Below are 57,671 nucleotides of genomic sequence, written 5' to 3' on the forward strand. Positions count from 1 at the left end.
TCGCTGCGGCTCCGTCTCTTCGACTTAACCTCGCATGCAATCGTAACTCGCCGGTTCATTCTACAAAAGGCACGCCATCACTCATTAACGAGCTTTGACTTGTTGTAGGCACACGGTTTCAGGATCTATTTCACTCCCCTTCCGGGGTGCTTTTCACCTTTCCCTCACGGTACTGGTTCACTATCGGTCACTAGGGAGTATTTAGCCTTGCGGGATGGTCCCCGCGGATTCCGACGGAATTTCTCGTGTTCCGCCGTACTCAGGATCCTCCTAGGTGTTGTCAGCATTTCGTCTACGGGGCTTTCACCCTCTTTAGCGGAATTTTCCAAATCCTTCAACTATACTAACAGACTACCATATTGGAGTCCTACAACCCCAACAAGCAAGCTTGTTGGTTTGGGCTCTTCCCGTTTCGCTCGCCGCTACTCAGGGAATCGAATTTTCTTTCTCTTCCTGCAGGTACTAAGATGTTTCAGTTCTCTGCGTCTACCTCTAATCAGCTATGTATTCACTGAAAAGTAATATCCTATAAAAGATATTGGGTTCCCCCATTCGGAAATCTCTGGATCATAGCTTACTTACAGCTCCCCAAAGCATATCGGTGTTAGTCCCGTCCTTCATCGGCTCCTAGTGCCAAGGCATCCACCGTGCGCCCTTATTCACTTAACCTTATCAACCTTACGGTTGGGTCTTGATCACTTCTTCTAGCGATAGAAGGTTAATCAATAAATAAGCAATTGAACTTATTAAAAAACTCATTCAACGCGGTGTTCTCGGTTTGTTTTGATTCTTTTTACTTCAATATCCAGTTTTCAATGAACGAATCTGATAGCAAAAGCTATCAATGGAGCCTAGCGGGATCGAACCGCTGACCTCCTGCGTGCAAAGCAGGCGCTCTCCCAGCTGAGCTAAGGCCCCGAATTTATTTGATTGAGAGTAGACCTCTCAAAACTGAACAAAGTAAAGACGAAATGTGTATTTCCGTAATATTCCTTAGAAAGGAGGTGATCCAGCCGCACCTTCCGATACGGCTACCTTGTTACGACTTCACCCCAATCATCTATCCCACCTTAGGCGGCTGGCTCCAAAAAGGTTACCTCACCGACTTCGGGTGTTACAAACTCTCGTGGTGTGACGGGCGGTGTGTACAAGGCCCGGGAACGTATTCACCGCGGCGTGCTGATCCGCGATTACTAGCGATTCCGGCTTCATGCAGGCGAGTTGCAGCCTGCAATCCGAACTGAGAGAAGCTTTAAGAGATTTGCATGACCTCGCGGTCTAGCGACTCGTTGTACTTCCCATTGTAGCACGTGTGTAGCCCAGGTCATAAGGGGCATGATGATTTGACGTCATCCCCACCTTCCTCCGGTTTGTCACCGGCAGTCTCGCTAGAGTGCCCAACTAAATGATGGCAACTAACAATAAGGGTTGCGCTCGTTGCGGGACTTAACCCAACATCTCACGACACGAGCTGACGACAACCATGCACCACCTGTCACTTTGTCCCCGAAGGGAAAGCTCTATCTCTAGAGTGGTCAAAGGATGTCAAGACCTGGTAAGGTTCTTCGCGTTGCTTCGAATTAAACCACATGCTCCACCGCTTGTGCGGGCCCCCGTCAATTCCTTTGAGTTTCAACCTTGCGGTCGTACTCCCCAGGCGGAGTGCTTAATGCGTTTGCTGCAGCACTGAAGGGCGGAAACCCTCCAACACTTAGCACTCATCGTTTACGGCGTGGACTACCAGGGTATCTAATCCTGTTTGCTCCCCACGCTTTCGAGCCTCAGCGTCAGTTACAGACCAGAGAGCCGCCTTCGCCACTGGTGTTCCTCCATATATCTACGCATTTCACCGCTACACATGGAATTCCACTCTCCTCTTCTGCACTCAAGTCTCCCAGTTTCCAATGACCCTCCCCGGTTGAGCCGGGGGCTTTCACATCAGACTTAAGAAACCGCCTGCGCTCGCTTTACGCCCAATAAATCCGGACAACGCTTGCCACCTACGTATTACCGCGGCTGCTGGCACGTAGTTAGCCGTGGCTTTCTGGTTAGATACCGTCAGGGGACGTTCAGTTACTAACGTCCTTGTTCTTCTCTAACAACAGAGTTTTACGATCCGAAAACCTTCTTCACTCACGCGGCGTTGCTCGGTCAGACTTTCGTCCATTGCCGAAGATTCCCTACTGCTGCCTCCCGTAGGAGTCTGGGCCGTGTCTCAGTCCCAGTGTGGCCGATCACCCTCTCAGGTCGGCTATGCATCGTGGCCTTGGTGAGCCGTTACCTCACCAACTAGCTAATGCACCGCGGGTCCATCCATCAGCGACACCCGAAAGCGCCTTTCACTCTTATGCCATGCGGCATAAACTGTTATGCGGTATTAGCACCTGTTTCCAAGTGTTATCCCCCTCTGATGGGTAGGTTACCCACGTGTTACTCACCCGTCCGCCACTCCTCTTTCCAATTGAGTGCAAGCACTCGGGAGGAAAGAAGCGTTCGACTTGCATGTATTAGGCACGCCGCCAGCGTTCGTCCTGAGCCAGGATCAAACTCTCATAATAAAAGTTAGAACAATCTTGCGATTGTTAAGCTCAATTTGTTTGCTAGCATATTGCTTGCTTGTTAAAAATGTTTGTTGTCTTGAATTGAATCAAGACGCCCTACACATTTGGTTCGTCTATTCTTTGTTCAGTTTTCAAAGGTCTACGTTACCTTGCAGCAACTTTTACATCATAACAAACTTTCGTTTGAATGTCAAGAACTTTTTTAAAAAAGTTTTTTTAAGTTGTTTCGCTCGGTTGTTGTTGTCTGTTGTGACAACTTCTATATCTTATCATCTCGTTTGTTATTTGTCAACAACTTTTTTGTTGCTTTTTCAAACTTTTTTCGAGAGATTTGAAATCAAGAATTGTTATTTAATTATTGATTTCTGAATCGCTCAGCTGTGTGACTCGCCTTGCGACATGTAATAATATATCAAGATTTTGATGTTTGGTCAACACTTTTTTTCAAAAAAATTAAAAGAAGTTTTCAATCTGTTTTCATTTTTTTTAATTATTTCGTTTTTAAACTTTTTAAATCCTAATTGTCTATCAAAACAGTTTAATTCCTTACTAAAAATCGAACAATTTGAATCATATATTTGAAATAGTTCGATTAACTTTTTTACGTCCAACATAAAAAAAGAAAGAATCTGTTCGATTATCGACAGATTCTTTCTTTTTTGTTTAAAACATTGGGACACCTTCAATATGATATTTTGACCAAATCGTTTTTAATTCTGCAGGTGCTACCCATGTATAGTCTTTATCCATTTCATTTTTAAGTGCTTGTTCATCCATCTCGAAGACAAACAGCGGAACATTTTCTTTATTGATATGCGCGTTAGTTAATTCTACTAAGCTAATTGAAGTAACGTCCAATTGAACCTCTTCTTTGAACCATTGTAGCATACTAGCTAAACCCGTCATCTCATCAGAAACTTTTACCATCGCAAACTCAATCGCTTCACCTATTGGATGCATCAAAAATTTTTTACTACCATCGTTTAAGTTCAGTATGATTGTTCCAGCGACTTTTTTGTTAGACACGACATCCACCTCAATTAATTTTTAGATTCACTAACAAAAGAAATTGTAACACACTTTCTGAAAAAATACAGAATTATTTTTCAAGCAACTTATCCATTGCTTCATCAATCCATTCTGGAAGTTCTTTGTCTAAGGTTGCAAAGCCAATTTTTTTATTCTTATCCGTAAAATATTTTTTGCGTCGATGGTTCACTGAATGAACTTTGTCTTCAAGGGTCCGTAAAGATAAGCTAATCTTTTGAGAATATTCATCAACATCAATAACTTGAACGGTTACTTTTTGTCCAACGGTTAAGAGTCCATGGATATTTTTAGTAAAGCCAGCTTGTACTTCCGAAACATGAATCAGTCCTTGTGTTTCTTCGTCTAAAGAAACAAATGCGCCATATGGTTGAAGTCCGGTAATTGTGCCAGAAAGTACCATACCAATTTTGTACTTCATCAAATTTCCTCTTTTCATACGATAAATTTCTTTTTCCGTTTCTACTCATTTAAAATAATAGCATTTTTTCAACGTTTGTGCATTATTTCTTCCCTAGTTGTTAAAACAATTGTTTCATCTTTTAAGCAAAATCTACTATACTATAGGAAGTAAGACTTTATATAGAAGAAAAGGAGTTATCTTATGTTTAATTTTAATGAAACCATTGATCGTCGCCACACGAATTGTGTTAAATGGGACACCGTTGAAACGAGTTACCACGAAAAAGATTTACTACCTTTATGGGTTGCTGATATGGATTTCAAAGTACATCAGCCTATTCTTGATGCCTTGTCACAAGTTATTGAACAAGGCATTCTAGGATATGCAGTTGCACCTAATGAACTGTATCAAGCAATTCAAGATTGGCAACGGCAACACCATCAATTGATTGTTGAAAAAGAAGAAATTTTGTTTAATAGTGGCGTGGTTCCCAGTTTGGCCACAGCCGTTCAAGCGTATACAGTACCTGCGGATTCTGTCATGATTTGTGATCCAGTCTACCCCCCTTTTGCAGATGTGGTAAAACAAAATGAGCGTAGACTTGTGCGACATTCTTTACTAGAAGTTAACGGACATTATGAAGTTGATTTGGTTAAAATGGAACAACAGATAATCGAAGAAAAGGTGAAACTGTTACTTTTTTGTAATCCCCATAATCCTGGTGGGCGTGTTTGGACAAAAGAAGAATTGCTAGCTATTGGCCGTTTATGCCAAAAACACCAAGTAACTGTGGTTAGCGATGAAATTCATCAGGATTTGATTTTCAAACCGCATACCTTCACTTCCTTCACTGTCGCTGATGAAGCATTTAAGGAATTCACTGTTACCTTAACCGCGGCAACCAAAACCTTTAATTTAGCGGGTATTAAAAATTCAATGCTGTTCATTCCTAATGAAAAACTACGGCAATCTTTCGTATCTTTACAAGACAAAAATCATCAAGGCGGTATCAATACTTTTGGCTACGTTGGAACGGCAGCTGCCTATCAAACAGGGGAAGAATGGCTAACGGCGTTACTTGATTATTTAAAAGAAAATATTGATTTTGCCCTTTCCTTTTTCCGTGAAGAGCTGCCTAGCGTTCGTGTAATGGAGCCTGAAGGAACCTATCTTTTATGGTTAGACTTTAGTTCTTATTCGCTAACGGATCGGGAACTTCGCGATACCTTAATTCATAAGGGGAAAGTGGTTCTAAATCCAGGAATTAGTTTCGGTCCCCAAGGTTCTCAACACATGCGTTTAAACTTAGCTTGTTCAAAAGAAACTCTCGAAGAAGGCCTTTTACGTATCAAAAAAGCCTTTAATTAAAAACAGCTGTCCTAGTTTTTAGGACAGCTGTTTTTAATTCTTTCTTTTGCGTTTAGCTAAATAAACTCTGACGAACCAGATACCTGAAAATATAAGTAAAATTTCTCCAATTATTATTGTATAAAATCCTGGTTCATGAACGATTCCTTGCTGATCTACATACGTAAAAAACGTTCCTATAAATGGGAGTATTACTGCAAACAATGCCAAGGCCATTGGATATCTGTATTTTTCTAACAAATTCGCTTCCTCTCCTTCTATTCTTTAACTCAGTATCCTATAAAGACTTCATTAAAAGAAGCGATTTGGATGCTTTTAAAAAAAAGTTAGTCGTTTTAAGAAAAAAATAAAGAGTACCAACGAATTTGTCCCTCGTTGGTACTCTCTTTTTCAATTGGTTAAACTTATTCACCAATGATTTCAACTGTGTCCATCACGACGTCAAATGTTGGACGGTCTTGGGCATCCCGTTGGACTCCACCAATTTCATCCACTACATCCATACCATCAACAACATGACCAAAAACAGTATGACGGAAGTCTAACCAAGGTGTTCCGCCTTGTTTGTAAGCTTCAATAATTTCTTCTGGAAAACCAGCGTCTTCTAACTGACTCATCATTTGAGCTGGAACATTTTGATTAGTAACAACAAAGAATTGGCTGCCATTTGTGTTAGGACCAGCATTTGCCATTGACAATGCGCCGCGCAAATTGAAAACATCCCGAGAAAATTCATCCTCAAATGCTTCTCCATAAATACTTTCGCCGCCCATTCCTGTTCCGGTTGGGTCACCGCCTTGAATCATAAAATCAGGAATCACACGATGGAAAATAACGCCATCATAGTAGCCCTTTTTCGCTAATTCAACAAAATTTTTAACCGTTTTAGGCGCTTGTTCTGGGAATAATTGAACAGTGATGTCGCCTCGGTTTGTTTTAATGACCGCTTTTGGGCCTTTAGCATTTTCTAAATCTAATTGTGGAAATTGTGACATGAGAATGTCCTCCTAGATAATTATTTTATAGTTCCATCATATCGAAAAATGTTGAAAATTGCTATAATCTTTTTCCAATGATTAAAGAATGCTTTGATTCGTTAGCCAAACTTGCTTTTTTCGAAAAGCCGTGCTATTTTGTGAAGTGTTCGCAAAACGATCAATAGTTGTCTCAACCCTAAATGAATTAGGAGGAATTTTCAAATGTCTGATGAAAAAGATATTTATGATTTAACAATTATCGGCGGCGGTCCTGTTGGATTATTTGCCGCTTTTTATGCGGGAATTCGTAAAGCGAAAACGAAAATCATTGATAGCCTGCCGCAATTAGGTGGTCAGCTAACAATGCTGTATCCCGAAAAATATATTTATGATATTCCTGGATTCCCTGCTATTAAAGCCGGTGAGTTAATTGCCAATTTGGAAAAACAGATGCAGCCATTTCAGCACGATGTTTGTTTGGAAGAAGAGGTCACACACCTTGCACAGGAAGCAGATGGACTTTTGCGCTTAGACACAACTAAAGGCACACATTATTCTAAAACGGTTATCTTTGCGATTGGTAACGGCGCTTTCCAACCTCGACGTTTAGCTATCGAAAATGTTGAAGCCTTTGAAGGTGAGTCAATCCATTATTATGTGACTGACATGAAAAAATTCGCTGGCAAAAAAGTTGCGATTGCTGGTGGCGGCGATTCCGCAATTGATTGGGCTTTAATGCTAGAAAACGTTGCAGAAGAAGTATCTATTATCCATCGTCGCCCACAATTTCGCGGCCACGAACATAGCGTGGAACAACTAGAAAAATCTAGCGTTTCTATCAGAACTCCTTATATCATTAGTGATATTTTAAAGGAAAATGAAACGTTCACAGGCATCCAATTAACGGAGACAAAAGGTGACCAAACATTGGATCTCCCTCTGGATGATTTAATTATCAATTATGGCTTCACTTCTTCTTTAACACACCTCAAAGAATGGGGATTAGACGTTTCTAGAAATGCTATTAATGTTCATTCCGATATGTCAACTAACATTCCTGGTGTATACGCTGTAGGGGATATCTGTTCCTATGAGGGAAAAGTGAAATTAATCGCTACAGGATTTGGTGAGGCACCTACTGCCGTAAATAATGCTTTACATTACTTACGGCCCGATGCTCGACGTCAACCAGTTCATAGTACAAGTTTATTTGAAAACGGCGTACCTAAATAAGGTTAGCACTGGACTTTAGCAGTTTTTAAGCCAAGGACAAAAATCTAAATCGGATTTTTGTCCTTGGCTTTCTGCTTTACTGAAAAGCCTTTCTTTTTCTCTTTTAAATTTATTTTTGATACAATAAAAAGTGCTAGGAGGAAGAAAGATGAACCAACCAATTATTTATTTAAATGAAGTATTCAACGAAGAACAACTGGAACAAGTGAAAGCTGTGGCGCCCAATTATCTAGTTAAAACATCTACCGATCATTTATCATCTGCTGAAGAAGAGGCAATCGAAATTATGTTAGGCTGGCATAAAGAAATTGGTCCGCGTTTATTAGCCTCTGAGACTAGTCACCTAAAATGGATTCAGCTCATTTCTGCTGGTGCTGATTATATGGATTTTGATAAATTAAGAGAAAAAGGCATTCTGTTGTCTAATGGTAGCGGAATTCATAGTGTTTCTATCTCAGAACATGTTTTAGGCGTTTTATTAGCACATACCCGCGGACTGCAAGAAAGTATCCAACAACAAATGCAACACACATGGAATCAAACAGCCCCTTCCTATCAACAACTTTCTGGGCAAAAAATGTTAATCGTAGGCACTGGGCAAATCGGACAACAATTAGCTAAATTTGCTAAAGGTTTAAATCTTCAAGTTTATGGCGTGAATACCTCTGGACATGTGACGGAAGGCTTCATTGAATGCTATTCACAGAAGAATATGAGTAAAATTATTCATGAAATGTCCATTGTTGTGAACATTCTTCCTTTGACTGAAACAACAAAACATTTATACAATCAGGCACTTTTTGAAAAAATGGCTCCTGAAACAATTTTCGTAAACGTTGGTCGCGGCGCCTCAGTAGCAACGAACGATTTGATAACTGCCTTAAACAATAAAACCATTGCTTTTGCTGCCTTAGATGTCTTTGAAGAAGAACCTCTTCCCGAAGATAGCCCTTTATGGGAGATGCAGAATGTTTTATTAACACCTCATATTTCTGGCATGACACCGAAGTTCAAATCAAAATTACTGGCGATTTTTATTCCAAACTTAAATCAATTTGTGACGGATCAGACCCTCGTCAAAAACCAAGTTTCCTTAAAAAAAGGCTATTAACTCAAAAAAGGCCTTCAACCATCTTTCAAGTAATTGCATGGTTGAAGGCTTTTTTTGCTATTTTTTACCAGATAACCTTGAAGTTATCATTTGTCGACGCTTGAATGATTGGATGTTTTTTTAAATATTCTGCAATCAGTTCCGTCATATCAATTTGAATTTCTCGAATAATTTTTTCAGGTTGGAACATTTGATAGTTTCCGCCACCGACTGCTCGGTATTGATTTGTCACGATTTCCAAAACATCTTCTGCTTGCACTGCTTTGCCATGATAATTAAGTTTCGTCACTCTTTCACCAAACGGTTGTCTTAAATCAAGCGTATACTCAATGCCTTCATACATATCATAATTATAGTATTGTGGTTTTGGATCGACATATTTCGGGTTGAAAATTGGTTGGCCTTTTTCTAACACAAAATAAGTAGCGCTTTGTTCTAACGCTTCACGGAGGTCTTGTCCAGTGACACGCAATACAGCCAAGGTATTTGGATAAATGTAGTTGGTAATGATATCGCGCATCGTAATTTGATTATTAAACCCTTTGCCTTCATTGTTAAAAAGTGCAGTCCCTGAAATATCCGTTCCGCTTGAAGCCATTTGGACGTTATTAATAAATTCTATATACGGATGTTCTTTGAGGCGTACGGCATTCGGATTTTGAATCGTCATATCCCCTTCCACATTTCCCACTGGTTGGTCAAGCCACTCTTCTACCTCGTCATGTAACGCTGTTGTCAAAGCTAAAACTTCTGTATCTGGTTGTTCGTTTCCAACAGGATGAATAGCTGCGTCACTTCCAATAACGCGATAGCCTTTAGCCATAGGTTCAATTTCTAAAGTAATTTCTCCAACGAAAGCTCCTCGAAAACCTGGTTGAATCACAGGTATTCCATTCAGTTTTGTAGCAATTTCTCGATGTTGGTGACCAGTGACTAAGGCATCAATCCCAGAAACTTTTTCCAATAAATCGTAGCCTTCATTTTCTCCTGTTAGTAATTCCGTGGGTTCCCCTGTTTCTAAATCTTTTTCAAAACCGCCATGGTAAGCGACAACAACTAGATCCGCTTCTTCCCGTAATTTTGGCACGTATTCTGCCGCTGTTTCAACGACACTTTTAAACGTTAAATCTTTGACTGTTGCCGGCTGTTCCCAATGAGGAATATATTGAGTCGTCACGCCAAGGATGGCTACTTTAACCCCTTGTTTTTCTATGATGACATACGGCTGACCGAAATAAGGTTGTCCATCTTTACCAAGAATATTGGCAGCTAAAACTGGCTGTTGATAACTGGCAATCGTTTCCTTTAAATAATCTAAACCGTAATTAAATTCATGGTTGCCTAAAATGCTAACATCATAATTCATTTGATTAATGATTTTAGTGATGGCTTCCACTGAATGTGTTTCTGCTTTTCTTACGTAGTAACTAAGCGGCGAACCTTGAATAAAATCCCCATTTTCAATTTGAAAAACTGGTCCTTTGGCAGACGCACGTAACTTTTTCAGCATGGTTGCTGCTTTTGCGGTTCCAAAAGGCAAATCCATCTTTTTTTCACTATAACTTGTCGGCATAATATACCCATGCATATCACTTGTTGCTAAAATTTTTATTTGCATTTTGTTTCTCTCCTTCTTCCGCCCAAAAGAACAGGAAGGTTAGAACACGAGCCATAACGACTCAGATCCCAACCTCCCACGTCTGTTTATTTATTGATTATTGGTTCCATGCTTGTTCAAATTGTGATGTTGCATCTTTCAATAATTTTTTCGTGTCTTTATTTGATGAAGCAAAAATACTTTCCATAATTGTCCGCATTTCATTATAGGCTGAATCAGCATTTTCTTCTACTGGGATAGCGAATAAATCTTTTACTGCGTTTTCAAGTTGTGCAGGTACTTTGGTTGTCTTAGAATTTTTGTACTCATCACTGTGTAAAACAGATTCTAAAATTGGCATATAACCTGTTTGTTGTGCCCAGTACAATTGTGAATCAGGAGTAGCTAAGAATTTCATGAATTCAAATGCCGCTGTCCGTTGTTCTGGCGTAGCACTATCGAACATATAAATATCTGTTCCTTGTTGTAAGTTGATTTTTTCAGGACGTGGTGCAACACCGTATTCATAGCCACCAGCTTCAGCATCTTTTTGAACAAAACCAGCACCAGCAATACTACCGACAAACATTGCTACCTTTTTGTTTGCAAATGGGCCAGATAAATATTTATCTGAACCAGCTGTGCGGAAGTAACCTGCTTCGATACCATCACGGTAATAGTCCACGACTTCTTGTGAATCTTTGCTTGTTAAATCTAAGTCTTTATTAAAATCAACGCCTTTGTTTTTCATTCCAATTGCGTAATAGTTATTTAACGAGTCAAAACCAGCACCAACGACTTCTTTGTTGGATTTTTCGTAAATTGTTTTAGAAGCTTCTTTTAATTCCTCTAATGTTTTCGGTACTTCAACACCATATTCTTTCAACAAATCAGCATTATAGAATAACATTTCTGTCGATTTATTAAATGGAATGCCGTATTGTTTGCCGTCGATTTTGGCGCCGTCTAACAATACTTCACGAATTGGCTCTGCATCTTTCCAGCCGATTGTGTCATCATCCATATATGGTTTTAAGTCCACTAACATTTCATCTTGTGCAGCATTCCATAACCAGCCTGGGTACGCTTGCGTAATTGTTGGTAAATCTTTTGGTGAAGTTAAAGTCGAATTGATTTTGGCTTGTAAATCAGGGTAAGCAGATTGATTTTGTAATTCCACTTTAATTTTTGGATTTTCTTTCATGAAGTCTTTCGTTAATTTTGTTAACGCTTCTTCTTGAACCCCATTCATTGCATGCCAGAAAGTGATTGTCGTATCTTCCTTCACTTCTTTCACAATATCGTTTGATTCTTTGGCCCCATTACCGTTACCACAAGCCCCCAATGCGAAAATAGCTGCGGTTGCTAACACTGTTGTTGCTAGAGTTTTGAACTTCATTTTTTTCTCTCCCTTAAAAAAATTTATAAAACAATTTGCTCGCCACGTTCTGGCAATATTCTTTCACCATACGGGTTTTCCAGTTTTTCTGGTTTTAACGTATGGATTGGAACCAATACTTGAGGTTCAATCAATGCAATAATTTTATCCAGATCTTCTGGAATTGCATGTCCTGAACAAGCTAAGCGGACAAAAGTAATGTCTTTTTTAGCCAACAAATCTAAAAACACGCGATACTGTGGATCAAAGTCCCCTAACGGTTGGGCATCACTGTGAATGTATAAACTACCTTCTTGGAGGTTGTCAAACTGGTTCACAACTTGCCACAAATAGTCTGTTTTGTCCTTTAGTAACGTGTCATACGGGATTTCTAACGCTGGATTCAATTCTGGTATTTTACCAGATTCAGCATAATAATAACGAACTTCTATTCCAAATACTTCAAGTAACAACGCAGCCATATTTGCTTCTAAAACGACTGTACGTGGTGACTTTTCAATAATCTTAGCAAAACGTTCCACGTTTGCTGGATAACCATTAAAGGTAATTTGTCGATTCGGGTTTTCTAGTTCTAAACGAACCAAGTGCTGAACAAGATCTTCTTCACTGACAACCGCTATTTGGGCTGGATCTGGTTCACGTTCTGGGAAGCTAATGCTTACGCCTTCCATCATTAATAATTCAGTATGTTTGGCTTTTTCACAAAAAGCTAAAGTCTCTTCACGATTATGGCCATGTAAGCGCAAATCACCTGTGTATGTGATGAAATGGTCAGGCGTGCGAATCAGTAATGCCGAAGCACCGTACGCGTCATGATCAACAGGTACGATTTCCACTGAAATTTCGCCAACTTTAATCACATCGTTTTTATTAAGACCAATCATTTCTCGGGTAAAATTCTTTTCTTCAAACGGTGATGGAATCAAAAAATCACCTTTGCGATTTAAACTATTTAGAATCATCTTCGTTTCTTTTAATGTGTACAACGGAACAGCTGGGTCTAAATAATTAATCATGCGCGAATGATCTAAATGGGCATGAGATAAGAAAACAGCTGTGTGTTGATAGTCTTTGTCTTCTGTACCATGATATTCATAACCTAAACGTGGATCATATAAGTCTTTTAATTCTGGCACTAAACGATTATTAATTAAGGTTTCAATGTGATCATCGGGCAAATCTAATTCTGGTCGAAATTCTGTGCCAAAATCAAAGAAGATGTGGGCATCTTTATACGCCACTTCAATCACGGTTCCTCCAATTGTTAAAATGCCACTGTGAAAAGTCACAGTTGTTTTAGCCTTTGATTCCATTTTTTGCAACTCCTCTGATAATTTCTTTTCTGAAAATCAAGTAAATAATTAAAATTGGAATAACGGTTAATGTTGCAGCAGCCATTTGTAAATGTACGTCACTACCGCTCTCTGTCGCAAAGGCCGATAGTCCATTATTCAATAGACGGTATTTTTTCTCGTTCGTCACCAACAATGGCCACAAGAAAGAATTCCAACTAGAAATGAATGTTAAAATCCCTACTGTTACCAACGCTGGTTTTGACATTGGTACTAAAATACGCCAAATATATTCTAAATCACTAGCGCCATCAATCTTGGCAGCCTTGTAAAAAGTATCAGGAATACCTTTTAAATAACCGTTTAAATAGTAAATATAAAAAATACTAGTTAAAAATGGAATAATTAAGGCGCTGTAAGTATTTAACAAACCTAATTGCGCAATCGTTTGATAATTGGTAAAAATAATAGATTCATACGGAACCATTAACAACGAAATCATCAAAGCAATGACCACATTTTTAAAACGGAACTTCAAACTCGTTAATGCGAATGAAGCTAACACGGCGGTGACTACCGTAGCAATCGTTGTAACGCCTGAAACAAAGACTGTGTTCAAGAAATACCGAAGAAAGGGTGCTTTTTGAAAGACCTCTGTGTAGTTTTGCCATTGTGGTTGTTTTGGAAACATGGTTGGCGGCATGCTGGTCGCTTCAGAGTAACTCATTAAACCAGCTAAAATCATATAGACAAATGGAAATAACGTAATAACGGCTAAAATGCCTAAGAAAACAAATGCGATAATCGTTAAAACTTTTTTCATTGGCTTATTGCCCCACTTTCTTTAAGAGTTTATTTTGTAAGAAAGTGACCACTAAAATAATCACAAATAAAATCACTGTGGCGGCCATCGCAATTCCGGGACGCCCTGCAATGTGGAATTTGTCATAAATATAGTACACTGCGGTTGTGGCACTGTTGGCAATCCCCGCACGACCACCGAATAAAGCATAAACTTGTGTATAAACTTTAAAGGCGCCAATTAAATTGACCGTTAATAAAAAGGCAATGGTCGGGACTAGCTGCGGAAACGTAATACGTCGGAAAATTTCGCCGTCTGAGGCGCCAAACATTTTTGCAATTTTAAAATGTTCTTCATCAATATTTCTCAACCCAGCCAACAAAATAATAATATTAAATGCTAAACTCGTCCAAACCCCAAAAATAATCAATGTCGGCATACTCATTTGAACATTATCTAGCCAGTTGACAGAAGGAATGCCGAAAAAGCCTAAGACGTAATTGACAATTCCATAATCGCCATTAAAGAAGTAACGGAAGACAATCCCAATGGCAATCGTACTCGTTACATAAGGCATAAAGAAAATCGTTTCAAAGAAACTCTTATGTTTAACTTTTTCAAAGATAATCCAAGCAATTGCTAGGGAAATTATCAAGGCAATCGGTACCACAGCAAATGCATAGAGCGCTGTATTTTTTAACGCTTTATAGAAGATTGGATCATTCAATACACGTTGGTAATTTTCTAAACCAGCGTAGCGTTGGTTAATTAAGGAACCTTTTTGGAAGCTCATCCACAAAGAACGAAACAGCGGATAAACGCTAAACAGTAAAATGATTCCTAATGATGGCAGAAGGAAGAGCCATGCTTTTGGTTGATTTTCTGGATTGTATTTTTTCATTAGTAAACCCGGTCTCCCGCTTCGTTAAAGATAAATACTTTTTTATATGAAAAATCAAAAGATAAAGTGTCTCCTTCTTCAATCGCTTCTTCTACACTTACAATTGATTTCACTTGTTCATTTCCTAATGTAAATCGTAAAATACGTTCTCGACCAATCAATTCCACTAAATCTGTCGTTGTGGTAAAGAGACCTGTTTCAGTTGGTACCACATCTTCTGGACGAGAAGCAAACGTATATTTCCCATCAGTCATTGGCATTTTAAAGCGTGCTTGCTCAAAACGCTCAAGCGGAATTTCAAAACTTTCGTGGTACATTTTGCCGTCTTTCACTTCAACAGACAATAAATTAATAATTGGGTTACCTATGAACTGAGCAACAAATAAGTTATTTGGTTCTAAGTAAAGGTTTTGAGGTTCATCATTTTGTTGAATAACCCCTTCGTTTAATAAAATAATTTTATCACTGATTGATAGCGCTTCCTCTTGGTCGTGCGTTACAAAGATTGTTGTAATGCCTACTTCTTTCACCAAGCGGCGGATTTCTTCACGAATTTTCAAACGCAAACGTGCATCCAAGTTACTTAAAGGCTCATCTAATAATAAAACATCTGGTTTTTGAACTAACGCCCGGGTAATCGCAACACGCTGTTGTTGACCACCAGAAAGTGTGCCTGGCTTTTTATGGCTTAACTCTTCAATATTCGTTAGTTTCATATATTCTTCGGCAATAGCTTGTGCCTCTGCCTTGGGAACTTTCTTACTTCCTACCGTCAAAGGAAACATTACGTTTTCTAGAACAGTCATATGTGGATATAAGGCATAGTTTTGAAAAACGAACCCGATGTTCCGATCTTTTGGTGCTGTTTTGACAACCGATTGCTGTCGAAACTGAATATCTCCATCACTTGGATGCAATAAACCTGCAATTAAGTTTAAAATTGTGGATTTCCCACACCCACTTGGTCCTAACAAACAAACCAAGTCCCCTTGCTCAATCGTAAAATTGACCGATTTTAACGCTTCAAACCCATTATCGAATACTTTTTTCAAGTCGATAACTTCTATCATGACCCAACCTCCAAAAAAACATTTAATAGCATACCTTTTGATTTTAACATTTATTTCTTGCAACCGCGAGAGCAAAGCTGTTTCATTAAGATAAAAATAGGTAAAGTTAATGTATTTTTTATGTAAAAAATGTTGTTTTTCTGAAAAGCCTATTTACACTTTTTTTAATGCACAACAAAAAAACAGAGAATTTTTCTCTGCTTTTTTGGTTATTTTTTAGAATCTTTTTCTGATTCCTTTACAATATAAATTGGTCGTTTTTTCGTTTCTAAGAAAATTTTGCCGATATATTTGCCAATAATTCCTAAACATAATAGTTGCAAACCACCTACAAAAAGTACAATACAAACCATTGAAGGCCAGCCGCTTGTTGGATCACCATTAACTAATGTTCGAAAGATAATCACTAACATTGCTAGTGCAGAACCAATACACGAAAAGGCGCCAACGTATGAAGCAATATTCAATGGTGTTTCTGAAAAATTGACAATCCCGTCAATTGAATAACTTAATAGACTCCAGAAAGACCAAGAGGTTTCTCCAGCAATTCGTTCTCGATTTTTAAATTCAATATATTCTGTTTTAAAGCCGACCCAACTAAAAATCCCTTTTGAAAAACGATTATACTCAGATAACTCTAAAATCGCATCGACCATTTGTCGGGTCATGACACGGAAGTCACGGGCACCATCCACCATTTCCGTCTCAGCAATTCGATTAATGAGTTTATAGAACATCCGTGCAAAAAAGCTACGAATGGGCGGTTCGCCGTCTCTTGTTATGCGTCGTGTGCCAACACAATCTAAATCTGCACTGGTTTCAATCATCTCAATCATTTGAGGTAATAACTCAGGCGGGTCTTGTAAATCAACGTCCATGACTGTCACTAAGTCACCTGTTGCTTCTTTTAAACCAGCGTATAAGCCTGCTTCTTTCCCAAAATTTCGTGAAAAAGAAAGATAACGGACCTTCTCTGGATGTTCGCGATAAAGCTGTCTTAAAACAGCTAACGTCTTATCTTTTGAGCCATCATTCACAAATATATATTCTACTGAATGAGACAGTTGCTGGCTAATTTTTTCTACTTCTTCAAAAAACAGCGGAATCGCTGCTTCCTCATTATAACAAGGGACAACAATTGATAACATTTTATTTCCTCCACACTTCAGTTAATTATCATTATACCATATAATAGCCTTATTAAATAACGATATCCAACTAAAAATAACTTAAATAGAAAGAACCTGAGAAAAAATCCAAAACGATTTTTTCTCAGGCTGACTAGCGGTTAAACGAAAGCAACAGAAATAGTCCTACGCACTACTTCAGCCTCTTTTGTTTAGCACTAAAATTATTTTGTTAAATCTTCTTGGTTTGCTTCAAATTGATAACGCGGTTCATCATTCTTTTCATCATAATCAACAATCAAATCATACCCTTTAAAGAACCAATCATCTGTTTCTTCAATAAAATAGGTAATCCCATCTAGGTTCTCTTTAATCATTGGCTCATCTGGCGCTTCTACAGACATCGCAATGGAAAAACCATCATGAACAGGTGTTTTTCCGTAAATTTTTCCGAAAAAACGAATGCCTGTCTCAGGCTGAACCCCGGTTTCTTCTTTAAACCATTGTTGGGCTTTCGGTGTCACTTCTAATTTCATTCTTTGTTCCTCCTTCACATCTCTGTCGCCATTTATTGTAGCACAGCGCAGTGCTTTTAGAGAATAAAGTGCTTAGCCATTCATTTTTTCATCTAATAAATCAACGTCTGCGGTATCACCGATAACTAATAAATTGTCGTTTTCTCGAACAATTTCAGAAGCATCTGGCGAAGCAATTACTTCTGTTTTCGAGCGGCGAATCGCTACCACAGTTAAACCAAATCGTTGACGGAAATTTAATTCTGCTAAGGTTTTATTGTAAAATTTAGGATTGGTGACCCGAACCTCAGCTAATGAAAATTCGCTAGATAATTCAATATAATCTAAAATATTGCGTGAAACAAGTTTGTGAGCAATTCGAATGCCCATATCCCGCTCTGGGTGAACGACCATGTCTGCCCCAATTTTATCTAAGACACGGGCATGATATTCATTGACCGCTTTGGCTAAGACATTGGGAACCCCCATCTCTTTAACCATTAGTGTCACTAAAATACTCGCTTGAATATCTTCACCAATTGCCACCACTACGTGATCAAAATTCCGAATTCCTAAAGAACGCAACGTCATTTCATCTTGGGCGTTAGCCACCACTGCATGCGTTGCAATATTCATATATTCATTGACACGGTCTTCACTGCTGTCAATGGCCAAAACTTCTTGACCAGCTTCCACCAAAGTTTGGCATATGCTGCCGCCAAAACGTCCTAAACCAATAATTGCAAAATTTTGTTTCATTTCTTCTGACCGCTCCTGTCTGTTCGTTAAAATTAGTATAACAAATCCATAAATAAATTCCTAGAAGGATTTCCTAGAATTTATTTATGGATTTATCTGATATTTATTTGGCTAAACCATGTTGAAAAGCATAAATCGCCGCTTGGGTCCGATCATCCACATCTAGTTTTGCTAAAATGTTTGAAACATGTGTTTTAACTGTTTTCAAAGTGATAAAGAGTTCATCAGCAATTTCCTGATTACTTTTACCTTGTGCAATCAACATTAAAATTTCGTGTTCCCGGTTTGTCAAATCTTCGTGCAACACCGGCTCTTGTTTTTTTGTTAACCGTTCCATCATCTTATGCGTCACTTCAGGTTCCAACACACGCTCTCCGCGATAAGTCGCCCGAATTGCATCAGCAATCTCATGTGCTGTTGATGTTTTTAATAGGTAGCCCGCTGCACCAGCTTCAATCGCCGGATACACTTTTTCATCATCAATAAAACTCGTCACAATAATAATCTTGGCTTCTGGCCAATCTTTCAAGATCGCTTTGGTTGAATCAATGCCATCCATTTCTTCCATTACCAAATCCATCAAAATAACATCTGGACGTAGTTCCAATGCTTTTTCATAGCCAATCTTACCGTTTTCTGCTTCGCCTACGACTTCTATATCCTCTTGAATAGATAAATATGATGAAACGCCTAAACGGACCATTTCATGGTCATCCACTAGCATTACTTTGATCACTTGCAGTTTCCTCCTTTATGACAGGAACTTTAATTTCAACGCTGGTTCCCTGCCCTTTAAAACTAATAATTTTAACTGTACCGCCCATGCCGACAACACGTTCTCGGATATTATTTAAGCCATAACTACCGGCTTTATTACTTTGTTCCTTCATATCAAAGCCGACACCATCATCAACAATACGCAATAACACGTTTTTATCGACTTGGTGTAAGTATACCTCTAATTCCTTTGCTTTGGCATGTCTTAAGGTATTTGAAAGTAATTCCTGCACAATTCGGAAAAGATGATCCTCAATGCTGCTATTTAAATGAACATCTTCAACATCCCAAATCAATTCAATTTTAATTTTTGTTTGTAGTTCTTTCAGTAATTGTTCAATACCTTTACGCAAACTTTTTCCTTCTAGACTGATAGGACGCAAGTGCAATAGTAACGCGCGCATTTCCGATTGGGAGGCGTTAATGATTTCTGCCACCATGGCTAGTTGTTTACGATATGGTTCCGGGGTTTCTGTTCGTTGTGCTTGTTCATTTAAGGCAGACAACATCATCATGGCTGCAAAAAGTTGTTGACTGACTGAATCATGCAACTCCCGCGCCAAACGATGCCGCTCGTTCTCTAAAATTTCTTCTTTTGTTTGCCCATCCATTAATTGCGGTCGACTGTTTAATAATTGCAATTCTTTAGACATCTCTAATAATTTATTTTTAATCGACCAAATATCTTGTTCGACTTCGGTTAGATAATGGTCTTGATTTTCACTGGTCGTTGGTTTGTTTAAGACTGGACTTTCATAATTACCATTGGCCAATAACCGAAGTTTTTCTTCAATCCGTCCATATTGCCCTTTTTGAACCAATGAAATCAGTAAAAAGGTCAATAAGCCTATTAGTAAGGATATGAGAACAATGTGCACAATTAGTGGTAAATAAAAGACTTTTCTCTGAAGAAGCTCTAATAACCACCGGTTTTGTTTAATCGAATGAAAATATGAAAACAATGTAATTAAGATAACAATAAAGGTGCTAAGGGACGCATATAATGAAATCATGCGTCTTGAAATCCGATCGGTCATACACGGATCACCTCAACATCTCCTACTAAAGTGTTCGTCATAATTTTCAAACGACGAAGATTGGTATCATAATCATTGCTGTAAATTTTTAATGATTCGTTTTTCAATTGATATTTTTCTTCTTCAAAACGTACCGTTCCGTAAAAAGTTGAATGTTCTAACAAAATAGCTACACCTAACGGCACTAGAATTCGCGTGCGGCCAAAACCTTTACGAATAATAATAATATTGTCTTCTTTCGGTAGTAGCGTATTACCTAAATCAATAATGGTGTCCCCAGAGATTAAATCAATATTGATATCGTCCCATTCATAGATATTGTTACCAATGCGTTCGTTGGCAAACCAGCGGCGTTTAAATCGTTTGCCATTTTTAGGTTCTTTTGCCGCCGTCTCCACCATAATCATTTGTTTTTTTCGCCAAGGTGCTCGCTCAGCTATATCCACGCCTGAAATCTCAAAGCCTTTTAAGCCGATAAAGAGTACGCCAAAAATCAACATAAACCAAACAGCCGTGCTGTTCATTGCACCAATGACAATAAAAACAACGCCGAGGACGAATTGAAAGTTGTTAAAATGTGTTTTAGATGCTTTCCTGGAAACGTAGGCCACAAGTAAAACGCCAATTGTTAATAAAACAGCTAATCCAGGATTATGTACAATTTGCCATAACGCCAGAATAAAAAGTAATGCTTCTGCGACGATAAAAAAGCGCCAAGGGTTATTCATAGATTTGCCTCCTCCCTCTGTCATTTATTTTACTCGTTTATTTTATTTAATCATAGTGGTTTGCGCCTCAGGTTACCATAGGACTTTAGCCCTAAATGTCCTAGATTGCGAAAGGACAGGCCTTGGAAGCTGCCTGCCCTACTCAATTATTTAGTTTGCTTCAACTTTTGTAATTTTAACTGTCATGTCGCCACCAGGTGTTGCAATAATCACTTGGTCGCCTAATTGTTTACCAATTAAGGCTTGCGCAATCGGTGAATCGTTAGAAATTTTACCAGAAAATGGATCGGCTTCGGCACTTCCTACGATTGTGTATTCCTCTTCTTCTCCATCAGGCAATTCTTGGAAAGTAACTGTTTTACCGATGGAAACTTCGTCTTGGTCCACGCCATCATTATCGATGATTTCTGCAAAACGAATCATATTTTCTAACGTTGTAATACGTCCTTCAACGAAAGCTTGTTCATCTTTAGCTGATTCATACTCTGAGTTCTCTGAAAGATCCCCAAAGCTACGAGCGATTTTAATACGCTCTACGATTTCTTTACGTTTAATTGTTTTTAATTCTTCTAGCTCTTGTTCTAATTTTTCTTTTCCTTCAAGAGTCATTGGATATACTTTTTCTACCATGTTAATTCTCCTTTTTCGCTTAACGATACGTAGTTCTTGGTTGGTTATTGAAAAAAATTCCGCTTTCAATCCACAAAAGAGTACCACGCTTTTTCTAAATTGTAAATATAATTATTGAATTTTTGTGATTTTGCTAAATTTTATTTATATAAATTTCTAGTTGCTACTCTTTCCCTCTGTTAAACAGATTACTTTTTGAGTATCTAAAAGCTTGGTGAATCATACAAAATTGATTCACCAAGCTCTTTTATGTTTTCATTTTATTCACTACTTGAATTATTGACATACTGATCTACTAATACTTGATGTTCTTCATATGTTTTTGAGAAGTATACTTTTCCTGTAGAAATATCTGCTACAAAGTATAAATAGTCACTTGGTGTCGGATTCAAGACTGCTTTAATTGACTCCTCACTTGGGCTATCTAATGGTCCTGGTCCATAACCAGTATTTTTATACAAGTTATAAGACGAGTCCACTTCCAAGTCAGCATACGTTACAGTTTCTTTGTGTTCTCCTAGAGCATACAAAATAGAAATATCTGATTGGATCGGCATATCGGCAGCCAAGCGGTTAAAGAATACTTGCGCAATTTGTTTGCGGTCTGCTTCTTTGACTCCTTCTTTTTCAACCAATGAAGCTAACGTCAAGACTTGCTGATTGGTTAAATTCTTTGCATGAATTGTCGGCGTATATTGTTCCATTACTGTGTTCATTTTAGCAATCATTTGTTCGACAAATTCAGGAAGTGTTGCTTTTTTGTAGTAATCATAAGTTGCCGGGAATAAATAGCCTTCTAAGCGATAACGAACACCTTCTGCGGTTGCAGCACTTTCAAGTAAATCAGGATACTTAGCCTTCATTTGATTGAAGAAGTCTTCGTTTTTCATTAATGCAATGAAATCTGCTTTCTTGAAATCCGTATTTTTTTCAATGGCTTCGCCAATTTTATCTATATCGTAGCCTTCAGGAATCGTTACTTTGCCATCTGCGATTTTAGTTGGTTCTGGCGTGCCTCCTTCTTTTAGCATTTCACCAATTTCATCGAGTGTCATGCTTGGAGACATTTGATAATAGCCCGCTTGAAAATCTGTTAAGTTTTTAAATTTTACGTAGTAGTTAAAAACCATTCCGCTTTTAATGACGTTGCTTTCTTCTAAAACCGCAGCAATTTGCTTATTAGAAGATCCTTCTGGGATATGCACTTGAACAAGCTTCTTATTGTTCTTGTCTAGTGGCTGTAGCCCAGCATCTACATATTTATAAAAAGTAAACCCAAAGATTGCCATCATTAAAACCAATACAGAAACTACAATTAACACGATACGACCGACTAAACGATCTTCTTTTTTACGTGTTTGTTTTTTTGTATTTGTTGGCTTTTCGTCTGTTTCAATCGGGGTTGGCTCTTCGACTGTCTGTGTCGTCTTGTCTTTCCCACGTCTTCGAGCAGCTCTAGAACCTGCACGTGTTTGTGTTGTGCGGCTCGCTGTTTCTTGTGATTCATCAGATGAAGGTTGGGGAGACCTATCATTTTTTTCAGAGGAATCAGGTTGATCGCCATCATTTCTACCTTTTAAAGACCCAGTTACTTGATCTCTAAGCGAAGATTTGGGATCTTGGTTATTTTGGTTATCATTAGCCAAAACTAACCCTCCTTACTATTCTATCGTTTATGACTGAAACTATTATACATGAAACCTCTTTAAAATTAAATGTTTTTAATAAAAAGACCGTCATTCCCCGATAAAAAATTCATCATTGACAACGTTTAAAGCCTATGATGGCGCTTTTCTATTGAAACGATAATAAATCTTAAAATCCTCCTAAATTTATCGGAAATCCATTTTCTATTAAGGATTTTGTAGCAAAATAGCACCTAAGTCTTTAGGCGATTGTACTAGGAATGTCGCTCCCGCCTCTTGTAATTCTGTTTCTTCACCAAATCCATACAAGACACCTATACTATCTAAGCCATTTTGTTGAGCACCAAGAATGTCATGATTACGATCACCAACCATGATAATTGCTTCTTTGGTTGGGTCTAATTGAGCTTCCGTTAATGCATACTGAATCACATCTGCTTTTTTAGAACGATGACCATCCATGCTCGCTCCATAGATGCCTGTAAAATAACGATCTAAATCAAAATGAGTAATAATCTTTTTAGCAAATTCTTCTGGCTTGGAAGTCGCAATGTATAACTTTGCTCCCGCTTCCTTTAACCTTGTTAGTACCTCTGGGATCCCTGGATACACATGGTTTTCAAACATACCTTTTCTCTGATAATACGCTCGATAATGACCCACGGCTTGTTGCGCTGCTTCAGCTGAAGGTGCCATGTGCAAAAACGACTCATATAAAGGCGGCCCTATGAAAGAACGTAACGTCTCCTCGCTAGGAGCTGGCCAGCCTAATTGTTCTGTTGCATATAAAATAGAACGCATAATGCCGCTACCAGAATCCGTAATTGTGCCATCTAAATCAAATAAAATCGTTTGATACATCTTCACTTCACTACTTTCTAGCATTTTTTGTCTAATTGATTCTTCAAAATAAGATACGCAAAAGAAGCACATTTTTCAGCGCTTCTCTGCCTTTTTATTTATTTTGCTGTAAACGAATCTGGTTTTTTATCTGATTGCTGCATTTCATAGGCAATGGCTTCAACGATTCGGCGGCTAGCTTGACCATCCCCATACGGATTTTGTGCATGCGCCATCGCGTGGTAAGCATCAGAATCAGTCAATAATGTTTTCGCCTCTTGATAGACTACTTGTTCGTCTGTACCAACCAATTTCAATGTTCCTGCCGCTACGCCTTCTGGACGTTCCGTTGTATCTCGTAAAACTAAAACTGGCACACCTAAGGAAGGAGCTTCTTCTTGCACACCGCCAGAATCAGTTAAAATTAAAGCACTTTTCGCTGCAAAATTTTGAAAATCTTTGACATCCAATGGTTCAATTAAATGCACACGAGCTAATTCACCTAAGTGTTCCGCTACTATTTCACGGACTTTGGGATTTTTGTGCATAGGGAAAATGACTTCAATTTCTGGATGTTCCATTACAAGTCGACGAACAGCTTTAAACACATTTGCCATTGGCAGGCCTAAATTTTCACGACGATGCATTGTAATTAGCACGATGCGTTGGTCTGTAGGGATTTTTCCCAATAAATCATTTTGATAGTGGGCATCAACGGTGTACGCCATCGCGTCAATCGCTGTATTGCCAGTTATATAAATATGTTCTTCTGGATGATTTTCTTTGATTAAATTGTCCTTACTTTGAGTGGTTGGGGCAAAATAAATATCCGTTAACACATCTACCAGTTGACGATTCATTTCTTCCGGAAACGGAGAATATTTTTGCCAGGTCCGTAATCCTGCTTCCACATGTCCCACCGGAATCTGTTGATAAAAAGCAGCCAATGCAGCCGCAAATGACGTGGTTGTATCGCCATGAACCAAGACAATATCCGGCTGTTCTGTCACAAGAACCTCAGTTAATAAATTCAAAACACGACTTGTAATATCTGTTAAGGTTTGCCCATCTTTCATGATATTTAAATCATGATTCGGTGTAATTTGAAAATCTTCTAACACTTGATCCAACATTTGGCGATGTTGCGCTGTTACGACTACTACAGAGTCAAATCCTTGACTTTGCTCTTCTAAAACTTTGATTAAAGGGGCCATTTTGATTGCTTCTGGTCGTGTTCCAAAAACCGTCATTACTTTAATTTTCTTCATCATTTTCCTCCTAATTCTATGTTAGTTTCGGGTATTTTTGTTGGCGAAATTCTTCTGCTCGTTGAACATAATGTAAGGCGTTCATATGATTACTGGCTATTTCTGCTGCCGTTAACGGACGGATAACCTTAGCTGGTCGACCAAATGCTAAAACATTTGGCGGGATAATTTTGCCTTCTGTCACTAAAGAGCCCGCACCAATCAGGCTGTTTTCTCCAATAATAGCGTTATTTAGAATCGTTGAACCCATGCCAATCAAAGCACCATCACCGATTTTACAACCGTGTAACATGCATTGATGGCCCACCGTTACATACTTGCCTACAATTGTCGGGGCATCTTCATCAACATGAATAATCGTGCCATCTTGAATATTACTACCTTCACCAATGGTAATTGTGTTACTGTCACCTCTTAAGACCGACTGAAACCAAATATTACTATCCTTCGCTAGTTGTACGTTTCCATAGACATCTGCACTAGCAGCAATAAAATATTCTTTTTTCAAACGCTGTCACCTCTTTTCATTAAGTATAGACAAGAATTCCTCACTTTCATAGTAAAAAAGACAAGAAAAGAGCGTGGGACAAAAATCACTTTGGATTTTTGCTCCACGCTCAAAAACTGATAAACGGCGGGAACAAAAGCAACTCCTTCGGAAATAAGCCGGAATTCTCCAAAAATTACAGAACAATTTTCGGAAATTCCTTCTTATTTCTCGGAGTTAAACGCTTCTGTCCCGACCTCTCTTTATTCCTCATAGTCGCCTTCTTCAGCAAATTGACTATTGTATAGTTTTTCATAGAAGCCACCTTGTTCCAGCAACTCATGATGCGTACCTTTTTCAATGATTTCTCCTTGTTTCATAACAAGAATTAAATCAGCTTCACGAATAGTTGATAGGCGGTGGGCAATAACGAAACTCGTTCGTCCTTCCATGACACGATCCATTGCTTTTTGAATTAAGGCTTCCAAGCGTGTATCGACTGAACTAGTCGCCTCATCTAAAATCAAAATTTTTGGATCAGAAATTACCGCTCGGGCAATGGTCAACAATTGTTTTTGACCAAGGGAAACGTTATCTCCCTCAGAATTGATTTCCATTTCATACCCATCTGGCATTGTCCGAATGAAGTGATCCACATTGGCCGTTTTCGCTGCATCCACAACTTCATAATCCGTGGCATCCAACTTCCCAAAACGAATGTTATCTGCAATGGTACCTTTATACAACCAAGCATCTTGCAATACCATTCCAAATACAGATCGGACATCACTACGGTTCATTTTTTTCGTGTCAATACCATCAATTTTAATGGCGCCTTCTGTTACATCATAAAAACGCATCAGTAAGTTGATTAAGGTTGTTTTCCCAGCGCCAGTTGGTCCCACAATCGCAACCATTTGGCCCGCATCAACTTTAAAGTTCAAATTACGAATTAACGGTTTTTCTGGGTCATAACTAAAGCTGACATTTTCAAATTCAACAGAGCCTAAAATAGGTTCTGGCAAAGGAACATCTTGTTCGTTAAGTTCTTCTTCTGGCTCATCTAGGATTTCAAAAATCCGCATGGTCGAAGCTGAAGCGCTTTGTAAAGCTGCAGACAACTGCGTAATATTCCCCATTGGTTGGCTAATTTGCCAAATATATTGAATAAACGCTTGTAATTGCCCCACTACGATCACACCAGCAACCACATAGTAACTACCAAGGACAGCTACCCCGATATAGGTCCCATAAGCGGTCATCTGAACCAATGGCAACATTAATCCTGAGATAAAGGATGCTTTGAAACCAAAACCATTTAAACGATGATTGACTTGTTTAAAGCCTTCAAGGGTTTCTTTTTCCCGACCATATAGTTTTAAAACACTGAACCCAGTCATATTTTCTTGAACATAACCATTTAAGTCTCCTAAAGAATTTTGCATTCCTTGGAAATATTTCTGGGAGATTTTAACAATTGTTCTTGAAATAATCAGAGACAACGGAATCATAATTACTGAAAAAATCGCCATCAGCGGATTGATTAAGAACATCATCACTACCGCCATCACAATACCTAGGACTGCCGAAACAATATTAATAAAACTTTGTTGCATCGCATTGCTGACAGCATCCACATCGTTCGTCACCCGTGACAAAATATTTCCTTGTTGGTTCTTATCAAAATAAGAAACTGGCAAACGATTGATTTTTTCTTCAATATCTCGACGTAAATCGCGCATGGATTGTTGAACGACATTCGTCATTAAAAAGCCTGACAAAAATTGTGCCACACAATAACCTGTTCCCACAACTAAAATCCAAATTAAACATTGGATTACATAATCAAAATTGATTGATTCACCGGCCGCAATATTACGGCTAATTTCTGTCGTTGGTAATCCAGTCAAATAAGGCAACGCTGCATTAAAGGCCACGGTTAATATTGTAAATAAAATAACTAAATAAAACGTCACTCGGTACGGTTTAATATAGCGACCGATTCGTTTCATAGAAGAAAAGGCGTGTTTCATGCTAATTCCTCCTCTGACAATTGAGAAGCCGCAATATCATAGTAAATTGGACAAGTCTCAAGTAATTCACGATGTGTGCCAATTCCGACCACGTCGCCTTCGTTTAAAACAACAATGCGGTCCGCATGCATAATTGTTCCAACACGTTGTGCCACAATTAAAACAGTGGATTCTGTTGTTTCTTTTTTCAGACGCGCTCGTAAATTTGCATCTGTTTGATAATCTAACGCAGAAAAACTATCATCAAATATATAAATTTCCGGATTGCGAATAATCGCCCGTGCGATAGCTAAACGTTGTTTTTGACCACCAGAAAAGTTCGTGCCACCTTCTGAAAGAGGTTCATCATAGCCTTGCGGTTTTTGTGAAACAAATTCTGTAGCTTGAGCAATGTCAATTGCTCGTTCCATTTCTTCTAACGTCGCATCTTCCTTACCGTAGCGAAGATTATCAGCAATTGTACCAGTAAAAAGTAACGCTTTTTGTGGAATATAGCCAATCTTATTGCGTAATGCACTAAGTTGGTAATCTTTTACGTTCACTCCATCGATTAAAATTTCACCTTCTGATACATCATAAAACCGTGGAATCAATTGAATTAATGTTGATTTTCCACTACCTGTGCTCCCAATAAAGGCCACTGTTTCACCAGGTGACGCCTTAAAACTTACATTGCGGATAACTGGGCTTTCCGCATGTCCAGGATAGGCAAAGGTTACATTTTTAAACTCTAGATAGCCTTTAGTAGCTGTTTCTGTTACGCCTTCTTCTTCACGAATAGCTGGTTCCATGTCTAAGGCTTCTTGAATCCGTGAAGCCGAAACCGCAGCCCGCGGATACATCATAAAGACACTGGCAAATAACATAAACGAGAACAGCGCATGGAAAATATATTCAATAAAAGCAATTAAATTCCCAACTTCTAAATCCCCATGGCTGATTTGAACAGTCCCGCTCCAAATGATTAAGACCATCACAATATTAAATAAGAAAAAGAACCCTGGTTGGGCTGCTGCCATTAAACGAAACAGACTTTTTGAACTTTTAGTGTAAGTTTCATTGACTTTATTAAAACGAGATTCTTCAAATTTTTCATTAACAAATGCGCGTATTACCCGCAATCCAGAAAGATTTTCTCTTAAAATCCCATTGATTCCATCTAAGTTCTTTTGTTGCTTTTTAGATAACGGTTCTGACAAACGAGCAATTCCGACAACTGCTAGCAGCAGAAAAGGCAAGGCACCTAAAACGTACATTCCTAACGACGGACTCGTTCGCATCACCATGTAAAGACTGGCAATAAACATCACTGGCGTCATAAAGCCAAGACGTAAAATATTTCCCATGAAGAGCATAATTTGGTATGCATCATTGGTCGTTCGCGTAATTAAGGAAGAAACCCCAATACTTTCATATTCACTGTGTGAGAAAGTTTGAATCTTTTCAAATAAATCATCACGAATATCACGAACAATGTTTGTTGTAATTCTGGCACCAAAGTACCCTAGCAAAATATTCATTGCGACACCAATAATCGTAATTACAACCATCCAAATCCCTTGCTGATAAATATAGTCCATATCTCTAGGAATAATTCCTTTGTCAATCATTCGTGCTAAAATGGTCGGCAAGCCTAATTCAATCAAAATAAAACCAAACACACAAATAAAATCAGCAAAAAGTAATTTTTTATAACGCATTGTGTAACGCCACATTAACTTCAATTAATCATCTCCTTCTTATCTTACTTTAAATTTTCTAGTACTCCCACTGTATCAAAAAGAAATCGGTAATACAAGCTGTCTGGCTAGAAAAAACAGCCTTTCTCTTTCTATCCTTTCTCTTTTTGATTTTCTAAAAAATAGATAATTTTAATGATTTACTTATACGATTAAAATTGCTACTTCCTTTTGATTGTGCCATAATTGGGAAAAACTGAAAGGACCCTTTGAATGAAAAAATTATTCTTCATTTTTCTCGGTTCCTGTACGTTTGCTTTAGGCACGTTAGGAATCTTTTTGCCGCTTTTACCCACCACTGGTTTTTATTTATTAACGGCCTTTTTTTGGATGCGTAGTTCAGATAAACTTTATAACAAATTTTTAGCTTCTTCTTATTATCAAAAATATATCCAAGAAGCCTTCTTTGAGAAAAAAATTACTCGTAAAGGTAAATGGAAACTATTTATTTCCATGTTTCTTTTATTTGCCATTCCGTGTTTAATTGTCCGAAATACGTTGATGACTACGACTTTAGCGATTGTTTATTTAGCCCACGTGATTGGCTTAAGTTGGTATTGGCGTCCTAAAAAAAAGGCACTCGAACTTGATCAAGAATAAGGCGAAACAAGAAATTTGTTTTTTTTAAAAGTCCAGTGAGTGTTTCTATACTTCCTTATCATTCTATGATAAAATAAGCTTAATTGTTGTTATTCACAACACACGGGACGGTTGAAAAAGAACACATAAAATCAAATACCCAGAATGAAGCAAAGTCGAGGCTTCATTTCATCATTAACAGATGTTTTTGATGAGCATTCTTTTTTAGGTGATCAGCACCTCGTTTTGTTGTGTTTAATTTTCTGTCTTAAAATGAAAAAAACTATAAATTGCTACTATTAGTAGCTGAAGGAGAAATGAATCGATGATTTACAAAGTATACTATCAAGAAACAAAAATCAGAAACCCAAAAAGAGAAGACACAAAATCTCTTTACATGGAAGCCGATAGCGATGTAATCGTGCGCCAATTAGTTGAAGAAAATACCCCATACAATATTGAATACGTTCAATTATTAGACGAAAAACATCTTGCTTACGAGCAAGAACATGCGGACTTCACTCTAACGGAGTTTTAACATGAAAGTAAACATAAAAAATAACGAAACTGGCGTTTTTGCAATCGGTGGTTTAGGCGAAATTGGAAAAAACACATATGGGGTACAATTCCAAGATGAAATTATCATTATTGATGCTGGGATCAAATTCCCAGAAGATGATTTACTTGGGATTGACTACGTGATTCCAGATTATAGCTACATCGTTCAAAATTTGCATAAAGTCAAAGCACTCGTTATTACCCACGGTCATGAAGACCATATTGGTGGCGTTCCTTATCTTTTACGTCAAGCGAATATCCCAATCTATGCGGGACCACTAGCCTTGGCTTTAATTACCAACAAACTAGATGAACATGGTTTATTGCGAGAAGCGGAATTACACGAAATTAATGAAGATACGGTGATTCGTTTTAGAAAAACAGCGATTAGCTTTTTCCGGACGACTCACAGTATTCCTGATGCCTTGGGCGTTGTGGTTAAAACGCCTTCTGGTAACATTGTCGCAACAGGTGACTTTAAGTTTGACTTTACACCCGTTGGTGAGCCAGCCAACTTACACAGAATGGCGAAATTAGGTGAAGAAGGCGTCCTTTGTCTTCTTTCAGACAGTACCAATGCTGAAATACCCACCTTTACAAAATCCGAAAAAACAATTGGGACCTCTATTTTAAAAATCTTTGAAAAAATTGATGGTCGGATTATCTTTGCCAGTTTTGCTTCAAACATTTTCCGTTTACAACAAGCTGCTGATGCAGCCGTGAAAACAGGTCGCAAAATTGCTGTTTTTGGTCGTAGCATGGAAAATGCCATTGTCAATGGCGAACGCTTAGGCTACATCAAAGTGCCAAAAGGAACGTTTGTCGATGCGGCGGAACTGAATCAATTGCCAGCAAATGAAACAATGATTTTATGTACTGGCTCTCAAGGAGAACCTATGGCCGCGCTTAGTCGGATTGCTAACGGTACACATCGCCAAATTAGTATTCAACCAGGCGATACGGTTGTTTTCTCAAGTTCACCAATTCCTGGGAATACGACAAGCGTTAACCGTTTAATCAACTTATTATCTGAAGCCGGTGCAGAAGTTATTCACGGAAAAATCAATAATATCCATACTTCTGGTCACGGTGGACAAGAAGAGCAAAAATTAATGCTTCGTTTGATGAAGCCTAAATATTTCATGCCTGTTCATGGTGAATTTAGAATGTTAAAAATCCATGCTTCGCTCGCTCAAGATACAGGGGTTCCTGAAGAAAATTGCTTTATCATGGGCAACGGCGATGTCTTAGCTTTAACGGCTGATAGCGCACGTCCTGCTGGTCACTTCAACGCTAACGACGTGTACGTTGATGGAAATGGTGTCGGTGATATCGGGAATGTTGTTTTACGGGATCGTCGTATCTTATCTGAAGAAGGTTTAGTTTTAGCGGTAGCAACAGTTGATATTAAAAATAAAGAAATTATGGCTGGTCCAGACATTCTTTCCCGTGGTTTTGTCTACATGCGTGAGTCTGGTGATATGATTCATGAAGGCCAACGTCTTTTATTCAATGCTCTACGTGAAGCAATGAAAGATAAAAACTGTACCGAAGCAAAATTAGGCGAAGCCATGACGACCGCTTTACAGCCTTTCTTGTTTGAACAAACAGAACGTCATCCAATGATTCTACCAATGATTATGACTGCCACAGTTAGTGATCAATAAAGCTCTCATTTAATAGAGAAGAAAAATGCTTGTCCATTTTTCTTCTCTATTTTTTCTAACAAAAAAACACCTAACGCATGTTAGGTGTTTTTGGATTATTTTTTATTAGTTTTTTTCTACGTTAACTGCTTGAGGGCCACGGTCTGAATCTTCAACATCAAAAGTCACTGCTTGACCTTCTTCTAAAGTTTTGAAACCATCACCTTGGATAGCTGAGAAGTGTACGAATACGTCGCTTCCGTCTTCGCGTGAGATAAAACCAAAACCTTTTTCTGCGTTAAACCATTTTACTGTTCCTTGTTCCATTCTTTTGTTCCTCCTCGTGCATTTGCACATAAATAGTCGTAACTTTGCTCGCTTCCAATAGAATATTTAAAAAAATTTAAAAAGTCTACATAATTCCAAACAAGATTACCCTTTCATTTTACACGTGATAAAATATTTTTGCAAGAATTGTCCTCATTCTGAAGCAAAAAAATTCTCTTCTCTCAAACTAATGTATCCGCTATCACCAACAATAATATGATCCAACAATTGAATCCCCATCATTTCGCCACATTCTTCCATTCGTTTGGTAAATTGAATATCTTGTGGAGACGGTGTCGGATTGCCAGATGGATGATTATGAGCTAATAGTATGCGAGCAGAAGAATATTTAACCGCTTCCCGAAAAATTTCGCGTGGATGAGCAATACTTTGATTCAGAGAACCTTTGAAAATCGTTTTCTGTTGGATAATGTCATTCTTGGTATTCAAGTAAATACAAATTAAATGTTCTTGTTGCAGCCCCTTCATCTCTTGGAGTAATCGTTGAGCGACTTGTTGACTGGACGTAACTTTGCCAAATTTGATTTGACTACTTTGATAAATTCGACACCCCAATTCAATGGCCGCACGTAATTCAATGGCTTTCACTTGGCCAATGCCTTTAATAGCCATTAACTCGTTCAACGTGGCTTGCTGCAAATAAGAAAGTTGCTTAAACTGTTTTAACAGCGTTGCGGCAACAGTCATCACGTCTGCTTCTTTTGAGCCAGTACGTAACAGAATCGCCAACAACTCTTGATTCGATAATGCTTTTTCTCCTATCGCTAAGAGCCGTTCTCGTGGTAAACAATCACTCGGCATCTCACGAATAAACAGATCCGATACTTGCATAAAAAAACCTCCTTTGCTAGTCATTAATAAACTACGCAAAGGAGTGTTGTTTTTATTATTTTAAATAATGTGGCGCTTGATGTAAACTCTCCAAGACATGTAATGTTTTCTCTTGGATAACTTCAGTTGGTTGCAATAAATCAGGTACCATGATCACTGGAATGCCCGCACTATGAGCCGCACTTACCCCATGAAATGAGTCTTCGAAAATCAAGGTTTTCGGGGCTTCTGTTCCTAAAAGTTGACGTGCTTTTTGAAAAATTTCTGGGTCCGGTTTTGCTCGTTTAACGTCCTCTGCTGAAACAATTCCTACAAAACGATCCTGAATCCCAGCATGGCTTAATAACATTTCAATTGCTGGACGGACGTTACTTGAAGCAACCAATCGAGGAATTTTTTGATCATCTAAAAAGTCGAGAAATTCCACCACCCCTGGTTTTAAAGGGACGTTACCAGATCGAAACTCTTGCAGGGTATCATCATAAGAACGGCGGATAAATTCTTCCACTGTGTCGTGACCATAGGATGCATAAATACGTCGGTAATTCTCTTGTACTTCTTCATCGGAAATCCCAACATAGTCTAAATAGACTTCTTTACTATATGGTAACCCCATTGCATCTGCTACTTTTTGAGTAGATGTATAGTAAATCAACTCCGTATCAAAAAGCAACCCATCCATATCAAAAATTACGCCATCAAATTTCTTCATCATTTCCTCCTATAGTTAAAAGTAATTCTCTTACTTGAGAAACAAAATATAATGAACCTGTTACTAATAATAAATCATCTGTCGACATTTTTTCTAAAATTTCGCCTAAGCCAAATTGCCATAAAGACACAATTTCTGTTAAATCGTCTTCATATTTTTCCATTTCTGTAAGTGCAATAGCTTTAGGGTAATCAAAGCTAGTTAAGTAAAGATGCGCATTCGGTACTTGCTTTAAGTCCTGAATCATCTCATCTACATCTTTAGTTGCTAAAGCTGAAAATAAAATATGAATCGTGTGTTGTGGAAACTCTTTGCGCAAGTTTTCAACTAAGCGTTTTACTGCATGATCATTGTGGGCACCATCTAAAACAATCAACGGTTCATCACTAAGACGTTCCATTCGAGCTGGCCATTGCGCTTTAGCTAACCCTTGAGTAATGTCTCGTTCTTTAAACGGCAAATGTTGTAGTTGGCAATACTTGTCAAATAATTGAATAGCTACCGCCGCGTTTTCTACTTGGTGACGCCCCAACAAGGGAACTTTAATCTTTGTCAGTTTGCCCATTTCTCCATAGAAATTAAATACTTCCCCCCATTGTGTATCAGGATGTAGATATTCCACTTGATACTCTTTGCCAAAACGAAAAATTGGACTCTGTTTTTCTTGTGCGACTTTTTCAATGACTGCTAGCGCATCAGCACAAATGTTGCCTGTTACTACTGGGACTTTTTCTTTAATAATACCCGCTTTTTGATAGGCAATTTCAGCAATTGTTTCACCTAAAATTTCTGTGTGATCCTTCCCAATTGTCGTAATTCCCGTCAATAATGGCTTCACGACATTGGTGCTATCAAGTAATCCACCTAAGCCAACTTCAACAACGGCGATATCCACTTGTTCATTCACGAAATAGTCCAAGGCCATTCCTGTCAATGTTTCGAATTCTGTAATTCCAGCCACTTCAGTGATCTGGTCTAATTCTTTAATGATTGGTTGATACTTTTCCACATAGGTAATCAATTGTTCGTCTGAAATTGGTTGACCATTTATCGCAATTCTTTCATTAAATGATTCAATATAAGGAGAGGTAAAGGTTCCGACTTTCAAGCCCATTTCTTCTAATAGACAGCGTAAATATGTCACGGTTGAGCCTTTACCATTGGTTCCTGCGATATGAATCGTTGGCACTTTGTTTTCTGGATGATCAATTTTTTCTAATAACGCATTAATCCGATCCAAACCAGGTCTTGAACCAAAGGGTAACCGGCTATGAATCCATTCAATGGCTTCTTCTATTGTTAATTGCATCTTGTCCAACTCCTTGTCTTCTTCTACATTATAACTAAGTTAGGTGACTTTTTCACTAATAACCAATTGAAACTTTTTCTTGAAAACTTTTTGCATTTTTCATAATTTTGCGTTATTAGCGGATACATTAATGAACTTATGGTAAACTAACATTCTGGATGGTTCATTCCAGCCAGCCAATTAAAAACTATTTTTAGAGCTTTCAACACGCTTATTCATGATTTTTTTATAAAGGTGGACTTATTTTGATGAAAAACAAATCGAAGCTTTTATGGTTAGGAAGTTTTTTCTTGCCGTTTTTACTTCTATTGCTTGTATGGATGACATTACAACTTGCGCCTTTTGGTGACAACAACTTATTAGTTAGTGATTTAGGCACACAATACATGCCTTTCTTGAGTTTTTTAAAACGCTCTTTTCACGAGGGAATAACTACATTCTACTCTTTTTCCAATGAGATTGGTGAGTCGATTGTTCCTTTGGCAGCCTATTACTTACTGAGCCCTTTTAATGTGTTGGCTTTCTTTTTTCCTTATGAACAATTACCTATAGCAATTTTATGGATTATTACCTTAAAACTTGCCTTGATGGGCACGACGATGTTTAGCTATTTAAAATACACCTATCAAAAAGTTGATGGCACCACGTTACTTTTTTCAACGTCCTATAGTTTCTGTGGCTTTGTCACCGTCTATAGCCAAAACTTTATGTGGTTGGATGCACTGATTCTATTCCCGCTTATCTTATTGGGACTCCAACGTTTATGGGATCAACGCAAATGGGGCTTATACAGTATAACCCTGTTTTTAGCGATTGTGACGAATTACTACACGGGTTATATGATTTGTCTCTTTGCTGTTTTGTACAGTATCTATTGGTTCTTTAAAAAGAATACCCAAGCCCATGCTATTCGGCAATTTTTTAAACAAAGTCCGTTATTCATCCTCGTTTCTTTTTTAACAGGAACTGCAACTAGCTTTTTATTATTACCTGCAGCAGAAGGGATGCTCTATACAAAAAAAGCAGATTTTGATGTCTCGACGTTCTTTTTAACGCCTAAGTTCAACACTTCGTTTTTCTCGCAATTAGGCTTAGGTTCTATTAATTATGAGTTGCGTTTAGACCATTTACCAACCGTTTTTGCTGGATTATTTGTGACACTCCTCTGTGTTGCCTATTTTCAAACGAAACAAATTGCGTTAAAAGAAAGAATAGCTTCAGCAATTCTTTTATTCATTCTCTTTTTAAGCTTTTGGTTAGAAGCCTTTAATACTGTCTGGCACATGTTTCAAAGCCCAGCTGGTTTCCCTTACCGAAATGTCTTTATTTTTAGCTTTTTATTGATTGTCTTTGCCTATGAAGTTTGGCTTAAAAAAGTGACCATTCCTTGGACCGCACCTATTATTTTTAGTCTGCTGTTAGTCATTGGCTACGGATCTTTGTATTATGGTCCACAAAAGAATCTCTTAATTTCGATCAATTATTTATGGCTAAGTTTATTTTTTATTTGGTTGATTTTCTTTTGCTTGCGTTTAGCACACAAAAAGGCCTTAAGAAACTATGTAGTCGTGGCTTTATTCTTACTGGTCAGCACAGAATTAACAACGAATTTCTGGATTTCTTTTAAACATATGCCCTTTGGTAGCCAAGCAACATTTGCCCAAGATTACCGAAAACACAGCCAATTAATCGATGAAAAAATGGCCTCAGCACCAGAACTTTATCGCATGAAACAAGTCATTCCTTCCAAAGAAACAGGGTTCCGTGAAATCAATAACGGCTACAATAATCCTTTACTTTATGGCTATGCTGGCGTTTCTAGCTATACTTCGACTTTAACTGCCACTACCCAAGACACATTAAGTGCGCTAGGTTTATATCGAAAAAATGATCGCCGGATTGCCTATGTGGATAATTCACAACTAACCAATTTACTTTTAAATGTGAAATATGACTTTTTACCAATTGAAAAACCTACGAGTGAAAAATTGCTAAAAACAGTTGGTTCCACGAAAATCATGGAAAATGATGAAGCGATTGGTATGGGCTTTTTGGCGCCAACCGCATTAACCAAGTTAAAATTAGCAAAAAATAATCCTTTAGATGCCCAAGAAGAACTCCTGCAAACGCTCGTGCCGACTGATAAACCTTACTTTAAAACAGCTTCGTTGATAAATGAACCTCATCATACCAATGAAACAATTGAAGCAACCTTTAAAGTGAATAGCACTGGCGACTTGCATCTTTATATTCCGAATTTAAAATGGAAAAAAGTTACACAATTGAAGGTAAACCAACAAGTTATCTCGACGCCGATTTATATTGCAACCAATCAACTGTTCAATTTAGGGCATTTTGAAAAAGGAACTACCGTGACCCTGTCACTAACTGCTGAACAAGTGGTTGATTTAACTAATTGGCAACTTCAAACTTTAGACCAAACAGCCTTTAATCGTGCGGTTGACAAATTACGCCAACAAGCTCTTCACGTGAATGCAACTAAAAAAGGCCATTTAAATGGCGCACTGAATGTACCTGGAAATGACACTCAGTTACTGTATACGTCCATTCCTTATGACCAAGATTGGCAAGTCAAATCGTCGCTACAAAAAGAACCCTTAAAAACACAACGCATTCTAGGTGGCTTTTTAGCTGTTGAAGTCCCAGCTGGCAAACAGCAGTTAACCTTTGCCTATCATCCAAGAATGATTTATCTCGGCACTGCCGTCAGCGGAACGATTTTACTGGGAACGGCTGGTTATCTTGGCTTTAAAAAATACCGTCGAAAACGTCAGGAGGCCACTCATGACTAATCAGAAAAAATTTTTAAATGGACTCATTCGGTGGTTACCCCTAGTTGGACTGGTGCTTTTCTTCGGCTTAATTTTATGGGGATATTCCAGAGGAATTTTTCATTCTGTTGCTTCCTTGCAAGCTTTTATTAAACAGTTTGGTAACTATGCGGTTCTGTGTTTTATTCTTTTACAAATCGTCCAAGTGATTATTCCTATTCTACCTGGAGGAATCTCTTCTGTTGCAGGAATGTTGATGTTTGGCAATTTGCAAGGACTTTTGTATAGCTATCTTGGATTGATTATTGGTGAGTTTATTGGCTTTTTACTGGTTCGTTACTATGGACGTAGCTTTGTAAAAATAATCCTTTCACCCAATAAATACAAAAAATTTGAAGAGATTTTAGACAAAAATGAACACAATGTCAAAAAGCTCTTAATCTTTACTATGTTAGTCCCCTTCGCTCCAGATGATATTGTTTGTTTAGTGGCGGGAATTACAGATATTTCTTTAAAAGAATTCATGAAAATTGTTCTTTTATTGAAATTCTGGTCTGTGGCTACTTACAGCTACTTAATGTTGTATTTGTTTCAATTATTTGGCAAATTATAACAAAAAGACAACAAAACCAACGTTGGTTTTGTTGTCTTTTCTTTTTTAGATTGAACGTAATTGGGCAATCCGTTCTTTGACAGCCTCTTGTTTTTCAAGGTAGTCCTTTTCTTTTGCACGTTCTGCTTCCACGACCTCATCTGGTGCATTTGACACAAAACGTTCATTTGAAAGTTTGCCTTGCACACGTTTGACTTCTTTTGTCCATTTGTCTAATTCTTTTTCTAAGCGAGCAATTTCTTCCTCGATATTAATCAACCCAGCTAATGGTAGGAATAGTTCTGCGCCTGTTAATACAGCGGACATGGCTAATTCTGGCGCTTCTATTTCACGACTGATGACTAATTCCTCTGGGTTACAGAAGCGTTCTAAGTAGCTAGTATTAGCTGTTAAAAATTCTTCTACTTCTGTATCGTTTGTTTTAATTAACAAAGTAATTGGTTTAGAAAGTGGTGTATTCACTTCTGCTCGAATATTCCGAACCGAACGAATAACTTCTTTCAGAACTTCCATTCCTCGAGCTGCTGCTTCATCGTTAAATTCTTCATGAACAACTGGGTACTCCGCCACAACCAATGACTCACCTTGATGCGGAATTTTTTCCCAAATTTCTTCTGTTACAAACGGCATAATTGGATGCAATAAGCGTAAGATTTGATCCAATGTGTACACCAAGATGCTCCGTGTTGTTTGTTTAGCTGCTTCATTTTCTCCGTAAAGAATTTCTTTACTCATTTCAATATACCAATCACAGAAATCATCCCAGATGAAGTTGTATAATTGGCGACCTGCTTCACCGAATTCAAAGCGATCAAATAATTCTGTCACACGGGCGACTGTTTCGTTTAAGCGCGTTAAAATCCAACGATCAGCGACAGTCTTTTCACCACTAAAGTCAATATCTGCAGCAGTCATACCTTCTACATTCATAATAACGAAACGACTTGCATTCCAAATCTTATTGATAAAGTTCCAAGAAGCATCCATTTTTTCATAACTAAAACGAACATCTTGACCTGGAGCTGAACCATTTGATAAGAACCAACGCAATGCATCTGCGCCATATTTTTCGATGACATCCATTGGATCAATCCCATTCCCCAATGATTTACTCATTTTGCGTCCTTGCTCATCACGAATTAAGCCGTGAATTAAGACATTTTGGAAGGGACGTTCGCCTGTAAACTCTAAGCTTTGGAAAATCATACGACTTACCCAAAAGGCAATAATATCATAGCCAGTAACTAATGTGCTTGTTGGGAAGTAACGTTGATAATCTTCGCTTGCTTCATCTGGCCAACCCATCGTTGAAAATGGCCATAAAGCAGAACTAAACCATGTATCTAAGACGTCACTATCTTGAACCCAGTTTTCACTGTCGGCTGGTGCTTCCATCCCAACATACATCTCGCCCGTTTCTTTGTGATACCAAGCAGGAATTTGATGGCCCCACCATAATTGTCGCGAAATAACCCAGTCATGAATATTTTCCATCCAACGTAAAAATGTTTGATTGAAGCGTGGTGGATAAAATTCAACAGCGTCTTCTGTTTCTTGATTTTCTATTGCTTTTTCAGCTAATGGTCCCATTTTTACAAACCATTGGGTCGATAAACGAGGTTCCACGACAACGCCTGTTCGTTCTGAATGGCCCACGCTGTGATTCATTATTTCGATCTTAATTAAGCGACCTAATTCTTTCAAGTCAGAGACAATCGCTTTACGTGCGGCAAAACGATCCATTCCTTCGTATTTTCCAGCCAGTTCATTCATCGTGCCGTCTTCGTTCATAACATTTACTCGAGGTAAGTCATGACGATTACCGACTTCAAAGTCATTTGGATCATGGGCAGGTGTGATTTTTACAACCCCTGTTCCAAATTCCATATCTACATAGTCATCCGCAATAATTGGAATTTCTTTATCTACTAATGGCAAGACAACTGTCTTACCAATAAGTTCTTGATACCGTTCATCTTCTGGATGGACCGCAATCGCCGTATCTCCCAACATTGTTTCAGGACGCGTTGTCGCAATTTCAACAACTCCAGAACCATCTGATAATGGGTAGCTCATGTGGTAAAAAGCTCCTTCAATATCTTTATGGATTACTTCAATATCAGACAATGCTGTTTTCGCTTTTGGATCCCAGTTAATGATATATTCACCACGGTAAATCAAATCTTTCTCGTAAAGAGAGACAAACACTTTACGAACGGCCTCAGATAGCCCTTCATCTAAAGTAAAACGTTCACGGCTGTAATCTAAAGAAAGGCCCATTTTTGCCCACTGTTCACGAATGTGAGAAGCATATTCTTCTTTCCATTCCCACACTTGATCAACAAATTTTTCACGACCTAAGTCGTAACGTGAAATTCCTTGTTGTGCTAGTTTCTCTTCTACTTTTGCTTGCGTGGCAATTCCAGCATGGTCCATTCCTGGCAGCCATAACGTATCAAAGCCTTGCATTCTTTTTTGGCGGATAATCATATCTTGTAATGTTGTATCCCAAGCATGCCCTAAGTGTAGCTTCCCTGTTACATTAGGTGGTGGAATAACAATTGAATAGGGCTTCGCTTTTTTGTCGCCACTTGGTTTAAATAAATCTTGATCTAGCCATTTTTGATAACGGCCAGCTTCGATTTCTGTCGGTTGATATTTCGTTGGTAAGTTTTTTTCTTCTGACATTTTTTCCCCTTCTTTCTTAAAATACGCGATTTGGAGCGGTAATTATTTTACAAATGAGTTTTTTTGGCTAAACACTAAAATACGCCCTAAAATACTTTCGTATTTTAGGGCGTAGATTCATCTTATTTACGCGGTACCACCTAAATTGCATTTGAATTGAATTCATTCAAATGCCACTCATTCGTGAGATAACGTTCACGAAACGAATCGTTCTACTAACGTACTGTGTTCAAACCATTGACTCACAAGCTACCTTCTCACTGGTTGTGTAAAAGTCTTGCACCTGAACGACTTTTTCTCTAAAACGACGCCAATGATACTCCTCTTGTTCGCTGTCTTTGCTTCATTCTACAATGAAGCGCAAGCAAAGTCAATTTGTAATCTAGAGGGATTACACTTTTTTTGCAGCTTCTAACGCTTGTTGATAATCGGGTTCCGACGAAACTTCTGAGACGATTTCTTCATAAACTAACGTTCCTTCTGGGTCAATCACAAAAATAGCACGTGCTAAACGGCCCATTTCTGGAATATACAAACCATAAGCTGCACCAAATGAGTCTTCAGTATCATGAAGCATTTCCATTTCGACACCCTCAGCGGCACACCAATTTGCTTGTTCTTCAACTGTGTTATTGGAAATCGTGATAATCTGAACATCGTCTAATTTCGCCGCTTCTTGATTGAAACGTTTCGTTTGCAGTGAACAAACACGTGTGTCGATATCAGGAACCACACTAATTAAAACCGTTTTACCTTTATAATCTGCCAAGTTGATTTCTTGGTTGTTTAAATTTTTCAAAGAAAAGACGGGGGCTTTTGTGCCAACTTTAGGCTGCTCACCTGTCAATTCTAATACGTGCCCTTTTCTTGTAACATTCATTCTGAAATCCTCCTTTTCCACTTTCAATAATAAGTATAGTAGAGGATTTTTATGAAGACAATTTTATTGCTTTGGGCTATTTGCTAGTGAAAAAGTTTCATTAAAATAAATCAGTGTTTGCAGTTCCGTTGTTAAATCAATATACTGCACACTAACGTTGGCTGGCACACTGACACGGTCTGGCGCAAAATTTAAAATCGCAGTCACACCCGCTTGTACAATTTTGTCGATAGCTTTTTGGGCATGGTGACTTGGTACTGTAGAAATGGCTACCGTGACCCCTTCTTGTCGAACGAATGCTTCTAACTCAGACATATCATGAACTAATAATCCATTAATCGTGGTGCCAACTAAAGCCAAATCATTATCAAAAGCACAGACAATATTCAAATTCTCGTTGCGTCTAAAATTATTTTTTAATAATGCCTTGCCTAAATTGCCACAACCAATCAGAGCAATTCTTTTTTCTTCTTGCGTATTTAAAATATTACTAAATACCTCAATTAAATATGGCACATCGTAACCATAACCGCTTCGGCCCAGTTCACCAACGTGGGAAAAATCACGCCGAATCGTTGCAGAAGGAATCTGGATCATTTCACTAAACTCTCGTGATTTAATGCGTTTAACACCAGAATCCCCTAACATTTTTAAATAACGTAAATAAACCGGCAAACGTTTTGCCGTTGCTTTAGGCATTTTTTTCTCCATCCTCTGTCCTCCTTGTTACCTACTTCACATATTCAGTTTATCACGGTTCCCCTCTCCGAGCAACTTGTTTGTGAAATAAGTACAAAATAAATACAGTGACGTCTAAGCGACCGTCACTGTATTTATTTCTTATAGGAAATCTGCAAATTCGTCTTCTTGTTTATCTTTCGCTGTTTCTGCTGAAATCTCTGTAATTTTGAGTCCTTCTAAGGCCCGAGCCATTAAACCTTCCAAGTCTAAGCGCGCTTCATACTCTTGCGCTTTATCCAAGCGAGGTCGTGTTTTCGGTTGCGGTGGCGCAAAAATTGTACAACAATCTTCGAAGGGTTGGATGGCTAATTCAAACGTGTCAATTTTTTCGGCAATTTCGATAATTTCTGTCTTATCCATTGAAACAACGGGTCGAATTATCGGTGTTGAGGTAACCTCATTAATTGCTACCATACTTTGAAGTGTTTGCGAAGCCACTTGTCCTAACGATTCACCGTTAATAATGACTAAACCTTTCCGCATTTCACGAATTGCATCTGTTAAGCGTAACATTAAACGTCGTGTAATGGTCATTAAGTAGCCTTGGGGAACGACTCGTTTAATTTCTTCTTGAATTTCTGTAAAGGGCACTTCAATAAATTGAATAGTTCCTACATAAGGGACTAATTTTTCAGCTAAATCTTTAGCCTTTTGTAACGCTTGTTCACTTGTATAAGGCGGACTAGCAAAATGGACAGCTTCCACTTCCACGCCACGTTTCATAGCTAAATAACCAGCAACTGGTGAATCAATGCCTCCTGACAACATCAACATACCACGACCACTGGTGCCCACTGGCAATCCACCCGCACCGCGAATCGTTTCATAAGATAAATACGCCGCATCTTTACGAATTTCAATTCTTAAGTTGATATCAGGCTTTTTCATTTGTACTTGAATTTCCGGAATGGCTTCAATAACAGCCCCACCTAATTCTTGATTCAAGCCATTTGAATCAAGTTCAAATGAATGGTCCGAGCGTTTAGCAGTAATTTTAAACGTCTTACCTGGCGTATAAACTTCCCGAACAACCTCTTGAACCATTGCACGAATCGCTGGCATTTCTTTTTCAATACGAATACTTGGCGAAAAATTTTGAATTCCAAACACTTTACTTAGTTTCGGAATCACTTCTTCACTATCTTCCCCATTTAATAAAATATGCATTCTGTCTCGATCTGCATGGATTTTCAATGCTGGAAAATCAGCTAACGCACGTTTCACATTTTGTGCTAACTGCATGATAAACGTTTTACGATTTTTTCCTTTAGTTGATAATTCGCCATAGCGAACCATAATTTCTGTATACTTCACTCAATTAATTCCTCTCTGTTCCTGTATCTTCACAGGTCAATGTCTTTGCAAATTATACATCAAATAAGGGGCGTTTTTCTAGTGCTTAGTCGAAAAAAAATAGTTGATTCATAAGTTCATTGTCTTATGAATCAACTATTTGATAACTTTCTCTCTTGCTTATTGCGCATTCAGGATCCACATGAATCCGACAAAAACAAAGAACAAGCCATACATAATTGGCGAAACTTCTTTCCCACGTTTTGCCGCAATCATTGTAATTGGATAGAAGATAAAGCCTAAGGCAATCCCATCTGAAATGCTGTATGTCAACGGCATTCCTAACAAGATTAAGAAGGAAGGAATCGCAATTTCCATCTCGTTCCATTTAATTTTGCTTAAGGATTGTGCCATCAAAACACCAACAATAATCAACGCTGGTGCTGTAACTTGCGAAGTGACAACTGCTAACAAAGGAGAAAATAGCAAACTGAAAATAAATAAAATCCCGGTTGTAATAGCTGTGATTCCTGAACGACCACCCACAGCAATCCCCGCAGATGATTCAACATATGCACCAACTGGCGATGTCCCTAGTAGAGAACCAGCTAACATCGCTGTTGAATCAGCGGCTAAAGCTTTCCCCACACGCGGCATTTTATTGTCCTTCATAAAACCTGCTTGATTGGCTAAGCCCACCAACGTACCAGCCGTATCAAAGAATGTTACTAATAGGAACGTTAAAACCACGACCCACATTTGAATCGTATTGATATCTTTCACATGTCCTAACGCCACTAAAAATGTTGGTTCTAAACTTGGCGCGCTTGAAATAATCTTATCAGGCATTGGAATAACGCCTGTCGCTAAACCAACAATCGTTGAAATCGCCATCCCAATAAAAATACCACCCGGTACTCGACGAACTAACAAAATTGCAGTTACGACTAAGCCGACAATGGTAACCCACGTTGAACCAACATTCAAAGGTCCTAAGCCAACGAGTGTCGCATCATTAGCCACAATTAAGCCACCTTGGCTTAAACCAAGAAAAGCAATAAACAACCCGATCCCACCTGAAATGGCAAATTTCAAGTCTGCAGGAATTGCATCAATAATTAGCTCGCGTAATTTAAAAATTGTAATTAAAATAAATATCAATGAAGCCACAAAAACGCCTGCTAATGTCGTTTGCCAAGGAATCCCCATACCAACAGAGACTGAATAAGCAAAGAATGCATTAATTCCTAAAGCTGGTGCTGTCGCAATCGGATATTTCGCCAACACACCCATTAAAATACAACCTAAGGCACTCGCTAAAGCGGTGGCAGTAAAAACAGCGCCTTCGTCCATGCCAGAAGCACCAAGTACGGTTGGATTAACGAACAAAATATACGCCATTGAGATAAATGTGGTGAAACCAGCTAACATTTCTCGTTTCATATTCGTATTCAATTGTTCAAGTTCAAAATATGAACTTATTTTTTCTTTCATGTTCCGTCCTCCTAAAATCTAAACATTTTACAATGTTCGTAAAATATTCAATTTATTAATGAAACAACGTGTTTAATCATATAATAAACCAACAAATAAGTAAATATCAAATTCTAAATTCTGTAAAAAACGAACAATCACGATTAAAAAAAGTATTCCTTTCTAGGAATACTTTTTAAATTAAATCGTTTGTGTGGTCGGGCGAACAACCATTTCACTGATTGACATACGATCTGGCGTGTCTATGGCAAAGACCACTGCTTGCGCAATGTCTTCCGCCTTTAAGCCCCAACTTAACTGTTCTAGATGTAACGTTTCAGCTACTACTCGATTAGAAATTGTTTGATAAAGTTCTGTTTGTACAGCACCTGGTGAAATAATCGTTGATTTAATGTTATTCTCTCTTTGTTCTTGTCGCAATCCTTCCATAATTGCTCGAACAGCAAACTTTGTTCCACAGTAGACAGCCGAATCTGGATAAACGACATGTCCTGCCACAGAATCAGTAGCAATAATCTGCCCTGATTTTTGTTCAACCATAATTGGAAGAACTGCCGCAATGCCATTTAAAACACCCATAATATTAATATCTAGCATTTGACGCCATTCTCCTTTTGGTGCTTCAATAAGAGGCGCCGTTGGCATAACTCCTGCATTGTTAAAAAGAACATCAATTCGTCCATATTTTTCCATTGTAAGCTTGATTACACGCTGAACTTCCTCTTCTTTCGTTACATCTGCTTGTTGCACGAGAATCGTTGCTTCAGGAAGTTCTTTTTTTATAGCAATTAAACGTTCTTGTCGACGTGCTGCAATGACTAACTTCGCTCCTTTTCTGGCAAGTAAACGGGCTGTTGCCTCACCGATGCCACTGGAAGCGCCCATGATAACAATAACTTTTTCTGATAATGATTTCATTATATTTCCTCCTTATCTTCCTGAATCCAACGAATAATTTTAGCTGGTGTTCCTGCAACAATAGCGTTAGCTGGCACATCTTTAGTTACAGTCGCATTAGCTGCTACGATAGCATTTTCACCAATCGTAATACCTGGTAAAACAGTAACACCCGCGCCTAACCACGCAAATTTTTTAATGGTAATTGGTGCTAGCAATACGCCTCGCCGTTTCATTGGCAGTTCCGGATGATTGACACTTAAGAGATTAACGCGCGGACCAATTAAAACATTGTCTTCAATTATAATGCCCCCTAAATCAACAAACATAGCTGCCCGATTAATAAAAATATTTTTACCAAAATGTATATTGCGTCCAAAATCTGTATAAAAAGGCAATAAAATCGTAACGGTTTCGTCAATTTTGTCTTGGATAATCGTGGCAAGAAGATTCCTTACTTCATTATGTGTATAGGCTTGTTGATTTAATTCTATTAAATAGCGACTATTTTCCTCTTGAATCTGATGAATAAGTTGAAATAGTGGTTCATCTTTATCAATGCTACCTGTTGCAATTAGTTCTTGGAGATTTTTTGTAAGCATTCCTAATCGCCTCCTTTTGCTAAATTTATCGTAATACGTGACAACTCCTCTGTCTAATACTTATAATAAATAGATAAGTATGCGTTTTAGTTATAGGAGGGAAAGTAATGGAATTACGAGTGATTCACTATTTCTTAGCAGTGGTCCAAGAAAAAACGATTAGTGGCGCAGCCAAACAATTGCATGTATCACAACCAACGTTATCTAAGCAATTAAAAGAATTAGAGGAAGAATTAGGCGTGACATTATTTATACGAGGAAATCGACAAATACAACTAACACCTGAAGGAGAATATTTAGCTAAACAAGGGCAAGATATTTTAAGCTTAGCGAATAAAACAGTCACCAACTTGTCGCAAAATGAATTCATTAATGGCGAAATCACGATTGGTGGCGGCGAAACAAAAGCTATGTCTTTTTTAGCGAATGCACTACAACAAATAACAAGCCAGCACTCAGCTGATATTCACCTTCATTTATACAGTGGGAATGCAGATGATGTAATAGAACGGCTAGACAAAGGATTATTAGATTTTGGTTTAATTATTGAGCCTGCACCTAAACAAAAATATAGCTATTTAACATTACCAGTTGTAGATACATGGGGCTTAATTACTGTAAAGGACCATCCCTTAGCCACTAAAAATGTTATTACTGCAGCCGATTTAAAAGAAGAACCTTTATTTATTTCTCGACAAGCACAAGTTCCGAGCCAACTCTCTGATTGGCTCGAAGCAAGTCTAGATCAGTTCCGAATCGTTGGGACCTACAACTTACTTTACAACGCTTCACTGATGGTAGAAGCTGGGCTAGGTAGCGCCCTAAGCATTGATGGTATTCTAGAAACAAAGCAAACAAATTTACGTTTTATCCCGCTATATCCTGCTTTAACAGCCAAAATTAGTTTAATTTGGCGCAAAAATACGGTTCTTTCCACAGCTGCTGCATTATTTTTAGAACAAATAAAAAAAAGTATTCAACGCCCTGAATAATAGGTCGTTGAATACTTTTTTAAATCATCACTGTGATCGTAGCTGCTGCCAAAATCAAAACTAAGCCGATAATCGTTACGGTCATTTCCTTGGCTGTTTTCTTTTGACCTAAGAACCAAATACCTGTCAACGTTGCAAGCACAACTGATGTTTGGGATAGAATAAAGCCAGTTGCCAAGCCGTTCATATCTGGCTGCGCTGAAATTAAATAAGTTAACGCTGCAAAGGCGAAGAAAAAGCCTGAAAAAATTTGTTTGTAAGAAACAGCTTCTATAAATGGGGATGTTTCCCCACCCTTAATAGTGACAACTGCTGAGTAAATAACTGCCACAATTACCATGCCTATTGCTTGTGGTAAAAAGGCATGCATGCCATCAATTGCCGTCGCTTGTGGTGCTGCAGAGTACGCCCAATAGCCGATTTCACCAACGGCTAATAGAAGAACTGCTTTTTTCATAATCCCAGCACTCTCAGCGGACTCCGTTTCCGACCAGACCGTCATTTTGGCACCAATCATGATTAACACTAAGGCAAATGCGCCTAACAATTTGGCTGTCGCACCTGGCCAGTTTCCTAAGAAAAAGACACCCCAGAGAGAAGCACCTAAAAGTTGGAACGCGGTCGTTACTGGCATGGCACGTGATGAACCAATCATCGTGAAGCATTTAAACGTAATGATTTGCGCACAGGCCCAACCGACACCAGATAAAATTGAAAAGAATAAATCCATGCCCGCTGGAAAAGCCAAACCATTAATCATTGAAAAAATAGCGGCAAAAATTAATGTTCCTAAACTGGTACCAAGAATTTGATTCACTGGACGACCACCAATTTTGGAAGCGATTGTTGGGAAAAGCCCCCAACCTAAAAGCGGTCCTAAACCGATTAATAATGCAGTCGCATTCATCTTTATTTCCCCTCTCTCGTTTAAAAGACAACGTTACTTTCTAATAAAATATTTGCGTAAGGAGTCATTTCCCCCGTCCGAATAAATGCATGGCAGTTGTTTAATTCTTGTTTCATTTCTGTATGAGGAATAAAACTGATGGGAGTTTCTGGTAAACGAGTTTTAATTGCTGTCAACATGTCAGGATTTTCTGTTTTAATTTCTTCTGCTAAATAAATTCGTTGAACTGCCAATTCCTCAAGGACATTGTTTAAAACTTCCATAAAACTAGGGATGCCATTAGTAACTGCTAAATCAATTTTTTCTGTAGTCCGAGGCACTGGCATGCCTGCATCACCAATACTTAATTTATCAAAATGACCCATTTGTGCGATGACGCGGGAAATATCTGAATTAATAACTTTTGTTTTTTTCATGTCGCTCGCTCCTTTTTATTTGTCTGCCAATTCGTGTTGATAAGGAATCGAAGGTTGGGCTCCAAAACGTTGAACAGTCAACGAAGACGCCTTGTTTCCATAACGAATAGCTTCTTCCAAATTGCTAAAATCTTTTTCTAATATACTACTTAATGCGCCAATAAAAGTATCGCCAGCAGCCGTTGTATCAACCGCTTTCACTTTAAAAGCAGGCACAATACCACTTCGTCCATTGACGTCATAAAAGGCTCCTTTACTACCTACTGTAATAATTACTGCTTCAATCCCTAATTGATGAAGTGCTTCTGCGGCTTTACGCATACTCGCTTCATCTGTGATTTTAATGCCTGTTAAAATTTCGGTTTCTGTTTCATTTGGTACAATCATATCTGTCACGTTTAGTAATTCTTCAGGAACTTGTTCTAACGCAGGTGCGGGATTTAAAATCGTTTTGACGCCTGCTTTTTTAGCAATTTTAAACGCTGCAATCGTACTATCAATCGCACTTTCAAATTGGGCAATCACAAAATCACTTTTTTCAATAATTTCTTGATGTTCCTGGACTTGTTTTGGCGTAAAGGCGTTATTGGCTCCTGCGTAAATCATAATGCTATTTTCACCAGCGTTATCTACCATAATAAAGGCTTGGCCAGTAGCTGTTTTTTCTAAAGTGGTGACCCCAGTTAAATTAATTTCATCTTGACTCATTAAATCAGTCATCATAGCTCCAGCGCCATCATTTCCCACAGCACCAATAAAATATGTTTCTGCGCCTGAACGTTTCGCTGCAACTGCTTGGTTTGCTCCTTTACCACCACCTGCTGTAAAATGTTCAATGGCGTGAATTGTTTCGCCTGGTTTTGGCATTTCTTTGACTCTTAATGTTGTGTCTAAATTGATACTTCCGATAATTGTAACCGCGTTCATTTTCATCCACCTCAATAAAATTTATTTTTTCATTCTAATTAAAACGTTTTAGTAAAACGTTTTAATTCCACAACAAAAATATAGCACACCTTGAAAGCTATTTCAAGGGTGCTGTCGAAAATCGTTCAATCAGTTGGACAGGCAAGGTTTGCTCCTCCCAATCTTTTGCAGGCTGATGGATTCTTTCCAATAATAAAGTCGCCGTAGTTTGCCCCAATTGAAAAACAGGTTGAGCAATTGTTGTTAGCGGCGGCGAAACATACTCGCACATATCAACATTGTCATAACCAATAATACTATAATCCTCAGGAATTTTTTTGCCCGCTTCTGCTAATCCTCGATATAAACCAAAAGCAATTTCATCATTGATAGCAAAAATTCCGGTGCTCTCTGTTTTTAAAATTTCGGGGACAGCTTGGTAGCCGCCGGTTTTTGATAATTCTGTTTCGATCAACTGGACCTTTTCCGTATAAACAGAACAAAAACCTTTTAACCGTTGCTGAATATTGACTGGCGCATGTGGTGGCATTACCACGACGACCTGTTTATGTCGTTGCTCTTGTAAATGTTTTGCTGCTAGTTGCCCACCTCTATAATCGTCTGTCAAAACAGCATCGCTAAAGCCTTCTGCTTTTTTTTGGTCAAGTACAATAAACGGAATCTTTTTCGCACGTAGCGTTTCATTAATCGTTTGATTGGAAATTTCAGAACTTGCAATCACAAAGCCATCGACACTACGACGAATCAACTCTGTTAAATATTCATGTTCTCTTGTAACGTCTTGGTCCGCATTGCATAACATCAGTATAAAATTTTCTTTGTATAAAACACTTTCAATTCCTCGAATCAATTGCGCGAAAAATGGATTAGTAATATCAGGTACGATTACGCCAATCGTCTTACTTTTTTTCATCACCATACGTTGCGCAAAATAGTCGGGCTGATAGTTTAATCGCTCTTTTGCAGCCAATACTTTTTCGACCGTTTTCCCACTAAACCGTGCCCCATTCCCGTTTAAAATTTGTGAAACGGTAGTAATGGAGACACCTGAGTCATTGGCAACATCTTTAATTGTAACCTTTTTATTTGTCATCCTACTTCTCTCCTTGCCGTGAACGCGCCCATTCACCGGACCTCTTAATCTCATTTAATTTACTACAATCATTTACTTTACGCAACCACAAATAAATACGTACATTCGTTTAAACCGTCCTTTCATCCCTTCAACAAATTTCGTTGTTCTACTTTTAAAATGTTATACTGTAGAAAAAATGATTTACTTTTTGCTGAATGGAGGGCCTTAATTGAAAAAGAAATCGATTGGTTTGTTGTTAGCTAGCGCATATTTGTTTCACGCACGTTCTCGTCAAAAATCCTTAAAAGCCTGTCTTTTTGAAGATTCTTTACGTCTTTCCCAAATTGCTCGACTTGAACGAAATCCGAAAGTCACCAAGGCTTTTTATCATTGGCAACGATCATTAAATGAACAAGTGACTTTGCCAAAACATTTACGTCATCTTTTTCCTCTTCAAGAAATGACTCAATTTCCTACGATGTATCGCATGTCAAACTCCGTTATTGCACCTACCAAGAAAGCTGTACTGTACCTGCATGGTGGGGGCTTTACATTGAATCTCGCCTATAGCCAATTAGACTTTAGTTATAAACTAATTGAAGATCTCCCTTTTGCAACAGATTATTTTATCCCTGTATATCCATTAGCACCAAATAAGTCTTTTGCTGATATTTATAATCATTGCTATGCTGCTTACCAAGAAATTTTACAGCATTATGATCCCGAAGATGTTATTTTATTAGGTGATTCTGCTGGTGGCACATTGGTTTTAAACGTATTGCAGAATTTAGCCATCGATTTCCCTGAACGCTTACCAAAAGCTGCTGTTTTAATTTCTCCTTGGTTAGATGGACATTTAGACATTCCCGTTGCCAAAAGTTATCAAAAAAAGGACAAAATGATTGGCATGAACTATTTACAATTAATTGCCCAAGAGATTGACGACACAGCCAATCACTCCACGCTTTCTTTAAATTGCTTGTCCTTTGATTATCAAAAATTTCCGCCACTTTTTTTCGTGGGCGGCACACATGAAGTTTTTTGCCCTTCCTATCACCAATTTTTAAAACAATTAGGGCCACGACCACAAGATACTTGCCGATTGGTGCCTGGCATGCAACACGTTTTCGCAATGAAACAGTACTTGCCAGAAGGACGACAAGCGCGGAAACAAATTGCACAATTTATCCAAGAACAATGGTAAAAGGCAAATGGGACAGAAGTCAAAACGACTTCTGTCCCACTTGCCTTTTTAGAACTAAACACTTAGTTTTCTTCGGCGACTTTTTTCTCCCGCATAGTCAAAACAGCGCTAGCCAAAAGAACAACCACTACAAAAGCAATGATTCCTCCTACTAAAAGACTCGGACCTGCCTCACCTAATTTGCCTAAAAATAGGCCTGGGATTAAATAATCCGTATCCGCAAACGTTGAGGATGCTAACTGTAGATCACCCAAGACTGGTAAAATGAATAACGGTAACCAACTAATTAATAAGCCATTAAACGCAGCCCCTAAAATCGCTCCCCGACGTCCCCCTGTGGAATTTCCAAAAACGCCTGCCGCGGCACCACAGAAAAAGTGCCCGACAACGCCTGGTATAATCACGGTGGTATTCAGACCAACCATCGCTAACATTGAAATAGTTCCCACAATAAAGCTCACAAAGAACCCAATCAAGACAGCATTTGGCGCATAAGGAAAGATAATGGGAACATCAAGTGCTGGTTTAGAATTAGGCACTAATTTTTTAGCAATTCCTTGGAAAGCTGGCACAATTTCTCCTAAAACCATCCGCACACCCTGTAAAACCACAACGAAACCAGCCGTAAAGGTTCCTGCTTGAATTAATGAAAAGATAATCGCATTTTCGCCATTGCTTAACTCATGCTCGACATAACCTGTCCCAGCCAGCAAAGCCAAAATCACATAGACAATCGACATCAAAATCATAATTGAGATGGTTGAGTCTCTTAAAAAACCAAAACTTTTAGGAATTTTAATATCTTCCGTTGACTTTTCTTTATTCCCAAAGACTTTTCCAATAAAGCCACTTGCCGCATAACCAATATTCCCTGTATGCCCCATTGCTACTTTATCATTTCCAGTAATTTGTTTCATAAAGGGCTGACAAAGAGCAGGTGTCACTGTTAATAAAGTTCCTTCAAATAAACCACCTAAAAGAATCATTGGCAAACTAACGCTAAAACCGGCCCCCACTAAAATAACGGCTGTCAAACACGAAACGTACATCATCGCTTGACCTGTCAAAAAGATATATTTAAAACGTGTAAAACGCGCCAACAGAATATTAACAACCATGCCCACCAACATAATCAGAGCAGTTGGTGTCCCATATTGTTGCAAGGCAATCGCTACAACTGCTTCATTACTAGGCACCACGCCTTGTGTATTTAACGCGGTTTGGAACATCTCCGCAAAGGGCGTTAACGAATTCGCTAATAGCCCTGCGCCACCAATTAAAACTAAAAAGCCGACGAATGTTTTCAACGTTCCTTGAACAACATCAGAAAATTTCTTTTTCTGTAAAACTAATCCCAACAAAGCAATTAATGAAACCAGAATCGCTGGCTGGCTAACAATTGAAACAAATAAATTCAATAAAGTTTCCATGTTTTTCCTCCTTCTTATTGATGTGCAATGCCATTGTCATCTAAAACTTTCAAGACTTTCTCCTTCGTTTCATCGTAATCAATAATCGCATTTAAAGGAATGATTTTTTCATCAGGAATTGACCCTAAAGCATCTTGCAATGTTTTTTCGACAAAGAAGTAATCAGCCATATCGCCACTGGCACTCCCGACATCTGTGTGATCAATTTGAAAATTATCTGTATCAACACCGACTTCCTCTAAAATTTGTTGGATATTCATTTGCACCATAAAACTTGTTCCTAAACCACTTTGACAAACTGTAAAAATCTTCATCTTATTTCTCTCCTTCTTGGATAATTGATAGTATTTCTGGGACGGTTTCAGCCGCCACTAAGCGATGTAATGATTCTTTTTTTGATAGAATTTTTGTCAGACTAGATAAGGCCCGTAAATGTGTTTCGTTATCTGAAGCAGCTAAACAAATAAAAAGGTGAATTTCATGCTTAGGATCTTCTAATAAATCGACACTTTTTTGGATTTTTAGTAATGACATGCCTAACTGATTAACGCCATCTTCTGGTCGCGCATGAGGCAATGCTACGTCTGGACAGATATGGATAAATGGCCCAAACGATTCGACTTTTTGAATCATTGCATCAATGTACTTTTCCGTAATACTGCCATTTTTTAATAACGGCTTGGCAGCTTCTGTAATTCCCGCTCGCCAGTCTGCAACTTCAGGCAGGACTTGGACTGTTTCTGTTGTTAATAATTCCGATAACATTGGACGCAGATCCTCCTCTTTTTCTAAAATTTTGTTCATTTTACGATGCAAGACACGATATAACTGCGCTTCTGTGACTCCTTTTTTTAAGGAAATGTAAGGTTTTAACGCATCTAAAATATCTTTAACATCTGGCATGGAAATACCTGGCAATAGCCAATCTGATTGAACTTGGTGCATCAATTGATTTTTCTCCAAAGAGCTCATAATGGGCTTGGTAAAATAAACCTTTTTGGCTGTTTCAATAGGGACCGTTGAGAAAATGATGTCATAGCTTTTTTCAGATACATTCTCTATTTCCCTCACCGCATTCGTTTCTTTAAATTCAATCATTGGAAATAGCCGACGCAATTCCGATTGCAAAATCAACGAAGAACTGATACCACTGGGACAAACAATTAGCGCTTTTAGCTTTTCTTGCCGCTGCTCATTTTTTTGGCCGAAAATTTCTCCACCAAATAATATGGTAAAAAAACCGATTTCCTCTGACGGGATTGACCGTTTCGTTAATTTTTCTAAAGGAGCTAACGCTTGTTCACAAAGATGATAAAGCGACCGATACGATTGTCGAATATCCTTGATTAAAACATTCGGCAAGTAAAAGCCATAGTTAATTCGAAAATAGGCAGGAACCAGATGATAATACACATTCATGAGCAATTCACGAGGCTGCTCAAATTGAACGACGGCCAATAATTCCATTTTCCGAATAATTTCACCAGAAATATCTAATAAAAACTCTAACTTCGTATCTCGCAATTCTCCTTGCAAGGCTGTCATTAAACAAATCGTGAAAAAAAGACTCTCAGTTTCTACATTCGCCACTGGCCCAACTAAATCACTTAAAATACGACGACTGACGGGATAAGCGCGTAAGGACTGAATTAACTGGTTCTCAGGCCAGACGACTGTTTTATATTTGCCTAATCTTTTTTGAGAAAAAGCAAGAAAGTAACTAATTTCATCTAATCTGCTGGGTACCAGTTGAAGCTGTGCTTCCTGGACGGCTAATTGAATGCCGTCACGCATTTTTGCGTATTGGCTCATTTGATGCTGACTGAGCCAGCAAAATAAAGCAAAGGTGCCCGACTTTTGTTGTAAGAGGCGGGCAAGCCAATTTTTCCCGAAACGACGAATCCGAAATTCATCTCCTTCTAGGTAAAACCCTCGTTTTCGTTCGTAGGATAAAGCAATGTTTTCAGTTGCTAGTTGGTGTCGTACTTTTTTGATGTCCGCTAAAATAGTGCCTTTCGAAACGTCTAAAAAATTTTGGTAATGATACACCGATAGTTCTTCGATTTCTGAATAAGTGAGCAAAAAAATAAGTGCTTGTCTTTCTGTTTCGCTATAAATCACTTGATGTTGTTGAAAAAGTTGTTTTCCCCATTCATTTGCGGAAAGGTTTGGAATGCTGACGGTATTCTGTTGAACTTCTCCGCCTATTGTCGAAAGTTGTGTCACTAATTCTCGTTGCGAAAGATCGGTTATTTGTTGAGCCAAAGAGAGCGCAATTTTTTGCCCTGCATACTCGTCAAGGAGATAACTTATTTTATAATTCACAGCTGTGTCCTCCTCCTGTAATCATCATATAATGATAGCGCTTTATTTTCTATCTAAGTTGGGTACAAATGTCTACTGTACTTTTTTGATAAATTGTACCGTTCTTTATTTTAAAGTTAACAAAAACCCGTTGCAAGTTTCTTAAAAACTTACAACGGGTTTTCTTTATGTTAATTGTGTTTGTAATGCGATATTCAGCAAGATAGCCACCGCTACCCAGCCGCCACACATCACCAGAAGCAGCCAACTAAACATTGATTGTTTTACTAAAGACTGCTTAGGCTTTGCCAGATGTACAAAATTCATGCTATTTACTAAGAACAGTAAAAATAAAGCAAAACAAAGGACGGCCAAGCCAGCACAAATCCAAATCCACATCGTAATCTCCATCTATATTCCTCCTTCTACATTAACTCTATTTATAAAAACAGCACATTATTTTTCCTTTTTCCTTTTTTTATTCAAATAATAGAAACTTGTTAGTACTACGAGTAAACATGCAATACCAAGGCTGTAAAGCCACGTGCTATTTCGTTCACCTGTCCTTGGTAATGACGTCTGTGCATTAGTCGGATTCGTTTTAGCAGTGGTTTTTCTGCTCACTTTGTCTTGTTGTTGTGACGTTTTTTTATCTTTATCAGTGACTGGTTGCTCTATTGGCTTAATGACACCTTCCGTTTTTAGTGGCTCTTTCCCTCCATAGAACGTTACACCGATATTCGTTTGCCCTACTTCTTCTGCAAAACTCTCAGAAGAAACAATTAGACTCGCAATGCCAACGGTTAAAAGTATTCCCAACGTCACCAGAAGTGACCCTTTACTTTTCATTGTCATCATAGCGTACTCCTTGTCTATTTTTCAAGGCTGCCTGTTTTTCTTGTTGTAAATAGGCTTGTTGTTTCAGTGTTGCTTTCTGTTGCGTAAAACGCCAAATAGCTAGAATTAGACTCACAATTGTTGCAACTAACAAGCCATAAAAAGCTTGATTCCACCAAGTCGGTAGGACCAATTTCACTACTGCTTCTTTATTTAATTTTTTGGCTTCTTGACTACTGATGGTAAATT

The 57,671-nt window shown here is 38.3% G+C and carries 55 protein-coding genes, 1 tRNA gene, 2 rRNA genes and 1 other annotated feature (2 of these 59 cut by a window edge); of the genes, 10 read left to right on the plus strand and 48 right to left on the minus strand.

Translation table 11 applies throughout. From position 1 onward, the window contains the following. The 6 genes from IGJ46_RS10890 to IGJ46_RS10915 all read right to left on the minus strand — a co-directional run. Positions 1 to 669, minus strand: a 23S ribosomal RNA gene (locus tag IGJ46_RS10890) (it extends 2,244 nt beyond the left edge of the window). Positions 670 to 845: 176 nt separating this feature from the next. After that, positions 846 to 918, minus strand: a tRNA-Ala gene (locus IGJ46_RS10895). Between the two features lie 79 nt (positions 919 to 997). Continuing rightward, positions 998 to 2,558, minus strand: a 16S ribosomal RNA gene (locus IGJ46_RS10900). The 16S and 23S rRNA genes sit together here with 1 tRNA gene alongside, the layout of an rRNA operon. Positions 2,559 to 2,992: 434 nt before the next feature. Continuing rightward, entirely contained in the window at positions 2,993 to 3,241 is a 249-nt protein-coding gene (locus IGJ46_RS10905; protein ID WP_202282619.1) for a hypothetical protein, read from the minus strand. After that, a complete protein-coding gene (locus IGJ46_RS10910; RefSeq protein WP_218391255.1) occupies positions 3,225 to 3,596 on the minus strand; it encodes a hypothetical protein in 372 nt (123 codons plus the stop codon). The genes IGJ46_RS10905 and IGJ46_RS10910 overlap by 17 nt, the downstream gene beginning before the upstream one ends. 64 nt (positions 3,597 to 3,660) lie before the next feature. Continuing rightward, complete coding sequence (locus IGJ46_RS10915; protein ID WP_002365178.1) at positions 3,661 to 4,029, minus strand: CvfD/Ygs/GSP13 family RNA-binding post-transcriptional regulator; 369 nt, start codon at positions 4,027 to 4,029, stop codon at positions 3,661 to 3,663. Between the two features lie 183 nt (positions 4,030 to 4,212). On the opposite strand from IGJ46_RS10915, the gene IGJ46_RS10920 reads away from it, so the two are divergent. After that, positions 4,213 to 5,379, plus strand: a complete 1,167-nt coding sequence (locus tag IGJ46_RS10920) for a MalY/PatB family protein (RefSeq protein WP_002380855.1) — start codon at positions 4,213 to 4,215, stop codon at positions 5,377 to 5,379. Between the two features lie 33 nt (positions 5,380 to 5,412). On the opposite strand, the gene IGJ46_RS10925 is transcribed toward IGJ46_RS10920, so the two are convergent. Both IGJ46_RS10925 and IGJ46_RS10930 read right to left on the minus strand, forming a co-directional pair. Further along, positions 5,413 to 5,619, minus strand: a complete 207-nt coding sequence (locus tag IGJ46_RS10925) for a DUF3955 domain-containing protein (protein ID WP_002361121.1) — start codon at positions 5,617 to 5,619, stop codon at positions 5,413 to 5,415. A 164-nt stretch (positions 5,620 to 5,783) separates the two neighbouring features. After that, complete coding sequence (locus IGJ46_RS10930; protein WP_002355150.1) at positions 5,784 to 6,374, minus strand: peptidylprolyl isomerase; 591 nt, start codon at positions 6,372 to 6,374, stop codon at positions 5,784 to 5,786. 204 nt (positions 6,375 to 6,578) lie between these two features. Between IGJ46_RS10930 and IGJ46_RS10935 the strand changes: the two genes are divergently transcribed. Both IGJ46_RS10935 and IGJ46_RS10940 read left to right on the plus strand, forming a co-directional pair. After that, on the plus strand, positions 6,579 to 7,589 hold the full coding sequence (locus IGJ46_RS10935; protein ID WP_002368301.1) for an NAD(P)/FAD-dependent oxidoreductase: 1,011 nt from the start codon (positions 6,579 to 6,581) through the stop codon (positions 7,587 to 7,589). Between the two features lie 148 nt (positions 7,590 to 7,737). After that, on the plus strand, positions 7,738 to 8,700 hold the full coding sequence (locus IGJ46_RS10940; protein ID WP_002380857.1) for a phosphoglycerate dehydrogenase: 963 nt from the start codon (positions 7,738 to 7,740) through the stop codon (positions 8,698 to 8,700). A gap of 64 nt (positions 8,701 to 8,764) precedes the next feature. On the opposite strand, the gene IGJ46_RS10945 is transcribed toward IGJ46_RS10940, so the two are convergent. The 19 genes from IGJ46_RS10945 to efrA form a co-directional block, all read right to left on the minus strand. Further along, the gene (locus IGJ46_RS10945; RefSeq protein WP_202563461.1) at positions 8,765 to 10,318 is read right to left on the minus strand and encodes a bifunctional metallophosphatase/5'-nucleotidase; all 1,554 of its coding nucleotides are present in this window, start codon (positions 10,316 to 10,318) and stop codon (positions 8,765 to 8,767) included. Between the two features lie 97 nt (positions 10,319 to 10,415). Further along, positions 10,416 to 11,696 (minus strand): extracellular solute-binding protein, encoded by a 1,281-nt coding sequence (locus tag IGJ46_RS10950; protein ID WP_002359172.1) that lies wholly within the window; start codon positions 11,694 to 11,696, stop codon positions 10,416 to 10,418. Positions 11,697 to 11,719: 23 nt separating this feature from the next. After that, positions 11,720 to 13,009 carry an MBL fold metallo-hydrolase gene (locus IGJ46_RS10955; RefSeq protein ID WP_218391257.1) on the minus strand — a complete coding sequence of 430 codons (1,290 nt, stop codon included), beginning with the start codon at positions 13,007 to 13,009 and terminating at the stop codon, positions 11,720 to 11,722. Next, positions 12,993 to 13,811: a carbohydrate ABC transporter permease gene (locus tag IGJ46_RS10960; RefSeq protein WP_002355144.1), complete on the minus strand. Its 819-nt coding sequence runs from the start codon at positions 13,809 to 13,811 to the stop codon at positions 12,993 to 12,995. The genes IGJ46_RS10955 and IGJ46_RS10960 overlap by 17 nt, the downstream gene beginning before the upstream one ends. Positions 13,812 to 13,815: 4 nt before the next feature. Further along, positions 13,816 to 14,691, minus strand: a complete 876-nt coding sequence (locus IGJ46_RS10965) for a carbohydrate ABC transporter permease (protein ID WP_002355143.1) — start codon at positions 14,689 to 14,691, stop codon at positions 13,816 to 13,818. Then, complete coding sequence (locus IGJ46_RS10970) at positions 14,691 to 15,824, minus strand: ABC transporter ATP-binding protein (protein WP_002385276.1); 1,134 nt, start codon at positions 15,822 to 15,824, stop codon at positions 14,691 to 14,693. Before IGJ46_RS10970 ends, IGJ46_RS10965 begins: the two co-directional genes overlap by 1 nt. Before the next feature lie 146 nt (positions 15,825 to 15,970). Continuing rightward, a complete protein-coding gene (locus tag IGJ46_RS10975) occupies positions 15,971 to 16,909 on the minus strand; it encodes a glycosyltransferase family 2 protein (protein WP_002365181.1) in 939 nt (312 codons plus the stop codon). A 203-nt stretch (positions 16,910 to 17,112) separates the two neighbouring features. Then, positions 17,113 to 17,442: a HesB/YadR/YfhF family protein gene (locus IGJ46_RS10980; protein WP_002355140.1), complete on the minus strand. Its 330-nt coding sequence runs from the start codon at positions 17,440 to 17,442 to the stop codon at positions 17,113 to 17,115. 54 nt (positions 17,443 to 17,496) lie between these two features. Continuing rightward, a complete protein-coding gene (locus IGJ46_RS10985; RefSeq protein ID WP_002355139.1) occupies positions 17,497 to 18,162 on the minus strand; it encodes a potassium channel family protein in 666 nt (221 codons plus the stop codon). A 103-nt stretch (positions 18,163 to 18,265) separates the two neighbouring features. Continuing rightward, a complete protein-coding gene (locus IGJ46_RS10990) occupies positions 18,266 to 18,898 on the minus strand; it encodes a response regulator (RefSeq protein WP_002355137.1) in 633 nt (210 codons plus the stop codon). Further along, a complete protein-coding gene (locus IGJ46_RS10995) occupies positions 18,873 to 19,976 on the minus strand; it encodes a sensor histidine kinase (RefSeq protein ID WP_010712799.1) in 1,104 nt (367 codons plus the stop codon). Before IGJ46_RS10995 ends, IGJ46_RS10990 begins: the two co-directional genes overlap by 26 nt. Next, the gene (gene liaF, locus IGJ46_RS11000; RefSeq protein WP_002381168.1) at positions 19,973 to 20,704 is read right to left on the minus strand and encodes a cell wall-active antibiotics response protein LiaF; all 732 of its coding nucleotides are present in this window, start codon (positions 20,702 to 20,704) and stop codon (positions 19,973 to 19,975) included. Before liaF ends, IGJ46_RS10995 begins: the two co-directional genes overlap by 4 nt. Before the next feature lie 150 nt (positions 20,705 to 20,854). Next, complete coding sequence (gene greA / locus IGJ46_RS11005; protein ID WP_002355133.1) at positions 20,855 to 21,334, minus strand: transcription elongation factor GreA; 480 nt, start codon at positions 21,332 to 21,334, stop codon at positions 20,855 to 20,857. A gap of 260 nt (positions 21,335 to 21,594) precedes the next feature. Then, entirely contained in the window at positions 21,595 to 22,980 is a 1,386-nt protein-coding gene (gene mltG / locus IGJ46_RS11010; RefSeq protein ID WP_002375722.1) for an endolytic transglycosylase MltG, read from the minus strand. Between the two features lie 207 nt (positions 22,981 to 23,187). Next, the gene (locus IGJ46_RS11015; protein WP_218391581.1) at positions 23,188 to 23,865 is read right to left on the minus strand and encodes an HAD family hydrolase; all 678 of its coding nucleotides are present in this window, start codon (positions 23,863 to 23,865) and stop codon (positions 23,188 to 23,190) included. A 74-nt stretch (positions 23,866 to 23,939) separates the two neighbouring features. After that, entirely contained in the window at positions 23,940 to 25,091 is a 1,152-nt protein-coding gene (gene wecB, locus IGJ46_RS11020; protein WP_305733582.1) for a non-hydrolyzing UDP-N-acetylglucosamine 2-epimerase, read from the minus strand. A gap of 13 nt (positions 25,092 to 25,104) precedes the next feature. Next, positions 25,105 to 25,596, minus strand: coding sequence for a gamma carbonic anhydrase family protein (locus IGJ46_RS11025; protein WP_002368322.1), 492 nt, complete (start codon positions 25,594 to 25,596; stop codon positions 25,105 to 25,107). Between the two features lie 242 nt (positions 25,597 to 25,838). After that, positions 25,839 to 27,608, minus strand: coding sequence for a multidrug efflux ABC transporter subunit EfrB (efrB, locus tag IGJ46_RS11030; protein WP_002365186.1), 1,770 nt, complete (start codon positions 27,606 to 27,608; stop codon positions 25,839 to 25,841). After that, positions 27,605 to 29,332: a multidrug efflux ABC transporter subunit EfrA gene (gene efrA / locus IGJ46_RS11035; protein ID WP_010710228.1), complete on the minus strand. Its 1,728-nt coding sequence runs from the start codon at positions 29,330 to 29,332 to the stop codon at positions 27,605 to 27,607. The genes efrB and efrA overlap by 4 nt, the downstream gene beginning before the upstream one ends. A gap of 228 nt (positions 29,333 to 29,560) precedes the next feature. On the opposite strand from efrA, the gene IGJ46_RS11040 reads away from it, so the two are divergent. The 3 genes from IGJ46_RS11040 (at position 29,561) to rnjA (ending at position 32,151) form a co-directional block, all read left to right on the plus strand. After that, entirely contained in the window at positions 29,561 to 29,947 is a 387-nt protein-coding gene (locus IGJ46_RS11040; protein ID WP_002355126.1) for a YbaN family protein, read from the plus strand. 304 nt (positions 29,948 to 30,251) lie between these two features. Then, entirely contained in the window at positions 30,252 to 30,464 is a 213-nt protein-coding gene (locus tag IGJ46_RS11045) for a DNA-directed RNA polymerase subunit epsilon (RefSeq protein WP_002355123.1), read from the plus strand. Between the two features lies 1 nt (position 30,465). Continuing rightward, positions 30,466 to 32,151, plus strand: a complete 1,686-nt coding sequence (rnjA, locus tag IGJ46_RS11050; protein WP_002355122.1) for a ribonuclease J1 — start codon at positions 30,466 to 30,468, stop codon at positions 32,149 to 32,151. A 105-nt stretch (positions 32,152 to 32,256) separates the two neighbouring features. Here the strand turns inward: rnjA and IGJ46_RS11055 are convergent, their stop codons facing one another. The 4 genes from IGJ46_RS11055 to IGJ46_RS11070 all read right to left on the minus strand — a co-directional run bounded on the left by IGJ46_RS11055 (position 32,257) and on the right by IGJ46_RS11070 (position 35,330). Next, positions 32,257 to 32,457, minus strand: a complete 201-nt coding sequence (locus tag IGJ46_RS11055; protein WP_002355121.1) for a cold-shock protein — start codon at positions 32,455 to 32,457, stop codon at positions 32,257 to 32,259. 153 nt (positions 32,458 to 32,610) lie between these two features. Next, on the minus strand, positions 32,611 to 33,309 hold the full coding sequence (gene radC / locus IGJ46_RS11060) for a RadC family protein (protein ID WP_002365188.1): 699 nt from the start codon (positions 33,307 to 33,309) through the stop codon (positions 32,611 to 32,613). 55 nt (positions 33,310 to 33,364) lie between these two features. Beyond that, positions 33,365 to 34,024: an HAD family hydrolase gene (locus IGJ46_RS11065; RefSeq protein ID WP_002385286.1), complete on the minus strand. Its 660-nt coding sequence runs from the start codon at positions 34,022 to 34,024 to the stop codon at positions 33,365 to 33,367. Next, on the minus strand, positions 34,008 to 35,330 hold the full coding sequence (locus tag IGJ46_RS11070) for a bifunctional folylpolyglutamate synthase/dihydrofolate synthase (protein WP_002355117.1): 1,323 nt from the start codon (positions 35,328 to 35,330) through the stop codon (positions 34,008 to 34,010). Before IGJ46_RS11070 ends, IGJ46_RS11065 begins: the two co-directional genes overlap by 17 nt. A gap of 248 nt (positions 35,331 to 35,578) precedes the next feature. Between IGJ46_RS11070 and IGJ46_RS11075 the strand changes: the two genes are divergently transcribed. Both IGJ46_RS11075 and IGJ46_RS11080 read left to right on the plus strand, forming a co-directional pair. Then, the gene (locus IGJ46_RS11075; RefSeq protein ID WP_430613821.1) at positions 35,579 to 38,143 is read left to right on the plus strand and encodes a YfhO family protein; all 2,565 of its coding nucleotides are present in this window, start codon (positions 35,579 to 35,581) and stop codon (positions 38,141 to 38,143) included. Then, on the plus strand, positions 38,136 to 38,735 hold the full coding sequence (locus IGJ46_RS11080; protein WP_002355114.1) for a TVP38/TMEM64 family protein: 600 nt from the start codon (positions 38,136 to 38,138) through the stop codon (positions 38,733 to 38,735). The genes IGJ46_RS11075 and IGJ46_RS11080 overlap by 8 nt, the downstream gene beginning before the upstream one ends. Before the next feature lie 45 nt (positions 38,736 to 38,780). On the opposite strand, the gene IGJ46_RS11085 is transcribed toward IGJ46_RS11080, so the two are convergent. The 7 genes from IGJ46_RS11085 to IGJ46_RS11115 form a co-directional block, all read right to left on the minus strand. After that, positions 38,781 to 41,423, minus strand: coding sequence for a valine--tRNA ligase (locus tag IGJ46_RS11085; protein ID WP_218391267.1), 2,643 nt, complete (start codon positions 41,421 to 41,423; stop codon positions 38,781 to 38,783). 102 nt (positions 41,424 to 41,525) lie between these two features. Then, positions 41,526 to 41,765 (minus strand) — a binding site (T-box leader). 49 nt (positions 41,766 to 41,814) lie between these two features. Continuing rightward, positions 41,815 to 42,303, minus strand: a complete 489-nt coding sequence (tpx, locus tag IGJ46_RS11090) for a thiol peroxidase (RefSeq protein ID WP_033596679.1) — start codon at positions 42,301 to 42,303, stop codon at positions 41,815 to 41,817. Between the two features lie 63 nt (positions 42,304 to 42,366). Beyond that, entirely contained in the window at positions 42,367 to 43,014 is a 648-nt protein-coding gene (locus IGJ46_RS11095; RefSeq protein ID WP_002380866.1) for a redox-sensing transcriptional repressor Rex, read from the minus strand. A 129-nt stretch (positions 43,015 to 43,143) separates the two neighbouring features. Then, the gene (gene thiI, locus IGJ46_RS11100) at positions 43,144 to 44,358 is read right to left on the minus strand and encodes a tRNA uracil 4-sulfurtransferase ThiI (RefSeq protein WP_002367322.1); all 1,215 of its coding nucleotides are present in this window, start codon (positions 44,356 to 44,358) and stop codon (positions 43,144 to 43,146) included. A 159-nt stretch (positions 44,359 to 44,517) separates the two neighbouring features. Next, complete coding sequence (locus IGJ46_RS11105; protein WP_002355107.1) at positions 44,518 to 45,831, minus strand: NCS2 family permease; 1,314 nt, start codon at positions 45,829 to 45,831, stop codon at positions 44,518 to 44,520. A gap of 180 nt (positions 45,832 to 46,011) precedes the next feature. Next, a complete protein-coding gene (locus IGJ46_RS11110; RefSeq protein WP_002359155.1) occupies positions 46,012 to 46,749 on the minus strand; it encodes an SDR family oxidoreductase in 738 nt (245 codons plus the stop codon). Beyond that, on the minus strand, positions 46,749 to 47,330 hold the full coding sequence (locus IGJ46_RS11115) for a DapH/DapD/GlmU-related protein (RefSeq protein ID WP_002355105.1): 582 nt from the start codon (positions 47,328 to 47,330) through the stop codon (positions 46,749 to 46,751). Before IGJ46_RS11115 ends, IGJ46_RS11110 begins: the two co-directional genes overlap by 1 nt. A gap of 107 nt (positions 47,331 to 47,437) precedes the next feature. Here IGJ46_RS11115 and IGJ46_RS11120 point away from each other — a divergent pair, with 107 nt between their 5' ends. Further along, entirely contained in the window at positions 47,438 to 48,322 is an 885-nt protein-coding gene (locus IGJ46_RS11120; RefSeq protein WP_002370030.1) for a LysR family transcriptional regulator, read from the plus strand. Between the two features lie 19 nt (positions 48,323 to 48,341). Here the strand turns inward: IGJ46_RS11120 and rbsU are convergent, their stop codons facing one another. From rbsU to rbsR, 4 genes are all read right to left on the minus strand, one after another. Further along, positions 48,342 to 49,229, minus strand: a complete 888-nt coding sequence (rbsU, locus tag IGJ46_RS11125; RefSeq protein ID WP_002355103.1) for a ribose/proton symporter RbsU — start codon at positions 49,227 to 49,229, stop codon at positions 48,342 to 48,344. Between the two features lie 20 nt (positions 49,230 to 49,249). Beyond that, positions 49,250 to 49,645: a D-ribose pyranase gene (gene rbsD, locus IGJ46_RS11130; protein WP_033596720.1), complete on the minus strand. Its 396-nt coding sequence runs from the start codon at positions 49,643 to 49,645 to the stop codon at positions 49,250 to 49,252. Positions 49,646 to 49,660: 15 nt separating this feature from the next. Then, positions 49,661 to 50,578, minus strand: coding sequence for a ribokinase (gene rbsK, locus IGJ46_RS11135; RefSeq protein ID WP_002381157.1), 918 nt, complete (start codon positions 50,576 to 50,578; stop codon positions 49,661 to 49,663). A gap of 91 nt (positions 50,579 to 50,669) precedes the next feature. Next, on the minus strand, positions 50,670 to 51,665 hold the full coding sequence (gene rbsR, locus IGJ46_RS11140; RefSeq protein ID WP_002370032.1) for a ribose utilization transcriptional repressor RbsR: 996 nt from the start codon (positions 51,663 to 51,665) through the stop codon (positions 50,670 to 50,672). Between the two features lie 211 nt (positions 51,666 to 51,876). Here rbsR and IGJ46_RS11145 point away from each other — a divergent pair, with 211 nt between their 5' ends. Beyond that, positions 51,877 to 52,851 (plus strand): alpha/beta hydrolase, encoded by a 975-nt coding sequence (locus IGJ46_RS11145; protein ID WP_002414146.1) that lies wholly within the window; start codon positions 51,877 to 51,879, stop codon positions 52,849 to 52,851. A gap of 62 nt (positions 52,852 to 52,913) precedes the next feature. Here the strand turns inward: IGJ46_RS11145 and IGJ46_RS11150 are convergent, their stop codons facing one another. From IGJ46_RS11150 to IGJ46_RS11175, 6 genes are all read right to left on the minus strand, one after another. Further along, complete coding sequence (locus IGJ46_RS11150) at positions 52,914 to 54,281, minus strand: PTS ascorbate transporter subunit IIC (protein ID WP_002355097.1); 1,368 nt, start codon at positions 54,279 to 54,281, stop codon at positions 52,914 to 52,916. 14 nt (positions 54,282 to 54,295) lie between these two features. Further along, complete coding sequence (locus tag IGJ46_RS11155) at positions 54,296 to 54,595, minus strand: PTS sugar transporter subunit IIB (protein ID WP_002355095.1); 300 nt, start codon at positions 54,593 to 54,595, stop codon at positions 54,296 to 54,298. A gap of 1 nt (position 54,596) precedes the next feature. Next, positions 54,597 to 56,606 (minus strand): BglG family transcription antiterminator, encoded by a 2,010-nt coding sequence (locus IGJ46_RS11160; RefSeq protein ID WP_002391244.1) that lies wholly within the window; start codon positions 56,604 to 56,606, stop codon positions 54,597 to 54,599. 165 nt (positions 56,607 to 56,771) lie between these two features. Beyond that, positions 56,772 to 56,996 carry a hypothetical protein gene (locus tag IGJ46_RS11165; RefSeq protein ID WP_002355093.1) on the minus strand — a complete coding sequence of 75 codons (225 nt, stop codon included), beginning with the start codon at positions 56,994 to 56,996 and terminating at the stop codon, positions 56,772 to 56,774. A 45-nt stretch (positions 56,997 to 57,041) separates the two neighbouring features. Beyond that, positions 57,042 to 57,443 (minus strand): LPXTG cell wall anchor domain-containing protein, encoded by a 402-nt coding sequence (locus IGJ46_RS11170; RefSeq protein ID WP_002355092.1) that lies wholly within the window; start codon positions 57,441 to 57,443, stop codon positions 57,042 to 57,044. Further along, positions 57,424 to 57,671: the final stretch of a DUF916 and DUF3324 domain-containing protein gene (locus IGJ46_RS11175; protein WP_002394060.1), read on the minus strand. Its footprint extends 886 nt past the window's final position; 248 of the gene's 1,134 nt are visible here — the last part of the coding sequence; its start codon lies off the right edge, out of view — the gene reads right to left on this strand; it ends in the stop codon at positions 57,424 to 57,426. Before IGJ46_RS11175 ends, IGJ46_RS11170 begins: the two co-directional genes overlap by 20 nt.

This window comes from Enterococcus sp. AZ120, from assembly GCF_050546165.1.
GTDB classification, from domain to species: Bacteria; Bacillota; Bacilli; order Lactobacillales; family Enterococcaceae; genus Enterococcus; species Enterococcus faecalis.

Coding starts and splice junctions, on each gene's coding strand:
- IGJ46_RS11085 (WP_218391267.1), bottom strand. CDS start 41,423: ATGTCAGAAGAAAAAAACTTACCAACGAAATATCAACCGACAGAAATC.
- radC (WP_002365188.1), bottom strand. CDS start 33,309: ATGCAAGTATCGGATCTGTTTATTCGTGAGATGCCGAGTGATTGTTTA.
- rnjA (WP_002355122.1), top strand. CDS start 30,466: ATGAAAGTAAACATAAAAAATAACGAAACTGGCGTTTTTGCAATCGGT.
- IGJ46_RS11150 (WP_002355097.1), bottom strand. CDS start 54,281: ATGGAAACTTTATTGAATTTATTTGTTTCAATTGTTAGCCAGCCAGCG.
- IGJ46_RS10995 (WP_010712799.1), bottom strand. CDS start 19,976: ATGACCGATCGGATTTCAAGACGCATGATTTCATTATATGCGTCCCTT.
- tpx (WP_033596679.1), bottom strand. CDS start 42,303: ATGAATGTTACAAGAAAAGGGCACGTATTAGAATTGACAGGTGAGCAG.
- IGJ46_RS10975 (WP_002365181.1), bottom strand. CDS start 16,909: ATGTTATCAATTGTTGTCCCTTGTTATAATGAGGAAGCAGCGATTCCG.
- IGJ46_RS10940 (WP_002380857.1), top strand. CDS start 7,738: ATGAACCAACCAATTATTTATTTAAATGAAGTATTCAACGAAGAACAA.
- IGJ46_RS10950 (WP_002359172.1), bottom strand. CDS start 11,696: ATGAAGTTCAAAACTCTAGCAACAACAGTGTTAGCAACCGCAGCTATT.
- IGJ46_RS11110 (WP_002359155.1), bottom strand. CDS start 46,749: ATGAAATCATTATCAGAAAAAGTTATTGTTATCATGGGCGCTTCCAGT.
- IGJ46_RS11080 (WP_002355114.1), top strand. CDS start 38,136: ATGACTAATCAGAAAAAATTTTTAAATGGACTCATTCGGTGGTTACCC.
- IGJ46_RS11045 (WP_002355123.1), top strand. CDS start 30,252: ATGATTTACAAAGTATACTATCAAGAAACAAAAATCAGAAACCCAAAA.
- IGJ46_RS10935 (WP_002368301.1), top strand. CDS start 6,579: ATGTCTGATGAAAAAGATATTTATGATTTAACAATTATCGGCGGCGGT.
- IGJ46_RS10955 (WP_218391257.1), bottom strand. CDS start 13,009: ATGGAATCAAAGGCTAAAACAACTGTGACTTTTCACAGTGGCATTTTA.
- IGJ46_RS10960 (WP_002355144.1), bottom strand. CDS start 13,811: ATGAAAAAAGTTTTAACGATTATCGCATTTGTTTTCTTAGGCATTTTA.
- rbsK (WP_002381157.1), bottom strand. CDS start 50,578: ATGAAAATGAACGCGGTTACAATTATCGGAAGTATCAATTTAGACACA.
- IGJ46_RS11055 (WP_002355121.1), bottom strand. CDS start 32,457: ATGGAACAAGGAACAGTAAAATGGTTTAACGCAGAAAAAGGTTTTGGT.
- wecB (WP_305733582.1), bottom strand. CDS start 25,091: ATGATGAAGAAAATTAAAGTAATGACGGTTTTTGGAACACGACCAGAA.
- IGJ46_RS11065 (WP_002385286.1), bottom strand. CDS start 34,024: ATGATGAAGAAATTTGATGGCGTAATTTTTGATATGGATGGGTTGCTT.
- IGJ46_RS10945 (WP_202563461.1), bottom strand. CDS start 10,318: ATGCAAATAAAAATTTTAGCAACAAGTGATATGCATGGGTATATTATG.
- IGJ46_RS11165 (WP_002355093.1), bottom strand. CDS start 56,996: ATGGAGATTACGATGTGGATTTGGATTTGTGCTGGCTTGGCCGTCCTT.
- rbsD (WP_033596720.1), bottom strand. CDS start 49,645: ATGAAAAAAACAAAAGTTATTAATTCAGATATTTCCCGCGTCATCGCA.
- IGJ46_RS10985 (WP_002355139.1), bottom strand. CDS start 18,162: ATGAAACAAAATTTTGCAATTATTGGTTTAGGACGTTTTGGCGGCAGC.
- IGJ46_RS11105 (WP_002355107.1), bottom strand. CDS start 45,831: ATGAAAGAAAAAATAAGTTCATATTTTGAACTTGAACAATTGAATACG.
- IGJ46_RS11115 (WP_002355105.1), bottom strand. CDS start 47,330: ATGCTTACAAAAAATCTCCAAGAACTAATTGCAACAGGTAGCATTGAT.
- rbsR (WP_002370032.1), bottom strand. CDS start 51,665: ATGACAAATAAAAAGGTTACAATTAAAGATGTTGCCAATGACTCAGGT.
- IGJ46_RS11015 (WP_218391581.1), bottom strand. CDS start 23,865: ATGCTAGAAAGTAGTGAAGTGAAGATGTATCAAACGATTTTATTTGAT.
- greA (WP_002355133.1), bottom strand. CDS start 21,334: ATGGTAGAAAAAGTATATCCAATGACTCTTGAAGGAAAAGAAAAATTA.
- IGJ46_RS10915 (WP_002365178.1), bottom strand. CDS start 4,029: ATGAAGTACAAAATTGGTATGGTACTTTCTGGCACAATTACCGGACTT.
- rbsU (WP_002355103.1), bottom strand. CDS start 49,229: ATGAATGCGACTGCATTATTAATCGGTTTAGGACCGCTTTTAGGTTGG.
- IGJ46_RS10930 (WP_002355150.1), bottom strand. CDS start 6,374: ATGTCACAATTTCCACAATTAGATTTAGAAAATGCTAAAGGCCCAAAA.
- IGJ46_RS10920 (WP_002380855.1), top strand. CDS start 4,213: ATGTTTAATTTTAATGAAACCATTGATCGTCGCCACACGAATTGTGTT.
- IGJ46_RS11155 (WP_002355095.1), bottom strand. CDS start 54,595: ATGAAGATTTTTACAGTTTGTCAAAGTGGTTTAGGAACAAGTTTTATG.
- IGJ46_RS11070 (WP_002355117.1), bottom strand. CDS start 35,330: ATGCAATTAACAATAGAAGAAGCCATTGAATGGATTCATAGCCGGTTA.
- efrB (WP_002365186.1), bottom strand. CDS start 27,608: ATGAAACACGCCTTTTCTTCTATGAAACGAATCGGTCGCTATATTAAA.
- IGJ46_RS10965 (WP_002355143.1), bottom strand. CDS start 14,691: ATGAAAAAATACAATCCAGAAAATCAACCAAAAGCATGGCTCTTCCTT.
- IGJ46_RS11040 (WP_002355126.1), top strand. CDS start 29,561: ATGAAAAAATTATTCTTCATTTTTCTCGGTTCCTGTACGTTTGCTTTA.
- liaF (WP_002381168.1), bottom strand. CDS start 20,704: ATGAATAACCCTTGGCGCTTTTTTATCGTCGCAGAAGCATTACTTTTT.
- IGJ46_RS11120 (WP_002370030.1), top strand. CDS start 47,438: ATGGAATTACGAGTGATTCACTATTTCTTAGCAGTGGTCCAAGAAAAA.
- IGJ46_RS11075 (WP_430613821.1), top strand. CDS start 35,579: ATGAAAAACAAATCGAAGCTTTTATGGTTAGGAAGTTTTTTCTTGCCG.
- IGJ46_RS11095 (WP_002380866.1), bottom strand. CDS start 43,014: ATGGAGAAAAAAATGCCTAAAGCAACGGCAAAACGTTTGCCGGTTTAT.
- IGJ46_RS11170 (WP_002355092.1), bottom strand. CDS start 57,443: ATGATGACAATGAAAAGTAAAGGGTCACTTCTGGTGACGTTGGGAATA.